Genomic DNA, 57,278 nt, shown 5'->3' with positions numbered 1-57,278 from the left:
CGCTGGTGTCCGTCAACCTGCCGTACCTGCAAGGCTCGCTGGGCGTCTATTCGTCCGAGATCCAGTGGCTGCCGGCCGCCTACGTGATGACCAATGTGTCGATGAACCTGTTGCTGGTGAAGTTCCGCCAGCAGTTCGGCCTGCGCCTGTTCACGGAACTGTTCCTGGTGCTGTATGCCGCGGCCACGCTGGCCCACTTGTTCGTGCACGGGCTGGCGTCAGCCATCGCCGTGCGGGCCGCCAGCGGCATGTCCGGCGCGGCGCTCACGGTGCTGGGGCTGTATTACACGCTGCAGGCGTTCCCGGCCCGGCACCGGCTCAAGGGCGTGGTGCTCGGTGTCGGCTTCGCCCAGCTGGCGCTGCCGCTGGCGCGGCTGTTCTCGTCCGAACTGCTGGCGCTGGGCGAGTGGCGTGGCCTGTACTGGTTCGAACTGGGCATGACGCTGCTGGCGCTGGGCTGCGTGCTGATGCTCAAGCTGCCGCCGGGCGACCGCGTGAAGGCGTTCGAAAAGCTGGACTTCCTCACCTTCGCCCTGTTCGCACCGGGCGTGGCGCTGCTGTCGGCCGTGCTGGCGCTGGGGCGCACCGTGTGGTGGCTGGAATCGCGCTGGCTGGGCTACAGCCTGGCCGCCGCCATCGTGCTGATCGCGGCCGCGCTGCTGGTCGAGCATAACCGGCGTGCGCCGCTGCTCAACACGCGCTGGCTCAGCACGGGCAATATGGTGCGGCTGGCCTTGTCCGTGCTGCTGATCCGGGTGGTGCAGTCCGAGGCCAGCGGCACGGTGGGCTTTTTGCAGGCGCTGGGACTGAACAACGACCAGATGCAGCAACTGTGGCTGGTGGTGATGGCCGGTGCCGTGGCCGGCATGGTGGCCAGCGCGCTCACCATCGCACCCTCGCGCATCGCGCCGTCGCTGATGCTGTCGCTGTCGCTGATGGCGACGGGCGCGTGGATGGACGCCCACGCCACCAACCTCACGCGGCCCGCCAACATGGTTGTGAGCCAGTTCCTGCTGGCCTTTGGCGGCGCGTTCTTTCTCGGCCCCACCTTCATTTCCGGCTTCGGCGCCGTGATCGCCGCGCCGCGCAACCTGATCAGCTTTTCGCTGATGTTCACCATCACGCAGAACATGGGCAGCCTGCTTGGCGCCGCGCTGGTGGGCACGTTCCAGGTGGTGCGCGAAAAATACCATTCGAGCCAACTGGTCGAGCACCTGACGCTGCTCGACCCCCAAGTGGCGGCGCGGGTGCAGGCCGGCGGCGCGGCGCTGGGCGGCACGCTGGCCGATCCCGCCATGCGCAGCGCGCAAGGCGTGGCGTCGCTGGGCGCGGCGGCCACGCGCGAGGCCAACATCCTGGCCTACAACGATGTGTTCATGCTGATCTGCGCGGTGGCGCTGGCCACGCTGGCGTGGCTGGCGGCACGCTATTTCTGGGACCAGTGCGTTGTGTGCAAGGACAGCGCCGGACCCAATGCGCAAACGGGCATGGCCAACGTGTCACTTAACAATTCCGGATCGCGTTGACGTCCTCTCCGTCATAGAGGGCGGAGCTTCCTACAGCTAGCGTCGCACGTCCGCGACGGAGTATGTTCATCGCAGCATTACGATCACGATCATGTACAGAACCGCAATCACTGCAAGTCCAATCTCTTATTCCAAGGTCCGCGATACCTCTCGGCCTCGTATCGGGCATGGCGCCGCAACGCGAGCAGACCTGGGTGGTGAAACGTTCGTCCACTTCCTCAAACCAGGCGCCATGCTTAACAGCCTTGTACGCCAGTTGGGTGCGAAAGGACGACCAGCCGACATCGTAGACCGACTTCGCCATGCTGGTTTTGGCGAGGGCGCTGGCGTTGACGTTGCCGACCACGATATAGTCGTAGGTAGCGACGATGGCGCTGGTTTGGGTGTGCAAGTAATGCAATCGCTGGTTCGCGACCTTGGCATGGATGGCCTTGATGCGCCGGGTTTTATGGGCGCGCTGCGCCAGCGCCAGCGCCGCCTCCGCATCGCGGTAGAAATGGGGCGCGGCGATGGTGGTGCCGTCGCTCAAGGCGGCCAAGTCCTTCAGGCCCAAGTCTATGCCGACGCCGTGTGCCGGCATTCGGGCCGCAGCTGGCTCAACTTCGATGCAAATGTTGAGAAACCAGTTGCCTCGACGGTCACGCGAGAAATTGGTGCCGTCGAGAATTTTACCTTCAGGCAGTGGTCGGGAATAGAAGACGCGAAACGTGTTGCCGGCGAAACGGAATGCGTTGCCTTCCCGCTTGAGCTCGCGCCCCTTCAACGGTACCCAGAGCAGGGACTTCCTGCCGCGATAACGCAAGTAGGGACGGTGCGACTGAGCGCGCGATTTGGCGTACTGCTGACAGACGTCATTGATGGTGCCGGAATGGAGTCCCAGTTCCTTGCTGCATCCAGTTGTCAATTTGATCAGGTCGAATCCCGTATGCCAGCGCCTGCCAAAGCGCAGCGCATCCTTTTGCCTGTCATTACAATAATTCCAGACAAAATTAACGGAACGGGCTTGCCGGTTGAGCAGGCCAGTCAACGATTTGACGCGATAGCGGTAGACCAGTTTCATGTATGTTTGACCAGCGGGGAACGCATGAGTTCCGCGTTGATCACTAAAGTTTCGACTCCTGCGGAGTCGATTCCTTTCACTCCTCACTCTGAAGGACGAGGTTTCTCGGAACAAGCCTGATGACTACCACCATACCTGACTCGTCCTCACCGGCAGCCGCGCCGCCCGACATGGCCACCGTGGCCGCCGCCGCTGCCGCCGCCGCGGTGGCAGCAGCTTCACCACCGCCGGCGCCGCCGGACCGGCGGGCGCAGTGGCTGTCGGCCGTCGGCTTCGCGGCCGTGGCGCTGGCGGGCGTGCTGGTGGTGCTGTATGCGTGGCGGCTGCCGCCGTTCAGCAGCGCCATCGTGTCCACGGAAAACGCGCTGGTGCGGGGCCAGGTGACGCTGGTGGGTACGCAGTTGTCGGGCTATGTGACGCAGGTGAAGGTGCAGGACTTCCAGCAGGTGCGGCAGGGCGATTTGCTGGTGCAGTTGGATGACCGGGTGTTCCAGCAGCGCTACGAGCAGGCGCAGGCCCAACTGGCGGCCCAGCAGGCGGCGCTGGCCAACTGGGCGCAGGCGCGCCGCAGCGCGGAGGCGGGCGTGGCGCTGAACGTGGCCGCGCTGGCGAACGCGCAAGCCCAGGCGGCCAAGGCCACGGCCGATCTGGGACGGGTGGAGCAACTGGCGGCCGATGGTTCGCTGTCCGTGCGTGAGCAGGACCAGTCGCGCGCGGCGCGGGCGCAAACGGTGGCGGCCGTGGCGCAAGCGCGCGCCTCGCTCGAGATCGCGCGGCAGCAGGTGCAGTCGGTGCAGGTCAACAAGGCGGCGCTGGAGGCGGCCGTGGCCAACGCGGCCGCCGCGCTCAAGGCGGCGCGCGTGGACCTGGACAACACGCGCATCACGGCGCCGGCCGATGGCCAGCTGGGGCAGGTCACGGTGCGCCAGGGGGCGTACGTGAACGCGGGCGCGCAGTTGATGGGATTGGTGCCGCGCCAGCTGTGGGTGATCGCCAACCTGAAGGAAACCCAGATGAACGCGGTGCAGGTGGGGCAGGGCGCCACGTTCAAGGTCGATGCGCTCGATGGCGCCACGCTGACGGGGCAGGTGGAGCGCATTTCGCCGGCCACGGGTTCGGAGTTCAGCGTGCTGCCGGCCGATAACGCGACCGGCAATTACGTCAAGATCGCCCAGCGCATCCCGGTGCGCATCCGTATCGATCCGGGCCAGGCGCTGGCACGGCGGCTGCGGCCGGGCATGTCGGTGATCGTCAGTATCGACACGTCGGCGGAGCTGAATGATGGCGCGCGCGTGCCCGCGCCCGCGTCTGCCTCCACACGGGCCGCCGGAGCGCGGCCATGAACGTGCGGCTTGTTGGACGCCGGGAGGCGCAGCCGGGCGAGCCGCCGCTCGCCTTCCCGGTCATTTCACCTGCGGCTGCGCCAGCCGCGTTGCCAGCCGCCGTCACCGCCCGTGCTTATGCGGCCTTGCTGGCCGGGCTGCTCGCCGGTTGCGCGGCGACGGCGCCCCCAGCGCCGCCGTCCACGCTGCAAGTACCCGTCGCATGGCGCGCGCCCATCGGGCCGTCCGCCAGCGCAGCAGCGCCGGAACGTCAGTGGTGGCAAAGCTTCGGCGATCCCGCATTGAGCGCGTTGGTGACGACGGCATTGGCCAACAATGGCGACTTGCGCATCGCGCGCGCGCGCGTGGGCGAGTACCGCGCGCGGCTGGGCGTGGCGGCCGCAGGGCAGAAGGCCAGCGTCGGCGTGGATGCTTCGCCTGGCCGCACCCGGCTGCTGGCCTACAACGGCGTGCCCTACGTCACCAACGTGTATCAGGCCGAGTTCCAGGCCAGTTACGAAATCGACGTGTGGGGCCGGCTGGCCGCGCAGACGGATGCGGCGCGCGCCAGCTTCGAGGCCGAACGCGCCAATGCCGATGCGGTCGCGCTGTCGGTGGCGGCGCTGGCGGCGTCGGGTTACCTGAACTTGCGCGGGCTGGACGCCCAGCTGGAGCTGGCGCAGGCGACCTTGAAGCTGCGCGAGCAATCGCGCGCGCTGGCGCAGCGCCAGTTCGAGGTTGGCTACAGTTCGCGGCTCGAATGGCTGCAGGCGCAGGCCGAATATGAAGCGGCGGCCGAGCAGATTCCGCCGCTGCGGCGCGCCATCTTCGAGCAGGAGAACGGGCTGGCTGTTCTCGCCGGCGGCAATCCCGGACCCATCGTGCGCGGCGCGCCGCTGGCCGAACTGACGCCGCCGCAGGTTCCTGCCGGCCTGCCGTCCGAACTGCTGCGGCGCCGGCCCGACATCGCGCGGGCCGAATTGAACCTGGTGGCGGCCAATGCCAACCTGACGGCCACGCGCGACCAGTTGCTGCCGTCGTTCAAGCTGACAGCCGTTGGGGGCGTGCAGAATTTTCGCATGACGGATTTTGCCAACGCGCCGACGGCCTTGTGGCGCCTGACTGCATTGGCCGCTGCGCCCGTATTCGACGGCGGCCGGGTGCAGGCGCAGACGGATGCGGCGGCGGCCCAGCGCGACCAGCTTGTGTACGCGTACGAGAACGCCGTGCGCGGCGCACTGGCGGAAACGGAAAATGGGTTGGGCGCGTTGCAGCGCTTGCGCGAACAGGCGGTGGAAAACGATGCGCGCCGCGCCACGGCAGCGGAAACGCTGCGCATCGCGCACAACCGCTATCGCAACGGCTACGCGTCGTATCTGGAGGAACTGGACGCCCAGCGCACGCTGTACGGCGCCGACGTGGGACGGTTGCAGCTCAAGACGCGGCTGCTGCAGGCGTCGGTGGACTTGTATCGCGCGCTCGGCGGCGGCTGGGCGCCGTGAGCGCGCGGGCGTGTGCGGCGATGCGCCGCCGCGCTTACCCGTGCCTACTTCAGGCGACGGGGATGCACAGCTCGCAGCTGAATTCACCCGTGGCCGGGTCCACGGCGAAGTCGGCCGCGTAGCGTTCCAGGCAGGGGCGGGCGTCCATCTTCAAGCCGCTCGCTGGCAACCACTGGCTGTACAGTTCGTCCCACGCGGCCGGGATCTTGTCGGCCGCGCCATGGAACTGGGCCACGGCGTAACGGCCGCCGGCCAGCATGGCTTCCCTGGCCGGATCGACGATCTTGTAGTCGGCGTCCACTTCCACGCAGGCGTCGTAGCGGCATTCGTTGGCCGGGGTGGTGGCCGGGTCGTCCTGCGCCACGCCGTAGCTGACGCGGCCCTGCAGGCGGAACGCCTTTTGCCATGGTGCGAACACCTCGCTCCAGAATTCACCAAGCGCCGGGCCGAACGGGCCCTTGTAGCGCAGGTAAGCCACGCGCACGGCGGGCAGTTCCTTGATTTGTACGTCCATCTGTTTCTCCATTCAATGAGTGACCAATTAGTGCCGGCCGCCAGCCACCTGGCGCAGCGGCGCGGCCGATTCCGGCGGCTGGCGGCGCAGCTTGCGCATCAGCCGCCGCAACACATGTTCCAGGTCGTCGATGTAGGTGAACACGGCCGGCACCACCAGCAGGCTCAGTAACGTCGACGTGATCAGGCCACCGATCACGGTGATCGCCATCGGCGAACGGAAGCTGGGATCGGCGCCCCAGCCCAGCGCCAGCGGCATCATGCCCGCGCCCATGGCGATGGTGGTCATCAGGATCGGGCGGCTGCGCTTGTGGCAGGCGTCCACCAGCGCCTCGAAACGGCCCATGCCGGCCTGACGGGCCAGAATAGCATAATCAACCAACAAGATTGAGTTCTTGGTCACGATCCCCATCAGCATGATCAGGCCGATCATGGATGGCATGGACAGCGCGCGGCCCGTGATCAGCAGCGCCACGAAGGCGCCGCCGATTGACAGCGGCAGCGCGGCCAGGATGGTTACCGGCTGCATGAAGTCCTTGAACAGCAGCACCAGCACGCAGTAGATGCAGATCACGCCGATCAGCATGGCCAGGCCGAAGCTGGCGAACAGCGCCGCCATCTCCTGGGTGTCGCCCAGTTCCGCGATCTTGACGGAGGCGGGCAGGTTCTTCAGCGCCGGCAGCGCGCGCGCTTCCGTGTTCACTTCGCCCAGCGCCCGCTTGCCCAGTTCCACTTCCAAGGTCACGTTGCGGCTGCGGTTCAGGCGGTTGATCTGGGCCGGGCCGCTCTCCATCGTGATGGTGGCCACGGTGGCCAGCATCACGGGACCGTTCTTGCCGGGCACCGTGAGGCGGCCGAGGGCGTCCAGGTCGGCGCGCACGGCGTCGGGCAGCTTGACGCGGATCGGCACCTGGCGCTCGGGCAGGTTCATCTTGGTCAGGTCGGTGTCGTAGTCGCCGGCCGTGGCCACGCGCACGGTCTGGCCGATGGCGGCCGCCGTCACGCCCAGGTCGGCCGCCTTGGCGAAGTCGGGCCGCACGATGATTTCGGGCCGTACCAGCGAGGCGCTGGAGCGCACATTGCCCACGCCCTTGAGCGTGCGCAGTTCGCGTTCGGCCTGTTTGGCGGCGCTCATCAGGGCCACCGGGTCTTCGCTGCGCAGCACCAGCTGCATCTTGACGCCCGTTTCGGCCGGGCCCACGTTGAAGCGGGCGCCGGGAATCTCGGCCAGCTTGTGGCGGATCTGGCTTTCGATGTCGGCCATCGATTCCTTGCGCTCGTTGCGGTGCACGGTGCTCAGCGTCAGCACGGCGCGGCGCGCCTCGGCCGCCGCACCGGGCGCGAAGGCGTCGCCGCTGGAACCGCCGCCGATCGAGCTGTACACGCTCTTGATGCCCTTGACCTGCATGGCCGCCACGCGCGCGCGCTCGGCCACCACCTTGGTTTCGGCCAGCGTGGAACCGGGCGGCAGTTCCAGGTTGATCTGGGTTTGCGAGCGGTCGGCCGGCGGCACGAAGCCGGTGGGCAGCAGCGGCACCAGCATGATGGAGCCGACGAAGAAGGCGCCCGAGGCGATGCCCGTCACCAGCCGGTGCGACAGGCACCAGCGCATCACGCGGATGTAGCGGCGCATCAGCCAGCCATCCTGCTGCTCGTGAGGTTTGGCCGGCTTGAGGAGGTAGGCCGCCATCATCGGCGTGAGCAGGCGCGCCACCACCAGCGAGGCGAAAACGGCCAGCACGGCGGTCCAGCCGAACTGCTTGAAGAACAGGCCGGGGATGCCGCTCATGAAGGCAGTGGGCAGGAACACGGCCACCAGCGCGAAGGTGGTGGCGATCACCGCCATGCCGATTTCGTCGGCCGCCTCCATGGCCGCCTGCATCGGCGTCTTGCCCATGGCGAGGTGGCGCGAGATGTTTTCGATCTCGACGATGGCGTCGTCCACCAGTACGCCCACCACCAGGGCCAGCGACAGCAGCGTGACCGTGTTGAGGGTGTAGCCGAACCAGTAGATGCCAAGGAAGGCCGGCATCACCGACAGCGGCAGCGCGGCCGCCGCCACCAGCGTGGCGCGCCAGTCGCGCAGGAACCACCACACCACCAGCACGGCCAGCAGCGCGCCTTCGTACAGCAGCTCCATCGAGCCGTGGAAGTTCTCCTCGACCGGGAAGGCGTTGTCGATCGATTGGGTGAGCGCCACGTTGGGGTGGGCTTGCTGGATTTCCGCGATGGCCGCGCGCGCGCCGTTGGCCACGGCCATTTCGCTGGCGCCCTTGGTGCGGAAGATTTCGAACGCCACCACGTCGCGCCCGTCCTGCTGGGCCACGGCGCGCGGTTCGGCCACCGTGTCGCGCACGCTGGCCACCTGGTCGAGGCGGATGCGGCGGCCGTCGGGCAGCGGCAAGTCCATGGCCGCCAGTTCGGCCGCGCTCTTGACGGTGCCGATGGTGCGCACCGACTGTTCGGCGCCGCTGATGTCGCCGCGCCCGCCCGGCGCTTCCTTCTGCACCTGGCGCAGCTGGCGCGACACGTCCAGCGCCGACACCTTGAGCGCGGCCATGCGCGCGTCGTCCAGCTCGACCCGGACTTCGCGGTAGGCGCCGCCCACGCGCTTGACGGCGCCCAGGCCGGGGACGGCCAGCAATCGCTTGGCCACCGTGTTGTCGACGAACCAGCTCAGTTCCTGCTGGTCCATCGGCACGCCCTGGCCGGGAACGGCGCTGGCCGTGAAGGTCAGCACCACGCGGCCGGCCGTGGATGCCTTGGTGACGGTGGGGTCGCGCAGCTCGGCCGGCAGGTCCGCCTTGACGCGGGCCACGGCGTCGCGCACGTCGTTGACGGCGTCCGACAACGGCTTTTCGAGGATGAATTCGACGGTGATGGTGGCCACGCCGTCGAGCACATTGGTGTAGATGTTCTTCACCCCTTGCAGGGTGGCGACGGAATCCTCGATCTTGCGCGCCACTTCCGTTTCCAGCTGGGCCGGCGCGGCGCCGTCCAGCGCGGCCGTGACGGTGACGATGGGCAGTTCGATGTCGGGGAAGTCCTGCACCGGATTGGCGCGGTAGGCCATCAGCCCGGCCAGCGTGAGCAGGGCGAACAGCATGATGGCCGGGATCGGGTTCTTGATCGACAGGGCGGAGAAATTCATGGCGGCTCCTTAGCGGGCGGCGGGCACGCTGCGGGCGGCGGCCTTGGCCTGCGCTTGCGCGGGCACCGGCGCCGGCGCGGCTTCGGTCACGTGGTGCACCAGGTCGCCGTCATTGAGGAAGCCGGCGCCGTTGACCACCACGCGCGTATCGGCGCCTATGCCTTCCAGCACTTCGATGCGGTCAGACAGGCGGCGGCCCGGCTTCACCTTGAGCTGGCTCACGTGCTGGTCCGCGTTCAAACGGAACACGTAGCTGAAGCCGTCGCGCACGACGATGGCTTGCTGCGGCACGGTGATGGCGTCCGACGCGCCCAGCTCGAACTGGCCGCTGGCGAACATGCCGGCCTTGAACGGCGCGTTGGCGGCGCTGGTGGCGCTGGCCGGCAGGTCCACGTACACCAGCGCGTAGCGCGTTTGCGGATCGACCGTGGGCGCCACCATGCGCACCTTGCCCGTGGCCTCGCTGCCGTTGGCGGCCTTGATGACGGCGCCGGTGCCGATGCGCAGCTGGCGCAGGTCGGCCGCCGTCACTTCGGCGCGCCATTCGAGCCGGCCCTGGCGGATCATGCGGAACAGTTCCGTGCCGGCGCCCACCACGGCGCCCACGGTGGCAGTGCGCGCCGAGATCACGCCGCTGTCGGGCGCCAGCACCTGCGTGTGCTTGAGGCGCAGCTGCTGGCTGGCCACGGCCGCGCGGGCCGAGGCGATGCGGGCGTTGGCCGTCTGTTCGGCCGTCTGGTACTGGCTGATCTGCTGGGCGCTCAGCGCGCCCGTCGATTGCAGCGTGCGGGCGCGGGCCGCGTTGGCGGCCGCTTCGGCGGCGTTGGCTTCCGCTTCCTGCAGCGCGGCGCGGGCCTGGGCCAGGTCGGCGTTCACGCTGTCGGCCGAGAACACGGCCAGCACCTGGCCGGCCTTGACGGTGTCGCCCACGTTCACGCGCACTTCGGTCAGGCGCAGGCCATTGGCCTCGCTGCCCACGCTCGCTTCCTGCCAGGCGGCCACGTTACCGTTGGCGGCCAGCTTGATGGGCAGGCGCGATGCCACCGGCAGGGCGGTGGTGACGGTGAGCGCGGGCTTGGCCGCTTCGGCCTTCTTGCCGTCGGCCGCGCGCGAGGCGGGCGTGTACAAGGCGATGCCCAGGCCGGAGATTGCGAACACGGCCAGCAGGGCGGCGGCGACGGGCTTAAGTTGGGTGGAATTCATGGCGATACGCTTCATGTGAGTGCTCATTGCGGTGATGGTTGGGGCGCGCTCCAGCCACCGCCGGCGGCGCGGTACAGGGCGACCAGGGCGGCGCTGCGTTCGCGCCGCAGGCTGATGACGGTGTTCTCGGCGGCCAGCCGGGTGCGGCGCGCGTCTTCCAGTTCCAGCAGGCTGGCCATGCCGTTCTTGTAGCGGTCTTCCATGGCCGTGAACGATACACGGTAGCCTTGCAGGGCGGTGTTGGCGTCGCCTTCGCGCTCGCCCGTGCTGCGCAGGTTGACCAGCGCTTCCTCCACTTCGCGCACGGCCTGGCGCACGCTGGCGCGGTAGCTCACCACGGCCGCATCGTAGCGGGCGCTGGCCGCGTCCACGTTGGCGCTGCGGCGGCCGTTGTCGACCAGCGGCAGCGTGAGCGCCAGCGGACCGATGCTCCACGTGTCGAGCTGGGTGCTGTGGCCGCCCGTGCTGAAGTTGGCCGCGCCCACGGCGCCGGTCAGCGTCAGGCGCGGGTAGCGCTGGGCGCGCGCGTTGCCCACGTCGGCGCTGGCGGCCGCAACGGCCCGCTCGGCGCTGTACACGTCGGGCCGCTGGCGCAACACCTGGGCCGGCAGCGCATCGATGGCGATGACGGGCGGCGCCACCGGCGTAGCCTTGGCGAGGCGCGCGCGCAGCTCGGTTTCCGGCATGGCCGTCAGCGCCACCAGCGCCTTCACGCCCACGTCGCACACGGCGCGCTGGGCCACGGCGCGGTTGTTGCCGTCGGCCGCGCTGGCGCGGGCCAGGGCTGCCGTGGCGGGCGGCTGGAAGCCGGCGCGGGCGGCCAGCTCCGTCAGGCGCGCCGTGTCCGCGCGCGAGGCGGCGTCCTGGCGGGCCACGTCCAGCTGCTGTTCGCAGGCGCGCAGCGCGTAGTACTGGTTGGCCACTTCGGCCGCCACCGACACGCGGGCGTCATGCCAGCCCGCTTGCGCGCTGTCGAGGCGGGCCTGGGCCGCGTCGCGCGCGGCGCGGGTGGCGCCGAACAGGTCGATCTCCCACGACGCTTGCAGGGCCGCTTGCGCCGTGGTGCCCATCGGCAGGGCCGATTGCTGGCTGGCCCGGCTCACGCTGGCCGCCGCGTCCAGCGAGGGCGCCAGCGCGGCACCGCTGGCCACGCGTTCGGCGCGCGCCTGGGCGATGCGGGCGCCGGCGCTGGCCACCGTGGGGCTGGCTTCCTGGGCCGCCGTCACCAGCTGCGCGAGCAGGGCGTCGCCCTGTTGCTGCCACCATTGCGCCAGTTCCGTCACGCTGCCGTCGTGCGGCAGCGGCGCTTGCCATTGTGCGGGCAGTGGCGCGGCCACCTGCTGCGCCGGGCCTTGCACGGCGCATGCGCTTAATGTGCTCAAGGCGCTGCCCACGGCCAGCACCAGCGCCGCCCGTTGTAGTGCTCTCTTCATGCGTTTCCTTCCTTGCGGTTGCTCTGTTCCGCCATTACCAGCGCCTCGCCGTAGCGGGCCAGTTGATGGAGCCATTGTTCGATCGCTGCCGGCGTGGCCAGCAGTTGCGGCGTGATGGCAGTGACGATGTCGCGCCCCACCATGATCTGCACGGCCAGCGCGGCCAGCGCATAGGCCAGCCGGTGTACTTCGTCGTCGGCCTGTTCCAGGTTCAGGTGCCGGCACAGCACGCGCACCAGGGCCATGTGCTCGGGACGGATGCTGTTGTCGATTTCGGCCGCCCACAGGCCGGTTGGCTCCAGCCGCTCGCGCAGCCACAGGCGCAGGAACAGCTGGGCGCCGTCGTCCTGCTGCAGCGGCGCCAGCATCTGGCGGTAAAAGCCCAGCAGCGATTCGCGCAGCGTGAAATGGGGCGGCGCGTACTGGGCGATGTTGGCTTCAGGCGCCGGGCACATGCCTTCGAACACGGCCCGGTACAGGCCCGCCTTGTCGCCGAAGTAGTAGCTGATGGCGGCCACGTTGGCGCCGGCCGCCTGCGCGATCTCGCGCGTGGACGTGCGCGCGTAGCCCTGTTCCGCGAACAGGCGCATGGCGGCCAGGCGCAGCCGCTCGCGCGATTGCTCGCCGTCCGAACGGGGCTTGCGGATGTCGTCAGGCGGGCGCGTTGGGGGATGGTTGGCTTGGGTCATCCCGGCATTACATCACGAAATTTAAACAATTGATATAACTAAATCGGTTGTTTAACTTTTTCCGTGAAAGTTGTCCGTAACAAATGCTTACTGACGATACTTGAGTCCTCACACTTTTCGCGGGGCGGGACGCTAGAATGCCCGCACCGCTATGCCACCGAGGACCATCACCATGCATGCCGCGCGCACTTTCGCCACCGCCGTCATCGTCGCCTTGTTCTGGCAAGGTGGGGCCGGCGCCACTGACCTGCCCCCCGAGCAGGCCGCCCTGCACGTACTGAACCGGCTGGCCTACGGTCCCCGTCCCGGCGACATCGAGCGCGTGACCCAGATGGGCGTGCAGCGCTACATCGACAGCCAGCTCCATCCCGAATCCATCCCCATGCCAGCCACGCTGACGGCGCGGCTCGATGCGCTGGAGACGGCGCGCCAGCCGGCCGGCCGCACGCTGGCCCAGTTGCTGGCCGTGCGCGAGATGGCGAAGGACGAGGGCGAGGAGGGCAAGGCCAAACGGCGCGCCGTGGTGGTCAACATGACTGAGCAGACGGCCGAAGCGCGCCTGGCGCGCGCGGTGGACAGCCCGCGCCAGCTGGAAGAGGTGATGGTCGATTTCTGGTTCAACCATTTCAACGTCTTCGAAGGCAAGGGCCTGGACCGGGCGCTGGTGGCCAGCTATGAACGCGACGCGATCCGGCCGTATGCGCTCGGCTCCTTCCGCGACCTGTTGGGCGCCACGGCCCACCATCCGGCCATGCTGTTCTACCTCGATAACTGGCTGTCGACGGCGGACGGCTTCGTGCCGCGCGGCCGCCCCAACGCCAGGATCAAGACGGCCGGCCTGAACGAAAACTACGCGCGCGAGCTGATGGAACTGCACACGCTGGGCGTGGACGGCGGCTACACGCAGCGCGACGTGCGCGCGCTGGCCCGCATGCTGACTGGCTGGACCTTCAACCCGCGCGCACTGGCGCTGCGCAACGAGGGCTTCATATTCGACGCCCGCCGCCACGACAAGGGCGACAAGCAGTGGCTGGGCCACACCGTGCATGGTGGCGGCCAGGACGAAGGCGAGTATGCGCTGGACGTGCTGGCCATGCATCCGGCCACGGCGCACCACCTGAGCTACGAGCTGGCCCAGTACTTCGTGCAGGACGCGCCGCCGCCGGCCCTGGTCGATCGCATGGCGCGCAGCTACCTCGCCAGCAAGGGCGATATCCGCACGGTGCTGGCCACGCTGTTCGCCAGTCCCGAATTCTTGGCGCCTGAGGCGCAGGGCGCCAAGTTCAAGACGCCGTACCAGTTCGTCGTCTCGGCCGCGCGGGCCGGCAGCGCGCCGCTGGCCGAGATCAAGCCCGTGCTGGGCGCGCTGAACCGGCTTGGCATGCCGCTGTACGGTTGCCAGACGCCGGATGGCTACAAGAACACGGAGGCGGCCTGGCTCAATCCCGATGCGCTGAGCCGGCGTATCGGCATCGCCACCGCGATGGGACGCGCGCTCGATGCGGGCGCGCTGCAGGCCACGCTGGGCGGCACCGTGTCGGCCCGCACGCGCGCCGCGGTGGCCGCCAGTCCCGAACCACTGCGCGCCGCCATGCTGCTGGGCGGCCCCGATTTCATGCAGCGCTGACCGCGCGAAGGAGCAACCATGCAACGCCGAGATTTCATGCACGCGCTGGCCGCCGGCGCCGGACTGGTGATCCCGCTGGGACGCCACGCCTGGGCCGCTACGCCGGCCGAAGGCGGTGGCAACGGCCGCCGCCTGATCGTCATCATGCTGCGCGGGGCGGTCGATGGCCTGAGCGTGGTGGCGCCCGTGGGCGACCCCAATTACGCGCGGCTGCGGCCGAACATCGCGCTGGCCCGGCCCGGCACCGAGGGCGGGGCGCTGGAACTGGATGGCTACTTCGGCCTGCATCCGGCGCTGGCGCCGCTGTTGCCGCTGTGGGAGCAGAAGAAGCTGGCCTTTGTGCACGCCAGCGGTTCGCCGGACGCCACCCGTTCCCATTTCGACGCACAGGATTACATGGAATCGGGCACACCCGGTGCCAAGGCCACGGCCGACGGCTGGATGAACCGGCTGGCCGGCGCGCTGCCCGGCGCGGCCACGCCCACCCGTGCGCTGTCGATCGGCCCCACCATGCCGCGCATCCTGTCGGGGCGCGCGCCGGCCGTCAACCTGGCCAGCGGCGCGGCCGGCACGCGCGCCAACGTGCTGGACCGGCCAGCGCTGGGGCGCGCGTTCGATCAGCTGTACGCCAACCATACCCGCTTCGGCCGTGCTTACCAGGCCGGCCGGGATGCGCACCAGGAAGTGATGATGGCCGCCGCCGACATGGAGATGCAGATGGCCGACGGCGGCGCGCCGCTGCCCAACGGTTTCCCGGACGACGCGGCGCGGCTGGCCACGCTGATGCGCAACGATCCCAATATCCAGCTGGCCTTCGTGGCGCTGGGCGGCTGGGACACGCACGCCAACCAGGGCGCGGCCCGGGGGCAACTGGCCAACCACCTCGCGCCGCTGGGACAGGGGCTGGAAGTGCTGGCGCGCCGGCTTGGCCCCTTGTTCGATCAGAGCACCATCGTCGTCATGTCCGAGTTCGGCCGCACGGCGCGCGAGAACGGCAACGGCGGCACCGATCATGGACATGGCAATGCGATGTGGGTGCTTGGCGGCGGCGTGGCCGGTGGCCGCGTGTACGGCGAGTGGCGAGGCTTGGGCGAGGACCAGCTCAACGAGGGACGCGACCTGCCCGTGACGACGGATTTCCGCACCGTGCTGGCCCAGCTCGCGCAGCGCCGCCTGGGCCTGGCGCAACGCCAGCTGGCGCAGCTGTTTCCGAACATGCCGGCCCAGCGCGCCGGCTTCAGTGTACTGCGGTCTTCCTGAAGGCGCGGAACAAATCAACGGCAGCGTCGCACCATTCTGGATTAGAATCCTGGATTATTGCAAAATAGATAATTTTCCCGTATGCGCTGTGCTCGATTTTTTGTGCTGGTACTGGCCAGCGCCTGTTCGCTCGCGGCGGCGCAGGACGTCCTGCTCACCGGGCATGTGCGGCGCGTCGTCCTGCATCCATCCGGTGGCCCGGAATGTCCGCCCGTTTGTCCGGCGCCGGCGGCGCGCAATCCAGACGGCTCGAACCGGGTCGGCATATCGAACGATGGGGGCTGCCAGATCATGGACGTGGACATCGACACGCGCAACCAAAGCGAAGTCCTGGTCGTCGTCCGGCAGCTTTGCCTTCAGGCGTGAAGGGCCGTTGTTCTTCGCGTTTGCCGGCACGGAGATCGGCCGACTTGATCGTCCTGATTCCGTGTCAGGTCTGTCATTTGGACTCAAGGACAGTGGCTTTGAGTTTAATCAAACGATATCGGGGGCAGAAGTGGTAAGCGGTTTCTCATTGCAACCAAATTTAAAATTGAAAGGCCATTATGAGAAAACTCAAAGGTGCGCGATGACTGTCCGAATGACAGACCTGACACCGATTTTTGACAAAAAAAACGCCCACGACCTTGCGGTGCGGGCGGAATTCCAATGTTCGGCGAACGGTTGGAGGAGACAGTTCCAATATAGGCCGATTTATGGTGCGCCGCAATACAGTAGAAATACTAGGCCGTTCTGTTAATGATGTTAAAAGGTTAATCATGCGGGGCGTCCTCACGCCGGCGGCCGCGCCGCCGCCAGGCAGGCCGCGATTTCGTCCACCAGTTTTGTCGGGTCGATAGGGTGGGCCAGCAAGCGCGCCGGGTAGCGCCGTCCGCACGGCACCCAGGCCACGCTGGCGTCCAGCGCCGGGCGCAGCACGATCAGCGGCAGCCGGGAGAAGCGCCGCAGCGCCGGGATGGGGAACGCTTGCAGCGCCGCTTCGTCGTCGGTGCCGCTGTCGCACAGCACCAGGTCGAACGCTAGCCCGGCGCACGCTTCGGCCTGCGCCGCGTTGCTTGCCACCGTCAGCGTGTAGCCCAACTGACCGAGTACGGAAGCGAGCAAGCCGTGGTTGGCCGGCGCCGCGTCGAGCAGCAGCACGCGCGCGCGGGCGGCGGGGCCAGGATCAGGCGCACGCAAGGCGGCCGCATTGGCGTGCAAGGCCGTGTCGGGGGCGGGCGGCGCCAGCTGGCCGGCCCGCAGCGGCGGCGGCAGCCATGCGGCCAGCGCCGGCAGCAACTGCTCCGGCTCGAACGCCTTGGCCAGCCAGCCGTCGAAGCCGGCCGCCAGCAGGGCCGCGCCGCCATCGTCGGCCGGTTCCGCGCTGGCCGCCAGCACGGGGATGGCGCGCGTGGCCGGATCGGCCCTGAGCTGGCGCAGCACGCCGTGGCCGTCCAGCTTGGGCAGGCGCAGGTCGCACAGCACCAGGTCGGGCAGCTCGCGGCGCGCGGCCGCCACGCCCTGTTCGCCATCCCAGGCCGACAGCACCCGGTAGCCGTGGGCCTCCAGCAGATAGACCATCAGGTTCATGTTGGCCGGGTTGTCCTCGATGACCAGTATCGATGCCGTCATTTGTCCCTCCGCTGCGGCCCGTGGCCGCCACCCCGGTCAGTGCCGGGACTTGAGCGCCAGCGTGAATGTGCTGCCGTGGCCGAAATCGCTGGTGAAGAACAGCGAGCCGCCAATCAGGTTGGCCAGGTTCTGGCTCAGGTACAGGCCCAGCCCCGCCCCTTCGGCATGGCGGGTCGAGGTGGAGTCCAGTTGCGAGAAGGCCTGGAACAGCTTGGCCTGGTCTTCCTCGCGGATGCCGGCGCCGCTGTCGGCCACGGTGAATTCCACGCGCGGGCCATCCTCGCCGTCGCGCACGGCCAGGCTTACGCGCACCGTGCCTTTTTCCGTGAACTTGATGGCGTTGTTGAGCAGGTTGAGCAGGATCTGGGTCAGGGCCCGGCGGTCCGTGTCCACCGTCAGCGGCTGCTCGGCCAGCGCCACTTCCAGCGCCAGCCCCTTTTGCAGCGCCAGCGGGCGCACGCTGTCGATCGCTTCGGTCACCAGTTGCTGGCACTGCACCGGCTCCACCGTCAGCGACACCTTGCCGGCCTCGATCTTGGCCACGTCCAGGATGTCGTTGATCAGCGAGAGCAGGTGGCGGGCGCTGGCGCGGATCGTGTTGAGCTGCTTGTCCTGCTCCGTCGTCAGGGGGCCGGGCAGTTTCATCAGCAGCGCGCCCGTGAAGCCGATGATGGCGTTGAGCGGGGTGCGCAGCTCGTGCGACATGTTGGCAATGAAGGCCGATTTCATGCGGCTCGCTTCGGCCAGCTCCAGATTCTTCAGCGCGATTTCGCGGTTGATGGTTTCCAGCTCGCCGGCGTGGTGGGCCAGGCGCATGTTCAGTTCGATCACCTGGCGCTCGCGCGCTTGCAGCTCGCTATTGACCTGCACGGCCTGCTCGTAGGTGGAGATCAGCAGGTCCAGGATTTGCTGGCGCTCGGCGTTGATGAAGTGCTTCTGGTCGCCCAGGTAGAGCGCGATGCCGATCTCCATGTTCTGGCTGCGGCGCAGCTTCTGGTTCATCAGCATGTGGCCGATGCGGTTGAGCAGGTACTCCTCCGAATAGGGCTTGCGGATGAAATTGTCGGCCCCGCATTCGATGCCGCGGATGATGTCCTTGGGGTCCGTCAGCGAGGTGACGAGGATGACGGGAATGTCGCGCAGCACCGGGTCCGTCTTGATGGCGCGGCACAGCGTGTAGCCATCCATCTCCGGCATCACGATATCGGACAGCACCAGCTGCGGCTTGGCCGCGCGGATCGCTTCCAGCGCCAGCCGGCCATTGCCGGCCACCCGCGCGCGGTAGCGCATGGACTGGATCAGGCGGCGCAAGCGCTCGGCCTGGGTGGGGCTGTCCTCGACGATCAGGATTTCCGTTTCGTCGGGCTGGATTTCATAACTGGAGTCCACAGGCTGTCTCCTGGAGTCAGGTTCGCGCTGGCCGGCGGCCGGTGCCGGCGTGGACGGGCCGGCGCTGCCGCCCGTGCCGGTTGTTACGGGCTGGTGAGACTATATCGGATTTAGCGGCGCCGCAGTGCAAATTTGCCGCCATCGTGTGCGCGACACTACGCGGGCAAGCCCTGGAACGCGCCGGCCCGGTAGGTCAGCACCAGCGTGTCGCGGTGGCCGTGCGGGCCCAGCGGCTGGATCGGGGTCGATTCGTGGATCACGGCCGCGTCGTCGAGCAGCAGCAGCGACCATGGCGCGGTCAGCGTGAAGCGCTTGCCGTTGGGGCCATCGGCTTCGAAGATGCGGGTTTCGCCGCCCTTGATGTCGCGCCGGCCCACCAGCAGCACGGCCACGAAGTCGACGCCGTCGCGGTGCGCGCCTTCGGGCGTGGGGCGGCCGATGCCGTCGGTGGTGTCGATGCGGAACTGGTGCGCCTCGATGTACCACGGATGGGCGCCGCGCGCGGCCGTGCACAGCTGGCCGATGCCGCGCACCAGTCCCTGCCAGGCCGGCCGCGCCACCGTGGCCGGTTGCACCGGCTCGAACAGGCGCTGCATGCCGCCGTGCAGGGCGTTGTATTCCAGCGGTTGCCAGTGGGGCCGGTGCGCCGTCTGGCGCAAGGTGTCGCCGTCCTGCACGAAGCACGAGTGGCGGCGGCGCCGGTAACGCCCGCCATCCTTCAGGTAGTTATCGAGCGGCAGGTCGTCCCAGCCCGGTTCCAGCGCGGCCAGGTCGGCCAGCGTGCAGCCGGCCAGGCTGGCCACGTCCTCGGGGCGTAGCAGCGCGTAGCCTTGCTGGCGCAGCGCCTGCGGGACAAATTCGGGAGCGGTGAAGGTGGGGGCGGGACTGGTCATGGATGCCTGCGATGAACGATGAGCGATGAGCGATGAGCGATGAGCGATGAGCGATGAGTCAGGGAGCGGGGGAGCGGGCATTGTACGCCGCGCGCCGCGCTTGTGCGCGCGCATGCGCCGGCGCGGCGTCAAACGGCCTGCAGCAGGCTGGCGCGCAGCGCGTTCAATTCGTTCTTCAGGCTCACCACTTGATCGAGACTGCAGCGGGTGGCGCCGATGATATCGGCCGGCAGCGTGGCGGCCACGTGGCGCAGCGCGTCGCCGGCCGGGGTCAGCGAGATGATCACCTGGCGCTCGTCGCTGGCGGCGCGCGCGCGCGTGAGCAGGTCGGCCTGTTCCATGCGCTTGAGCAGCGGCGTGAGCGTGGCCGAATCGAGGAACAGCCGTTCGCCCACTTCCGTCACGGTCAGGCCGTCGCGTTCCCACAGCACCATCATCACCAGGTACTGGGAATAGGTCAGGCCCAGCTTGCGCAACAGCTTGCGATACAGCTTGCTCATGGCAAGCGAGGTGGAATACAGGGCGAAGCACAACTGGCCGTCCAGCTTGGGCACTTGGGGCGGCACGGCGGCCGGTGGGGAGGCGGATTGGGAGGCGGGGGCGGTGGTCATACGGCCAGTATAGATAGCGCGCTATTCAATTGCAAGCGCGGCGCGTAAAAAATGCGGCACGGGGCGGGGGCTCAGGTATGATGATGTTTGGAAACTAATACGCGCATACGCGCACACGCACTACTCAGTAAAGGCTTGCCAGGCATGGACGTCCACCACAGGGCCATCGTACTTGTCGCCGATGGCGCACCCGGGCAGCGCGCGCAGTTGGGGGCGCTGCTGCACGATCAGTACACGCTACGCGAGGCCGGCGATGGCGCCGCCGCGCTGGCGGCCGCGCGCCAGTTGCCGCGCCCGGACTTGCTGCTGCTGGAAGCGGCCCTGCCCGGCGTGGATGGCCTCGATGGCTACGGTGTGCTGGCACAGCTGCGCGCCTGTCCCGACACGGCCGCCATTCCCGTGCTGATGCTGGTCGAGGGCGGCCAGCCGCAAGCCGAGCAGCGTGCCTGGCAGGGCGGGGCGGCCGACGTGGTGCAGCGGCCCTTGCTGGCCGAGGCGCTGCAGGCGCGCGTGGCCACCCACGTCAAACTGCGCCGCTCGCGCGAACTGCTGCGCCACCAGGCCGGCCTGGTCGAGCACCTGGTGCGGGAACGCACGGCCGAACAGGACCAGATGGTGGAAGCGGTGATCTGGGCGCTGGCCGCGCTGGCCGAATCGCGCGACCACAAGACCGTCAACCACATCCGCCGGGTCCAGCACTACGTGGCCGCGCTGGCGCGCCAGTTGCAGGGGCAGCCGCGCTTCGCCCAGGAGCTCAGTGACGCCAACATCGCGCTGCTGTTCCAGGCCGCGCCCCTGCACGACATCGGCAAGGTCGGCATCCCGGACGCCATCCTGCTCAAGCCGGGCCGGCTCACGGACGAGGAATTCGCCGTCATGCAGCGCCACACCATCTACGGGCGCGACGCCATCGCGGAAGTGGAGCGCCACCTGGGCCGCAGCACCACCTTCCTGCGCTACGCGCGCGAGATCGCTTATTCGCACCAGGAGAAGTACGACGGTTCCGGCTATCCGCAGGGGCTGGCCGGCGACGCCATCCCGCTGTCGGCGCGGCTGGTGGCGGTGGCCGCCGTGTATGACGCGCTGATCTCGCGCCGCGTCTACAAGCCGGCCTTCACCCACGAGACGGCGCTGGAACTGATCCGCCAGGGCAGCGGCGAACAGTTCGACCCCGACCTGGTGGACGCTTTGCTGATGGTGGAGGAGGAATTCCTCGACATCGCGGCCCGCTACGCCGACGTGGCCGTGGCCGAGAATGGCGCGTCGGCGCCGCAGCGGGTGGCGGCGCCATAAAAAGGTGGCCGGCACGGATCCGGCCGGGGGGCAGCGTGGAGGCAAGGCAGGCCATGCGCAGACAGGGCTACATCGCGTTCATCGTCGGGCTGTGCCTGACGGCCGCGCTTTGCCTGTTCGTGCTGGGCGAACAGCAGCGCCAGCGGCGCGACGTGTTCCGGCGCGACGCCGACAAGATCACCCACGCCACCGAGGTGCGCCTGCGCACCTATTTCGACATGTTGCTGGCGCTGCGGGCCATGTACGCGCACGACGACCACATCGACCGCGCCGAGTTCCACCGCTTCGTGGCCGCGCTCGACCTGGCGCGGCGCTACCCCGGCTTCCAGGCCATCCAGTTCGTGCGGGCCGTGCCGGCGCCGCAGCTGGCCGCCTACACCGAGGCCGTGCGGCGCGACACCAGCCTGGCGCCACAAGGTTATCCCCAGTTCCGCATCCACCCGGCCGCGCTGCGCGAGACCCATTACGTGATCGAGTACACGGAGCCGCTGGCCGGCAACGAGAACGCCTTCGGCCTGGACCTGGCGGCGCTGCCGCCCCACCTGCAGGCGCTGGAGCTGGGGCGCGACGACGGCGCCATCGTGGCCACCGAGCGCATCACGCTGGTGCAGGACGCCAGTGGCGAACCGGGCTTCGTGGCGCGCGCACCGATCTACCGCAACGGCGCGCCGCTGGCCACGCCGGCCCAGCGGCGCGCCGCGCTGGTGGGCTTTGTGGCCATCGTCTTCAAGGTCAACACCTTGATGCGCGAAGTGATCGAGCCTGGCCTGTTGAACGACCTGTACGTGCGCATCCACGACACGGGTTACCTCAAGGATGGCGCCAGCCAGCCGCCCGGCCCGGACAACCTGCTGTTCGACAGCGGCGGGCGGATCGGCGCGGCGCGCCTGCCGGTCCTGCCGGGGCTGGCCGCCAGCACCAGCCTGGTGGTGGGCGAGCGCCGCTGGCTGCTGCGGGTGGACGGCCACGCCGGCGCGCGCTACAGCGGCGTGGCGGCGCCCGTGCTGCTGGCGGCGGCCGCGGGCCTGATCATCAGCGCGCTGGTGGCGGCCCTGCTGACGGCCAAGCAGGGGCTGGAGCGCAGCCTGGCCGAACTGGCGCGCCAGAAGGACAACGCCGACGCGGCCCACGCCGACCTGTCGGCCGCGCTGGCCAGTTTGCAGCTGGCCCAGGCCAACCTGATCACGTCGGAAAAGATGGCGTCGCTGGGGGCGCTGGTGGCGGGCGTGGCGCACGAGCTCAACACCCCGATCGGCAACAGCCTGCTGACGGCCACCGCGCTGGGCGACCGGGTGGCCGAGTTCGAGCGCCAGCTCGGCGGCGAGGGCGGCGTCAAGCGCTCGGCGCTGGTGGCCCACCTGGCCGACGCGGGCAAGGCGTGCACCATCATCGCCGCACAGCTGGCGCGGGCGGCCGACTTGATCACCTCGTTCAAGCAGGTGGCCGTGGACCAGTCCAGCGGCCAGCGCCGCCGCTTCCTGCTGGAGGAGGTGGTGCGCGACGTGCTGGCCACGTTCGCCGTGCAGCTGCGCCATGCGGCCTGCACGGTGGAAGTGGAGGTGGAAGCGGGGCTGGAATTGCTGTCCTATCCGGGCAGCGTGGGCCAGGTGCTGAGCAACCTGCTCAACAACGCGCTGCTGCATGGCGTCGATGGCGGCGGTGGCACCGTCACCATCAGCGCCCGGCGCCAGGGGCCGCACGAGGCCGTGCTGCGCTTCGCCGACAACGGCAAGGGCATGTCCGAGCGCACGCTGCGCCAGGTGTTCGACCCGTTCTTCACCACGCGGCTGGGGCAGGGCGGCTCGGGACTGGGCATGCACATCGTCTACAACATCGTCACCAGCGTGCTGCATGGGCGCATCGACGTGCAGTCGGCGCCGGGCCAGGGCACGTGCGTGACCATCACGCTGCCGCTGGAGGCGCCCGTGTGGGAGCCGGCCGCCTAGGGCCGCGCGCGGCGCGCCGTCACAGGAAGCCGCGCACCGGCAACGCGGCGTCGCGCTGTATCCAGTTGCGCGGCGAATAGCTGCTGCGGCCGTCCGTCACATGCAGCGTGTAGGCGTGGCGCGAGACGGGCGAGCGGTTCGGCGCGCTGTAGTGGGGCAGCAGGCCGTGGAAGCACACCAGGCTGCCCGCCTGGCAGGCCAGCGGCACGGCCGTGCGCCCGTCCGGCCACGGCGTGGCGTCCAGCTTTTCCATCGTCACCTTGTCGCCGTGGCGCAGGAAGCGCTCGCGCATGGGGCCGCGGTGGCCGCCCGGTTCGGCCCACAGGCAGCCGTTGTCCCGCGTGGCGTCTTCCAGCGCGAACCAGAACGTGGTGACGGTGACGGGATCGGTGTCGAAATAGGTGGCGTCCTGGTGCCAGCGCACTTCGCCGCCGATGCCGGGCTGCTTGAAGATGTACATCGATTGCCAGACCTGGGCCTGCTCCAGCCCCAGGTCGCGCGCCACGGCGGCCAGCCGCGCGTCGGCCGAGAAGGCGCGGAACACGGGGTCCAGGTCGTGCATGGCGTGGCCGATCTTGTTGATCGACAGTGATTTGTCCTGCTGCAGTTGACCGTCCGGGCCGAACGCCTCCTCCTCGAAGAAGCAGCGTATGGTGTTGTCCGAACCGAGGAAGTAAGCGTCGGCGCGCTGTTCCTGCTCGCGCGTGGTGAAGATGCCGGCCGCCGCCGACGGGTCGAAGGCGTCCACGATCTGCGCGGCGCGCGCGCGCAGGGCGGCGATCTCGGTGGCGTTCTTGAAGCCGGGCAGGACGAGGTAGCCGTCCCGTTGGTATTGCAGTTTCTGCGCCTCTGTCAGCATGGCCGCTCCGGTGGTTGGTGGGCAAACGACTCGCATGGCCATTGTACCGGCAGACCGCAGGCCGGGCTCACACTTGCCAGGCGCCGTCCTTGTAGACCTGCTCGTCGTCCAGGTAGACCGCTTCCGTCACTGCGAACACGTCCACGTGGTAGCGCGCGTCCTTGCGCCGGAATTGCGGCTTGGGATAGACGCCGTGCTTGGCGCCCAGCGACAGGTGGATGCCGCACATGCGCTCGTAGGTGCCGATGTCGTTGACCGTCAGCTCGCGCGAGAAGGCGCGGTTCATGCCGAAGCCCAGTTCGCGCAGCCACACTTCGCCCTCGTGGGCACGGATGATCTCGAGCATCTGGTCGAACGCGGGCGTGCTGTGCTCCACGCCCGTCACCCGGCCCCGCTCGACGATCAGGGTGATCGGGTGCGCGGGGCGGTTGACGAGGAACTGGGTGTCGCCGAACACGAAGATGCGCACCCGCCCGTGCACCGCTTCCAGGTCCAGCGCCTCGGTGAACACTTCACCGAGCGGGAACTGGCCGCCCACGTTGTTCATGGCGCGGTAGTCGCCGATATTGAGCTTGGCCGGCTCGAACGGGGAGCCAAACACGAGCCGCTCGCCGCCGCTGTCGATCACGCCGCCGGAGGCGCGGTCGATGCGGGCCTTGAGCGCGTGGCCCACGCCGCGGTAGTAGGCCGGGTCGTAGGCCAGCGCGTCGATGTAGTGGCGGCCCTGCTCGCCGGGCATGCGCGACAGGTGCACGTGCTCGATCACTTTCAGGCCGCGCTTGAACAGTTCGATGCGGATGCGGAACGCTTCGAGCCGGAAGCTGGTGGACTGGATCAGCACCACCAGGTCGCCGGGCGCCATGCGGGCGAAGGCAGCCAGCACTTGCTCGGGCGTGACGGTGTCGAAATCGATGAAGGTGGCGCCGGGGATGGCGCGCCGGTACGCTTCCGTCAGCGCCAGATTGAGATCGCAGCGCCGGTCATGGACGACCAGGGCGCCGTGGCTGGGCGCGTAGTCGATGGCCAGCGCCAGCAGGTCGCTCACGTTGCGCGCGGCCGTATCCACCGTCGTCGTGGCGATCACCCCGAACGGCGCGGTGGCGGGCGGGAGGGAAGACGGGGAGGCGGGGGCGGCGGACGTCATGTTGTGGTGAATCAAGGCAAAAGGGAATGTTGGGCATTATACGGGGGAAGCGCGGGTGCTTTCTTCTTGTACATGGCCGGGGTGCGTTGTAGAATTCAGAGAAATATAGCCGCTGGGAAACTAGCGGCACATCATGAGGGATGCCCGATGAGCATAACGATGGGACAGGATTTGCCACTGGAGCGGCCCGACGCCGAAGGCCGCGCGGCCCTGTTCGTGCCCACGGCCGCCATCAAGGAGGAGGTGCTGGCAACCATCCGCAAGGGCGCCGCCGTGGTCGGTTTTGGCAACCATGACCGCACCCTCACCATCTACTACGAGAGCAACCGCTTCAACGAGCCGCTGCTGGTCAAGTGGGAACAGAAGGCCCGCAAGGCCTACGACCGGCTGGTCGACAACCTGCCCACCGTGTCCAAGATGACGGCCAAGATGGAGCACTTCGAGCAGGTGGGCTACATCAACGGCAAGGGCATCACGATCCGCCGCATGGCCAGCCTGATGCGCTGGCTGGAGCAGTCCGAGGCGCTCGACAGCGCGCCGGCCACGGAACTGATTCAATTCACCCCGCCCCCGCCACCGAAGAAGATCGTCGCCGAATAAGGCCAGGCCAGAGCGCTGCAAGGCAGGCCACCGGCCGCGCCGGCCACGCCACGCCCAGGCGCGGCCGGATCAACTTTTCCTGAAATTTTCTTGGGTGAATTGAAACTTTCCTGTGGGCATGTGCTATCGTTTGCCCAAGCGGCGGACACAGCCGTATCCGCGGCGGCTGTCCGGCCGTCGCCCTGTTACCACAAGGAGACTGCATCATGCGACAACTGTACCAATACCTGATGACGGCGCTGCTGGCGCTGGGCCTGGCCGGCGCCGTCCAGGCCCAGGAAGCGAGCCATCGCGGCACGGCCGACGAAGCCGTGGCCATGGTCAAGAAGGCCAGCGCCTACCTGCAAAAGAACGGCAAGGACAAGGCCATCGCCGCCTTCAACGATCCCAAGGGCGAATTCATCAACGGTGACCTGTACGTGTTCATGATCGACACCAGCGGCGTGATGCTGGCGCACGGCCAGAACCCCAAGATGGTCAACAAGAACCTGATGGAGCTGAACGCCGGCGGCGTCTATCCGCTCAAGGAATTCCTCAAGCTGACCAGCGGGCCGGCCGGCAAGGGCTGGGTCAAGTACATGTGGCCCAATTCGGTCTCCAAGAACATGGAGGAGAAGAACACCTACGTGGAAAAAGTGGGGGAATACGTGATCGGGGTGGGGATCTACAAGTAAGGGGCCCGGGGCCGTCCGGCCCCGTCGTTCTCCCGGCGGGGAGGCGTGACCGAGGACACGGTGCGGCGCTCCAGCGGCATCGAGCATAGCGACCACCTGTTGGCGGATCTCGATCAGGCATGGGCTGAAGTCTGATGGGCGCCCAGGCTTACTCGTAATATGCGGGCGCCATCTTCAGCGTGTCGCGCTGGGCCTGGTCGTGGTTGATCCACAGCTGCGCGTGTTGCTGCGCCAGCAGATCGGCGATGCGCTGCATCGAGGCCAGCGTCTTGTCCTTGTCGACGTTGATCGAGGGGACGCGCCGATAATCCCAGTTGCTCTTGAAGTGGATGGCGTCGCCCGACAGCACGAGCGCTCCCGTCTTGGGCAGCTTGACCAGCAGCGACTGGTGGCCGGGCGTGTGGCCGGGCGTGGCGATGATGGTGACGCTGCCGTCGCCGAACACGTCCTTGTCGCCTTCGACCGTGGTGACCGGATGCTCGGGCTTGAAGCGCGGCGCGTTGTTGGCGCCGGGCCAATCGTACTCGGCCTTCTGCACCAGCAGCATCGTCTGCGGGAACAGCTCGACATTGCCGATGTGGTCCGGGTGGGCGTGGGAAACGGCCACATACCGGATGTCCGCTGGCTGGACGCCGAGTTGCGCCAGCTGGCCCGCGAGCGTCTTCGGCCGGCGCCAGTGCACCGCCTTGGGATCTGCCGGCGCCAGTCCATCGGGCAGGGCGGCGATGGCGTCGCTGACGCCGGTGTCCCACAGCATCCAGCCCTGGGCATGCTTGATCAGGTAGCAATTATCGACGAACGGCATCGGTTGCCCGACATTGACGCCCGGCGACCAGCGCGAGACGTCCCCGGCCTCGCCTTCGCCGCAGTTGAGGATGTAGAGCCGCTCGACCCCGCTGGCGCGCGGCGCGGGCATGCCGCTGCAGCCGGCGACGAGGATGGCCAGCGACGCGAGCGCGAGCCTGGCGGCGATGAACGGCGCTTTCAGCATGATGCATTCCTCCTGGTAGGGACGTGATGAACGCCGGCCAGGCCAACGATGACCTGTCAGGCGACCAGCTTGCGTAACCACGACAGTAGCACTGTGGCCAATAATTCGGTGCGCGGCAGGATGGCGAACTGGTGCCGGCCAAATACCTGGCCCAGGTAATGCGCGGCCTGATGGTCTATCGTCAGGCAGAAGGTGGCGATGCCGCTGTTGTCGGCCTCCACCACGGCCTGCCGCAAATCGTGCAATCCATACTTGCCTTCATAGACGTCGACATCATTGGGCTTGCCGTCCGTGAGCAGCAGCAGTAGCCGGTGCCGGGCTGGCTGCGCGGCGAGCATGGCGGCCGCATGGCGCACGGCGCTGCCCGTGCGCGTGTAGTGTTCCGGTTCGATGCCGGCGATGCGCAAGGCCACGGCCTGTCTGTATGGTTCGGTGAAGCGCTTGATGTCGCGCACCACCACGCCTTCCCGGCCTTCGCCGCTGAAAGCCATCACGCCAAACGGTTCACCGAGCGCGTCGAGCGCATGGCTTACCAGCAGCAAGGCTTCCCGTTCCACGTCGATCACGCGGCGCTGGTCGCTGATCCAGCCGTCGGTCGATCCGCTCACGTCCACCAGCACCAGCACCGCGAGGTCGCGCCGTTGCAGGCGCTGCGTCTCGAACACGCGGCCATCGGGTTCGCCGCCGGCGCGGCGCGCCGATTCCGCGTCGACCCAGGCATCCACGTCCAGCGCTTCGCCGTCGGGCTGGAAGCGGTGGCGCACGCGCCGCGCGCGCAGCAGTTGAAAGCCGCGCCGCACCGCACCCAGCAGCGTGGCGTGCTGGCGCACGGCGCGTTCGACGATGGCCGGATCGCCCGCCACCGCCGGCGTCGTCCAGACCACGCTGCCGGCGCTGGCATAGTCGCCGCGGCGGTAGTCCCATTCCGGATAGGTGTGACGCGTGCCCTGGTGGCCGCCATTGGCCGCTGGCTGGCTGGCGCCGGTGCCCGCGATCGGCTCGTCGCTCATCAGCACTTCGGCCGGCGCGCCGGGCGTGGCGACCAGCCGCGCCTCGGGCAACTCGGACAAGGCGTCGCCGAAGTCACTGGCCTGGGTATCCGTGTCCCGGTCGGTGGGCCGCTGCAAGCCCATGGGGTCTTCCGCCTTTTCGTGCGGCTGTGCGCTCTGGAGCACGAACGGTCCCGGCGAGGTTTGATCGTCCTCGCCCTGCCGGGCCGCCCTGGCCTGCGGACGGCGCGCCAGCCTGGCGCTGCGCGGCGGCTGGCGTGATGCGTGCCCACTATCATGGCCGCCGGGGAGCGCGGCCGGCGCCGCGTCGGGCCGTTTGAACTCGCCCAGCCACAGGTCCTTGTGCAGTAGTGCGCCTTGGCTAGCCGGCGGCACCTCGCGCGCCACTTGCGCGACCAACTGGTACAGCGCGGCGCAGGGCAGGGCCAGCGCATCGGCTGGCAGTGCGGCGAGCGGCGGCTGGCCGCGCAGCGCGCGCAGCACCGCCTGTTCGATCCAGGCCACGCCGCCGGTCAGGCGCGCCGGATCGGGGCGCGCCGCCAGCGCCTCGGCGCGCAGCTGCGCCAGCGTCGGCCCCAGGCCGGGTAAGCGGCGCAGCAACAGGACCTCGCACACCCACGCCTCGCAGACATGGAACAGCGCGCCCGCCAGATCGTCGCGCGTGCCGAACGCGGGAGCGCCGCGCACGGCGCGCGTGGCCTGCAGCAAGGCCAGCGCCCGGTAGCGTTCAAGGGCCGGGCCGTGCGCGAGCCGCAACGTTGACGGCAGCCAGATCGCCTGGCCATCGGTGGCCGGCAGCGCGACGGTGTGCGCGCGAGCCTGGCCTCGCCGGAACAGGCGTTCCAGCATGGTGCGGGGCAGGGGCGCTGGCGCGGCATGGAAACGGAAGCTGCGGCCGTATGCCGCGTTGCACAGCAGGTCGAGCCGTTCGGCGACGGTCTTCAGCGCCAGCTCCGGTTCGCCGCCGTGTTGTTGCTGGCGTTGACGGTGGCGCTGGCGCGCCCGCTGCAGATGGTCGAACGCGAACCGCGCCGCATCCGTGATGACGTCTTCCGCTTCCGGCATCGCGCTACACGAAGCTGGCCCGGATCAGGTCGTCCATGGCGCCAGTCAGGGCGCCATCGTCCGACAGCGGGGCCACGATGGCCGCATAGCAGGCCTGGTGCGGATGGATGCCGCTGGCGATCAGGCGCGCGGCGGCCACCAGCAGCCGGGTGCTGGGCACCTCGGCCAGGCCCCGGTCATGCAGCTGGCGCAGGCGGCCGGCCAGCGTCACCAGCTCATGGGCCAAGGCCGGGGCCACGCCGCCTTCATGGGCCACGATCGCCATCTCGCGCTCGGGCCGGGGGAAATCGAAGTCGAAGCCGACGAAGCGCTGGCGCGTGCTGGGCTTGAGGTCTTTCAGCATGCGCTGGTAGCCGGGGTTGTACGAGATGACGAGCTGGAAGCCGGGTGCGGCTTCTATCGTCTCGCCCGTCTTGTCGATGGGCAGGATGCGGCGGTGGTCCGTCAACGGATGCAGCACCACCACCGTGTCCTGGCGTGCCTCCACCACTTCGTCGAGGTAGCAGATGGCGCCGCTGCGCACGGCGCGCGTGAGCGGGCCATCCTGCCATACCGTGTTGCCGCCTTCGATCAGGAAGCGTCCCACCAGGTCGGACGTGGTCAGGTCGTCATGGCAGGACACGGTGACGAGGGGCCGGCCCAGTTTCCACGCCATGAATTCGACAAAGCGCGTCTTGCCGCAGCCGGTGGGCCCTTTCAGCATGACGGCCAGCTTGCGTTCGTGGCACTGCTCGAACAGCGCCACCTCGCCGCCTTGCGGCTGGTAGTAGGGCGCGGCCGGGGACGCCCCGTGCGCCGACTCAGGCTCCCGCTGCATAAGGCTGCCCCTGCGCGTTGTCACTGAATTCCATGCGCGGGCCGTAGCGGAAGAAGTCGATGATGAACAGCACCACCCCACTGGCGAACAGCGACGCCGTCGCGATCAGCATCAGGAAGTGGACCTGTATCTTCAACTGCGCGTCCAGGAAGCCCAGGCCCATGATCCGCTCCAGGTAGACCTGGCCGATGCCGGCCGTGGCGAACGACAGCGTCATGCCGAACATGCCGCCGATCTGCAGCCAGAACGCCCAGTAGCCCAGCGCCGTACCTTCCTCGGGGCGGCGCGTGAGGCCGGGCAGGGCGAAGGAGATCATCGCCATCACGATCATGGCGTAGGCGCCGTAGAAGGCGGCGTGGCCGTGCATGGCGGTGATCAGCGTGCCGTGGGTCCATTTGTTCACGGACGGGAAGGTGTGGGCGAGGCCGAGCAGCCCGGCGCCGAACAGGGTGAACACGGCGCTGCCCACCGTCCAGTGCAGGGCCAGCTTGTTGGGATGGCCGGCGCCGGTGCGGCGGATGGTCGAATAGGCATAGATGGCCATGCCGATCAGTGCGACCGGCTCCAGCGCACTGAAAAAGCCGCCGATGGGCAGCCAGTAGCTGGGCACGCCCACCCAGTAGTAGTGGTGCGCCGTGCCGAGGATGCCGGCAATGAACACCAGGCCGACGATCACGTAGAGCCACTTCTCCATCACTTCGCGGTCGGCGCCCGACAGGCGGATCAGCAGGTAGGCGAGGAAGCCGCCCTGTATCATCTCCCATACGCCTTCGACCCACAGGTGGATGGTCCACCAGCGGTAGAAAATGGATACCGTGTAGTTCTTATATTCCAGCAGGGCCGGCAGATAGAGCACGGCGGCCAGTCCCAGCCCGCCCAGCAGCACGCCTTCGCTGGTGGTCAGGCGGCCGGACTTCTTGTTGGTCATGCCGACGTTGTAGAGGAACATGAGCATGACGATCACGATCACGATCTTGTGCGGCAGCGGTTGTTCGAGCAGCTTGTTGCCCGTCCCCCAGCGGAACAGGTAGCCGATGATGGCCGTCACGCCCATCAGCACCCACAGCACGAGCTGGAGGTAGGCCAGCCTGGTGCTGTGCAGTTCGGTGCGCGATTCGTCGGGCACCATCCAGTAGGTGGCGCCCATGAAGCCGCACAGCACCCACACCACCAGCAGGTTGGTGTGGATCACCTTGGTGACGTCGAACGGCAGGATGTACAGCAGCGGGTCCGGCCCCAGGTACTTCGACGCCGACAACAGGCCGAACACCAGCTGCAGGCCGAACAGGGCCACGGCCACCGCAAAGTACCAATAGGCGACTGATTGGGATTTGTATTTCATCGCGTTTGCTCCGGTTACTTCAACGTCGACAGGTAGGCCACCAGGTGATCGAGCTGTTCGGGCTTGAGCGCGCTGGGATAGGTGGCCGGCATGAACGACTTGCCATCGGCCGAATACATGGCGCCTGGCACGATGTGGGCACTGGGCGTGAGCACCGACTCGCGGATGTAGCCCGCCAGGTCCTTGGCGTGGCCGTGGTATTCGCTGCTGGCCAGCAGCGCCTGGGTGCGGCTGGCCAGTCCTGCCAGCGATGGTCCGGCCATGTTCACGCCGGGCGCCGTCGAATGGCATGCGGTGCAGGCCGGCACCGCGCTGCGGAACACGGCTTCGCCCAGCGCCACCGGATCCTCGGTGGCCGCGGCAGCGCCCGCGCCGGCCGCTTCGCCGCGGGGCGGCTGGCTGGCGTTGCGGTCGGTGCCGGGGAAGGTGGCGCCCGTCACCAGCAGCGGCCGTGGCGGCCAGCCCTGGTTGTCGACTTTCGATACCCAGTCGAGGAAGGCGATCAGGCCGGTGATGTCGGCGTCGCTGAGGTTCTGGCGCGGCATCAGGCGGCGGTGTTTGTTCTCGTCGTAGAACTTGGCCGGGTCCTTGAGGTAGGCGCGCAGGTAGGCTTCGCCGCGCAGCTGGGTGATCTTGGTCAGGTCCGGCGCGTAGTAGGCGCCCTCGCCGAACAGGGTGTGGCAGTTGATGCAGTTATTGTTGTGCCACACGTCCTTGCCGCGCGTGACCTGGTCGGTGATGGCGTTGGCGTTGGTCAGCTTGTCGAACTGGCGATGGCTGTCCAGCGTCAGGCCCAGGAAGGCGACCGAGGCGATGGCGGTGGAAACGATGGCGAAGACCCGGGCTTGTCGCTTGTTCACGCTGGCCTCCTAGACGGAAATCGCGGGCCAGTAGCGCAGCGCCGTCACCGCCGAATAGGCGATCGCCAACGCGATGAGAACGACGACAAGATAAGCGAACAACTTCAACGACGTGATCCAGGCGTTCATCGTGTTCCTCCTTGAAGAGTGCTGCTGATAATAACTCGACAACGTGCGCACGGGTGCAAGTTTAGGATAAAAACAACAATAGTGGACTGGATGCCCGTGCTGGCGGGAGTGCGGAATCCGTGCGTCGGCAACAGAATGGGCGAGAAGATAGTGCCTGGTCGGTGCTGCGGGACCCTGTGGCGAAGCTTCTATTTCCGCTTCTATTTTCTTCTGCTTTGTTCGGCATGAACCTATTTCGCGTTTTCCGATCTAAAGAGAAGGATGCAGAAAAAACCAGAAGGAGAAATAGAATGGAATCCACAGTGAGCCTGCCCCTCCACAGCAGCACCTTATCGCGCCTGCGACGAGCGCTTTCATCTGGCCAGCAGCCTGCGCCGTGAGCAGGCCAGGCAAGCGAAACTGGCGGCGCCTGCCGCCCCGCCGGACGACATGACCAAGTTCGTACTGGCGCTGCTGGCGGCCAAGATTCCCGCCCCGGTCGTGCACCTGCCACCCGCTCCGGCGCCGCGCAACGTGCCGCCTGGCCCCGGCTGGGACCTGCCTGAACGGCGCAAATTCCGTTTCCGCATCGAGGACGTCGCGTTTGAATGAGGATGAATCGACAAGCGGCACGAGGGAGATGTGCGCGTCTCTACGCGTATCCGTGCGAGCCAAAAAAATGGGCGGCCCCTCCGGGGAAGAGGCGCCGCCCGAAACCGCGCGAGCGCGGCGAGATTACCGTTGTCGCCGTGGCGGCCACGCCTTTCATGGGCGGCCGCCACGTTCGTCAATCACATGCTGGCCCTGAACTCCACGGCGATGGCGCGCGGCGGCGTGAGATAAGCGTAAGGCGAGCCGAATTGCTGCGTTTGTCCGCCCAGCGAGGTGATGTAGCGCTGGTCGAACAGGTTGTTGACGATCAGCGCCATGCCGTAGCGCTGCGATGGACTGTCCCAGCCCACGCGCAGGTCGAACTTGCTGGTGGCCGTTCCCGTTTTTAACGTGGCCGTGTGCAGGCAGCTCAGGGCCGCCGTATCGCTGTTGCAGCGCGTGGCGCTCTGGTGGCTGCCCTGCAGGTTGACGCTGGCGCGCCCGCCGGCCGTCTCCCAGCTCATGCTGGCGCCGCCCATCACATTCAGGCGCGGCGTGCCCACCGGCTGGCCCGTCAAGTCCAGGCTCACGTTGCCGGCCGCGTCCAGGCGCTGGTAGCGGGTGTAGGTCTGGTCCAGGTATTCGAGGCCGCCGAACACGGTGAGATTCGGATTGACGCGCACCCGCCCATCGAGGTCCAGTCCATGCGCCTTCTGGTCGCTGGCGATCACGTTGTAGGTGGGGATGGCGCCCACGCTGTAGAGCTGGATGTCCTGCAGGTTCTTGAACTTGTAGGCGAACAGCGAGGCGTTCACGCTGGCGCGCAGGGCCGGCACGTTCCATTTCACGCCCGTCTCGAAGTTGGTCATCTTCTCGGGCGCGAAGCTGGGATCGCGCCCGGTGGCCGTGGGCGAGGCGGGATTGGGCGGCGTGAAGATGTTGAAGCCGCCCGCCTGGTAGCCGCGCGACACGGACGCGAACAGCAGCGTGTTGGCATCGAGCTTGTGGTCCAGCACCAGGCGCGGACTGAAGTCGGTCCAGTCCTTGTCGCGCGTGACGGGCGAGCCGGCCAGTTGTCCGGCCGTGGCGAAGATGATGTTGGACGGGAAGCTGGACGGGTCCACGCCGGCCAGCGGGCCGTAGGTGGTCAGGAACTGGTCGAGCGCGGGCGACACGCGGCCCGGCACGTACCACGTCATGGTCTTCTTGTCCTGGGTCCAGCGCAGGCCGGCCGTCACGTTGGTGGACGGGGCCACGTGCCAGATGGTGTCGCCGTACAGCGCCACGGAGCGGGTGCGCACGTCGCTGTAGTGGGTTTCCTGCCACGGGTAGCTGGCGTCGGGGCGCACGCCGGGCACGCCGGCCGCCGCCAGTCCGCCGAACAACTGGGCGAAGTTGGGCGCGCCGCCGGCGAACAGGCTCAGGGTGTCGAGCGTGGCCGTGGTCACGTAGGCGCCCGCGTCCTGGTGCTCGTTGTTGTGGAAGTAGCTCAGGCCCGCGATCCAGTCCAGCCGCTCCGTTTTGCCCGACAGCTTGAACTCCTGCTGGAAGCTGCGCGCGCGCTTGGCATCCAGCGTGGCCAGGTACAGGTCCTGGCGCGCGTTGCCGTCGTTGTCCGTGTAGTTGTGGGTGGTGAAGCGGCGCCACGCCGTGGTGGACGCGAACGCCATGCCGGCCAGCGGCGATTCGATGCGCAGCGTGGCGCCGTCGAAGTTGCGGCCTTCCGCGCCCTGGGTATCGTTGTGCAGCGGGGCGCTGAACGGATCGACGAAGTTGGCCGTGTAGGCCGCGTCGTACACGCCCTGGTAGCCGCCCAGCGGCAGGGCCGGATTCTGGATCACGGCGAACGCGGGCCGGCCGTACTGCTCCATGTTCTCGTGTTCCCAGCCGACGATCACCTTGGCCGCGCCCACGTCCTGGCGCAGCGACAGCCGCGTGGCCCAGTCCTTGTCGCCGCCCATCTTGTGGTCCGTGGTTTGATTGGTGACCCAGCCCGCGCTGCCGGCCCGCACGGCCACCAGGCGCGCGGCCGTGGTGGCGGAGAGCGGCAGGTTGAGCATCACGTCCGCGTTGGCGCGGCCGTAGTCGCCCAGCTTGAGGTGGGCTTCCGCGTCGCGTGCCTGGCCCGGCTCGTTGGTGCTGATGGCGATGGCGCCGGCCGCGCTGTTGCGGCCAAACAGCGTGCCTTGCGGGCCCTTGATCACTTCGATGCGCTGCACGTCGATGAAGTTCATCAGCGCGCCGCCCGTCTTGCCCGTGTAGACGCCGTCCACGTAGATGCCGACCGGCGAATCGGTGGCGATGCCGAAGTCGCCCGGCTGCACGCCGCGGATGCCGAAGCTGGGCTGGGTCGGTTCCGTGCTGTCGACCACCAGGCCGGGAATGTAGCCGTTCAGGTCGGCCAGGTCCTTGGCGCCGATGTTGCTGATGTCCTTGGCCGAGATCACCTGCATGGCGATCGGCACATCCTGCACCAGCTGCTTGCGGGCCTGCGCCGTGACGACGATGGACTGGACATCGTCGGCGCTCCATGCGGCCGGCGCGGCGAAGGCGCAAGCCACACTGGCGGCGATGGCGGTGCGCAGCAGGCGGTGGCGCGTGACGCGCGCACGCGCGTGGGGGCGATGCCGGGCCGCCGCGCTCTTGCTTGCGCGCGTGCTCGTGCTGTTGCTCATGCTGATGCTGATGCTCATCCAATCCTCCGTCGTTGGGGCGAAAAAGTCAGGTCATCCATGTTCGGGCTGCGCCATGGTGCGGTTCAGCCATGCAGCGCCGCCCGCCAGCACGGCCAGTACGGCCGCCCGCAGCACGGGTGGCGCGTCGAAGCCGAACCATTGCGGCAGCAGCGCGAACGCGGCGCCGCACGCGAGCGCGCGCCATTGTTCCCAACGCGCCGCGCCGTGCCGGCCTTGCAGCAGCGCGCCCAATATCACGGTGCTGGCCACGATCACGGCGCCGTACAACAGCAGGGCGGCTGGCGCCAGCGTCGGTTCGGCGGCCAGCAGGTGCGACACGCACGGCACCAGCAATGCAAATTGCAGCGCTGCGTAGGCAGTGATGGTAGGCGGCGTGCCGGGATGGTAGCGGGTGAAGCGGGCCGGCTCGAAATGGGCCAGCGGCTGGCCGCTCCAGGCGCCGGGCTGGCCGAACCAGACGGCGGCGCGCGCGCGCCAGCCGCGCGCGGCGGCCGTGGCGCGCAGCAGGTCGGCGTAGTAGTGCAGGTTGCCCCACAGCGGATCGAGGCTGCGCAGCGGCGTGCGCACGCCGTACACGATGGTCTCGTCGGCGCGCTCGTCCTCGAAGGTGCCGAACAGGCGGTCCCACAGGATCAGGATGCCGCCGTAGTTCTTGTCGATGCAGTAGTCATTCTGGCCGTGGTGCACGCGGTGGTTGGATGGCGTCACCAGCACCCGGTCCAGCCAGCCCAGGCGGCCCACCAGTTCCGTATGCACCCAGTACTGGTACAGCAGATCGATCATGGCCACGCCGGCCATCACCAGCGGCGGCACGCCGGCCACGGCCAGCGGCAGGTAGAACGCCCAGCCCAGCAGCCAGCCGCTGGAAGTCTGGCGCAGTGCCGTGGACAGGTTGTAGTACTCGGACGAGTGGTGCACCACGTGCGCGGCCCACAGCACGCTCACCTCGTGGCCCAGGCGGTGCGCCCAGTAGTAGCAGAAGTCGTAGGCCAGCAGCGCGGCCAGCCACACCCACCCGCTGGCTGGCGACAGATCGAACCCATGCCAGCGCTGGTACAGGGCCGTGTATAGCCCGAGCATGAACAGCTTCGTAAACAGGCCCACCACCTGGCTCAGCACGCCCAGGTGCAGGCTGGTGAGCGCGTCGGCCACGTCGTAGATGGCCAGGCCGCGCCGGTGCGCCAGCCACGCCTCCAGCACGATCGTCAGCATGAATACCGGGATCGCGAGGACGATGGGATTCACGGACGCTCCGGCATCAGGCGCGCGTCACGCGCGCGGCGTCGCCGGAGGCGGTCAGGGCGTGGGCGGGCAGGTGCGTCTGGTGCATGCAAACTCCGGCGAGATCGTTGATGTCTCAACGATTATGCCTATAGTTTTGTCATGTACACAAGAAGTTAGTGGCCGCCTTACCCCTGCTTTTGCGACCAATTTGCAACGATTTCGCGGGAACGGCGCCGAAAAGCGCGGCGCCGTTCAAGTGGCTTAACTTTTGGCTCGCCAGGCCATGCGCGCTGGCTCGCCGCACCATGTCGTCACAGCGCCTTGAGGAACGCCGCCAGGTCGGCCGCCTCCTGCGGCGAGAAGCCGATGCGGAAGCGCGTGTCGTAGAAGCGCACCACGTCCTCGATGCGGCGCTGTGAACCGTTGTGGAAGTAGGGCGCGCGCGCCGCCAGGCCACGCAGGCCGGGCGTCTTGAAGCGGCCGATGTCGCTCCACTTGCCGCTCTCCATGGCGCTGCCCGGATCGCTGGTCTCGATCACTTCGCCGGTGGCGTTGTTGCGCAGCGTGTAGAGCGGCAGGTCCGGCGTGCGCAGGTTGGCGGCGGCCGTGCCGGTGTTGAACATGCGGGCCACGGAATGGCTGCCCACGTTGGGCGCGTTGTGGCAGGTGGCGCAGGTGGCGCGCTGCAACGGCAGCCGCAGTTCGTTGTTAAAGCCAGCCACGCCGACCACGTTGAACGGCTTGTTGTTGAAGATCTGCTCGCCGCGCGCGATGGCGGCGCGGGCCTGGTTCTGCGTGCTGGCGGCGGGCGGCGGGGGCGCCGGCTGGCCGCGTCCGGCCGGTGGCGCGGGTTGTGTTGCCTGGGCCAGGTTGCGCCAGGCCGCGTACAGGTTCATCACGTTGCGGTTGAACGGCGCGCCGGTGCGGTAGTCGCCCGACTGCGGATCGTTGATGCCGAAGTAGAAGCCTTGCTGCGACAGCCGCTGCGGGCCACCGAGCGCGCCGGCCTCGGACAGGCTGCCGGCCGCCGTGGCACTGGACTGGGCCGTGAACAGGGTCTGCTCGAAGACGGCGATCTGGCGCTGCTGGTCGGCCGTCAGGTCTTGCGCCGCTTCCGCGTGGCCGCGCACGGCGCTGTTGGCCTGGTGCCGCAGGTCGGTGTCGAGCGCAGCGAAGCAGCGCGCCGGGCGCACGTCCTTGATGCAGATGCCGGAGGTGGCGTCGGTCAGCGTTTCGCGCCCGTCCCACATGACGGTGGCGTTGAACGGCAGGTTGGTGCTGGGCAGGGGACGGCGGAACAGCGACAGTTCCGCGGCGCTGGCGTAGTGGTAGGGATCGTCCGCCTTCGCCAGCGTGAATTCGGCGTTGGCCGGCATCGGCAGGCCGACCCGGATCAGGCCCTTGGTGAGCAGCATGCTGTAGGCCAGGCGCTTCTGGTCCAGCGTGGCCACGGGCGCGTTGGGCGCGACGGCGCCATCGACGGGACGGAATACGGGATCGAGGCCGGCGCTGCTGTTGAAGCGGGCCGTCAGGCCGGCCGGGGTGACGGTCCAGCCATTGCCGGGCTGGTGGCAGCTGGCGCAGCTGCGGCCATTGCCGAACGGCTGGAAGAAGGGATTGCTGGTGTCGACCGTGCCGGCGCTGCTGAAGGTGAGCGCGGCGCCGTCCGCGTTGGGCACGGGCGCCAGCACCACGGGCGGCGGCGATTGCACCAGCACGGCGGCCGTGATGGTGGCGTTGTTGGTGTCGGTGCCTGCGCCGCTGTCGGTGGGACGGGGCGTAGCGCCTGCTTGCAGCGCGCGCGGCGTCGCGTCCGTGGCGGCGGTGTCGGGGGCGCCGCCGCCGCAGGCCGCCAGCACGGCGGCAGGCAACAGCAGCAGGGGCAGGCGAAGGGCGCGTTGGTGCATGATGGTCTCCGTCAGTGGTCGGGTTGGACTGCGTAGTTGGTCTACGGAAACTAATATGCCGGCCAAATGTGCAGGAAAAATGGAGACGGCGGCGCAATGTGGTGCGCCCGCCGCAGGCGCGCGCCGTCCACATTGCCTGCACAATTGGCAGGTATCATGGCGCTGGACCAGGAGGCGCGAGAGGACAACGATGAAGCAGCAGCACAGGAGCCCACCATGCGCTTGACGATCGCGCGCAAGATCGCGCTGGCCGTGATCGCCATCGTCATCGTGTGCATCGTCACCATGGCGTGGGTGACGAGCATCAGCCTGCAGCGCGGCTTTGTGACCTATCTCAACGAGATGCAGACGCAGGACCTGGATCAATTGCGCGAACTGCTGGAGGCGCGCTACCGCACCGAGGGCGATTTCGAATGGCTGCGCCACCAGCCGCGCGCCTTGCGCTCCGTGCTCGACCAGATGAAACCGCGCCTGCTGGCCGAGACGGAGGACATGGGCGGCCGGCGGCGCGGCCCCGGCGCCGGATGGCCCGACCGTCCGCCGCCGGAAGAAGTAGTCCCGCCGCCAGAGCGAGAGAGGCCGCCACCGCGACAGGAAGGGGCGCCCACTGGTTTGCCCGAGCGCGGCCCCGATGCTGCGCCCGATGCTGCGCCCGACGGATTGCCCGGCTATGGCCGGCCACTGCCGCGCGCCGGCTTGCGCCCGTTCCGTGGCGGGCAGCCGCCACCGTATGCCGGCCTGCCGCCAACGCGCAACGATCAGCCGCCACTGCGGGAGGATTTTCCTCCACGGCGCGCCGATCTGTCGCCCCCGCGCGCGCCCATGCCGCCGCCGCGCCGTCCGGGCGGCGCCGATCCCGCCGGCTTCGCCTCGCGCATCTCCATCGTGGACGCGCAAGGCCAGTCGCTGATCGGCCCACCTGATTTCCCGCCCGGCATAGAGCGCGACATCAAGGTCGATGGCCAGGTGGTGGGCCGCATGCGCCTCATGCCGCTGCGCCAGGCCGGCGGCGACGATGCCAGCGCCGCCACCTTCCTGCGCGGCCAGCTGCAAACGATCCTGCTGCTCTCGTGCGCGTTGATCGGCATGGCCATCCTGGCCGCCCTCTGGCTGGCGCGCCATCTGCTGCGCCCCGTGGCGGCGCTGCGCGGCGTGACGGAAAAGCTGGCGCGTGGCGAATTCGCGGCGCGCGCGCCCGTGCTGTCGCGCGACGAGCTGGCCGAACTGGCGCTGCACGTGAACGCGATGGCGCAGGCGCTGGAGCAGAACGAGCAGCAGCGGCGCCGCATGCTGGCCGACATCTCGCACGAATTGCGCACGCCGCTGACGGTGATCCGCGGCGAGATCGAAGCGCTGCTCGACGGCATACGCCGGGCCGACGTCAACGCGCTCGATTCGCTGCACGCGGAAGTGCTGCGCCTGAACCAACTGGTGGACGACCTGCACCAGCTGGCGCTGGCCGACGCGGGCGACCTGCACTATCACTGGCAGCAGCTGGACCTGGCCGCGCTATTGCGCCCGCTGCTGGAGCGCTACCGCCTGCGCGCGCAGCAGGCCGGGCTGGCGCTGACGGCGTCGCTGCCGGAAGTGCCGCTGACGCTGACGGGCGACAGCGGCCGCCTGACGCAAGTGTGCGTCAACCTGCTGGAGAACAGCGTGCGCTACACGGACAGCGGCGGCAGGATCGCCGTTACGCTGGCCGCCGACGGCGCCTGGGCGCAACTGACGGTGGCCGACAGCGCGCCCGGCGTGCCGCCCGGCCTGCTGTCGCGCCTGTTCGACCGCCTGTACCGGGCCGACGGCGCGCGCGGGCGCGGCGGCAGCGGCCTGGGGCTGGCCATCTGCAAGGCCATGGTGGCGGCCCACGGCGGCAACATCGAGGCCTTGCCTTCGCCGCTGGGCGGCGTGAGAATGCTGGTCCGGCTGCCGATCCACCCTCCAACCAGACGACCAGCACATGGATAACAATGCCCACATCCTGGTCGTGGAAGACGACGTCAAGATCGCCGCGCTGCTGGCCGACTATTTCGTGGCCGCGGGTATGCGCGTGACGCGCGTGGCCGATGGCGTGGCGGCCGTGGAAGCGGTGCGCGCCCATGCGCCGGACCTGATGGTGCTGGACCTGATGCTGCCCAGCCTGGACGGCATCGGCGTGTGCCGCGCCGTGCGCGCGTTTTCGGCGCTGCCCATCATCATGCTGACGGCGCGGGTGGACGAGATCGACCGCCTGCTGGGACTGGAATCGGGCGCCGACGATTACGTCTGCAAGCCCTTCAGCCCGCGCGAAGTGGTGGCCCGCGTGCGCGCCCACTTGCGCCGCGCGGCCGGCATGGCCCAGCTGGCCGCCGCCGCGGCGCCGGCACCGGCCGCCGCGGCAGCATGGGCGCCGCCGTTCCAGGTGGACCGCGAACGCATGTGCATCACCCATGGCGGCGCGGCGCTGGCGCTCACGCCGGTGGAGTTCCGCCTGCTGGCCGAACTGATCGCCAATCCGGGCCGGGTCTACTCGCGCCAGCAACTGCTCGACTGTGCGCACGAGGACCAGCGCGACAACAACGACCGTACGGTCGACTCCCACATCAAGAACATCCGCCGCAAACTGGCCGCGCGTCTGCCCGAGGCCGACTGCCTGCAGTCCGTGTATGGCGTGGGCTACCGCTTCGAGCCGCCGCCGCTGTAAGTGGCGCCGTGGCGGACCTGCCACGCCACTGGCGCGGTTTTCGGGCTTTGGCGCGCGCCGGCGTGCAAGCGGCGTAGAATGCTTATTTTGCAAGATCGAGGGCGTCGTCATGCCGGAATTCTTGTCCGATGCGCAGTTGACCGCGCTGCGCGCCAGCCTGCGCCGCGCCGGTCATGCGCGCTTTCCGCTGCTGCGCCCGGACATCGACGACCTGGCCGCCCAGACCGTGGCCGACTTGTGGAAATACCTGCTCGAGCGCGAACCCGGCCCCGCCCTGGGCGCCGACGCCATCTTGCGCATCGCGCATGCGATCTTCAACCGCCGCGCGGCCGACCTGTTCCGTAAAACCCGCCCCATGCTGGCCGCCGGCGCGGCGCCGGCGCCGGCGCCGGAGCCGGCCGACGAGCGCGCGGGCGACCTGGCTACGACGGCGCTGTACCGCAGCATGCTGCGCGTGTGCGTGGCCGAGCTGACCACTATTTCCGAACAAGACCAGATGGCCGTGGCGATCGCCACCGGGCTCGCATCCAGCCAGGGCGCCGCATTGACGGCGGCCGAGCGCCAGCGCCTGCACCGCGTGCGCAAACGGCTGGCCGCCGCCATCGAACGCGAGCTGGGCGAGGATGCCTACAAGCTGCTGCGGGACTTATCTTGAGGAGCGAACAACATGGCTATGTACTTGGATCCTGAACTGGAAGCGTTCCTGCATATCGTGCATGTGTCGGACATGCATTGCAAAGGGCAGGGCGCCGTTATCGATGTCGCGACACAGAAGAAGGTGCGGCGGATAGTCCGCGCGCTGCGCCGGCTTGGGCGGTCGACCTGGGCGGATCAGCTCGAACAGCGCTGGCAAGCCGGCCTGGCCGGCCACGATCCGACCGCCCATGAACAGATGTGCGCGTTTCTGTGCGGCTTTGCCAACTACAAGGATTATGCAGGGGTGGAAACCTGGCTGCTCGATACGGGCGACCTGAGCGCGCTGGGCGATCACGCTTCGTTGCGGACGGCGCTAGGGTGGCTGGACGATTATCGCCTTATCCTCGACGCTAGCCAGACGCTGATACTGCACGGCAATCACGATGCGTGGCCGGGCCAGTTTCCCTTGGCTGCCAGTCGCAAGGCGCTGGTCGGGCATCAGGCGGCGCTGCGTTATTTACTCGGTAAGTCATGGCCCGATACCGAAATCCACACCGCCATTCCCCACGCCAACGCCAAGCTGCGCCTCTATGCCGTCAACAGCACAATCGGGGAACGCTGGCCCAACACGCTGGCACGCGGCGAGGTGGGCATGGACCCGCCTTGGGCCAAATCAGGCATGCCGCAATTGGCGCAACTGGCCCAGCGCGCCCGTGAGGGATTGCATCAGGACGGCGTGACACGTGACTTTCGCATCCTGGCGCTGCACCACCCGGTCCATTACCCGCCGCCACGGCCAACACTGCAAATGAGCTTGCGCAACGATACGGCCGTCGCCGATACCTTGGCCCAATTTACGGTCCACCAGCGCGGCATGCTTGCCCATTTATTGCTGAGTGGTCATACCCATGCGACCTATCCACCGCATGGCGCATTGCCGTCCACATCGATGGGGCAGCAATACCCCCCTTTGTACGAAGGCCAGTTGCAGCTGATCGCGGGAACGCTGTCGCAGCTGCCCCATCGTGCTGACAGCGTAACGTTCGATGACGTGAATTTTGTCCCGCACCAATGCCAGATCCTGACGTTCTTTTCGTCGCCCAACTGCGCCAGGCGGGGGCAGTTGCTGATGGAGCGCCGCGTGGTGGGGCGCAAGTTGGGCGGGCCGTATCAAGTGCTGCCGCTGCCGGACGACCCTGCTGGCATCGAGTCGATCATGTGGGAATATTGACGGTCCAGCGCGTTTTTGGCCAGATCATGGGCCGGATCATTTATGGACGTAGGCACCCGTCAATTCCTGCATGGATACGGCTGGCGTCACTTCGATCGCCACCCGGGCCACGACTTCGTGCCGTTGGGTGAGTCTATGCAATTTCTTCAGCAGCTCCCGGCCTTCCGGGCCAACGTAGAATCTGGCGGCGACCAGGTCGAAGGCCGCCAGCAAATCGTCGTCCTGGCCTGCCGCCAGGTTCGCCATCAACGCTGCTTGCCGGTTGGTTTGGCCGCCCAGGTCGTGGCCCAGCTCCAGCCAGAAACCGGCTGCTGCCAGCGCCCAATCGCCGGCCATCTGGTCTATCCATTGCCGCTCATCCTCGGCCTCGTCATCGAGCTCAGGAGCGACAAGGGCCGGCTCCCGGTTCAGCAATGCAGGCATGGCGTCAGGCTGCGCGGCGATATACTCGTCGAGCTCGGCCAACACAGACTTGAGCAGGATGTCGGCCTCTTCAGCCTGCACGGCGCTCACCTCCTGCGCCGTGGCCCGGGCCACCCCCTGTTGTATCAGCTTGCGCGCCGCAGGCTGGATGGCTGCGCACAGCTTGCGCAGTTCACGGTTGCCGCGTGTGATATCCTCGCGGCGGTGCGTCAGTTCAGGGGCGGGGGTGTTGGGTTTCATAGGCTACCTCGTGGTCTGTTCGATAACTTTCAGCCCGCGTATGGCATTTTCACCGCGTGCTTGTATGGTATATCGAAAAGCGGCGGCTTTCGTGACAGACGTGACCCGCAACCCTCACCCCGCCCGCGCTTGTCAGCAAGGCCGCATCTCGATCGCGATCCCCGATAGTACGGCATTGCCCGACAACGGGTCGCGCAACTGCTCGTCGAGCAACGCGTTGAGGTTGGCGCCGGGCCGTCCGGAGGCCACGCGCAATTGGATGCCGGGCAAGTCATGGCCCCAGCCGTGCGGCAGGCTGACCACGCCCGGCATCATCTCCTCGCTCAATTCCACTTGCGCCTCCACCATGCGCGTGCCGTTGCGAATTTGCGCGCGGCCGCCGTCCGCCAGTCCCAGCCGGGCCGCGTCGGCCGGATGGACCAGGGCCGTGCAGCGGAACGGCCCCTTGGCCAGCACGGGCAGGTTGTGCATCCAGCTGTTGTTCGAGCGCAGCTGGCGGCGGCCGATGATGACCAGTGCCGGCACCTGGTCCGGCACCGCCAGCGCGTCGGCCACGCGCGTCAGGTCGGCCAGCAGGGGCGAGGGCGCCAGCTCGATCTTGCCCGACGCCGTGCGCAGCACTTCGGGGATGCGCGGCTGCATGGGGCCCAGGTCGATGCCGGACGGTGCGGCCTGCACCTTGGCCAGCGTCAGGCCATCGGGGCGGGCGCCGAACTGGTCGCCATAGGGGCCGCTGCGCAGCGCCAAATCCAGCATCCGTTCCACGCCGCGCCGGCCCGCCAGCGCCGCCATGATGTGGGGCGTGGCCGGGCCAGCCGCTTTCTGCACCTCCTCCTCCAGCAGCGCCGTGTCCCAGGCGTCAAGGTCGCCACCCACCTTGCGGCCCATGCCCTTGACGATGGCCGCCAGCCGCAGCAGGCTTTCCCATTCGTCCGGCTGGCCGTCGGCGCGGGCCAGCACGGGGGCGCTGTAGCGCGCGTGGTTGCGGTGCGACAGCTGGCCGAAGCTGACGTCGTAATGCGCATCCTCCAGCGGCGAGACGCCGGGCAGGATCATGTGCGCATGGCGCGACGTTTCGTTGAGGTAGATGTCCAGGCTGACCATGAATTCCAGCTGGTCGAGCGCCTTGGCCAGCCGCGCGCCGTTGGGCGCGGACAGCACGGGATTGCCGGCGATGGCGATCAGCGCCCGCACCTGGCCGGGGCCGGGCGTGTCGATTTCCTCGGCCAGGCAGGTGACGGGCAGCTCGCCCATCACTTCCGGCGCGCCGGCCACGCGGCTGCGGTAGCGGCCCATGACCACGCCACGCCCCGTGCCCGGCTTGCCGCGCGTGTTGGCGGCGAAGGCGGCGGCCTTGGGGAACATGGCGCCGCCTTCGGCGTCCAGGTGGCCGGTGAGCACGTTGATGGCGTCGATCAGCCACGACGCCAGCGTGCCGTATTGCTGGGTGCAAGTGCCGATGCGGCCGTAGATGGCGCCGCGCCGCGCGCCGGCCAGCTCGCGCGCCAGCGCGCGCGTCACGTCGGCCGGCACGCCGCAGCGCGCGGCCATCTGTTCGGGCGGGTAGGGCAGCACGGCTTCGCGCAGCGCGTCCAGCCCCGCCACGTGCGGCGCCAGCCGGCCCAGGCGCACCAGGCCTTCGTCGAACAGCGTGTGGGCCAGGCCCAGCAGGAAGAATACGTCGCCGCCGGGGCGGATGAAGTGGTGGGCGTCGGCCGCCTGCGCCGTCTCCGTGCGGCGCGGGTCGATCACGACGATCTTGCCGCCGCGCGCGCGCAGCGCCTTGGCCTTGCCCCGGTAGTCGGGCACGGTCCACATGCTGCCGTTCGAGACCATGGGATTGGCGCCCAGCACCAGCAGGTAGTCGCAGCGCTCGATGTCGGGCACGGGCACCGTCATCCAGTGGCCGAACATGAGGCCGACCGACAGCATCTTGGGCACCTGGTCCACGCTGGAGGCCGAGTACATATTGCGCGTGCCCAGCGCGCGTGCCAGGCGCGGGAAATACAGCATCAGGCTCATCTTGTGCGCCACCGGATTGCCCAGCACCGTGGCCACGGCGTCGGCGCCGTGGGCGGCGATGATGGGCGGCAGGCGCCGTTCGATTTCCGCGTAGGCCTCGTCCCAGCTGACGGCCACGAAGCGGCCATCGCGCTTGACGAGCGGGGTGCGCAGGCGGTCGCCATCCTCGTGCAAGTCCTTCAGGCTGACCGCTTTCGGGCACAGGAAGCCGGCGCTGAACACGTCGGCCTCGTCGCCGCGGATGCGCGTGACGTGCTGGCCTTCGCGTTCGATCACAAGGCCGCAACTGGCCTCGCACAGGGGGCAGATGCGGTGGGCGACGGCATGCGGTTCGGTCATGGCCTGGCCTTTCTGGGGAAGTGAACGGTCGTGCTATTGTCGGGAGTCCGGCCGGCGCTGTCAATCGCCGCGTATAGCCGTATGCACAGCGCGTGTGCACCGCGCGTGTGCCCTGCGCTCTGGTGTATGCTGTGTAGCATTATTGTGTATTTTTTGACAGGAGCAAACCATGACGCGATCCATGAAATCCCTGCTGGCACTGCTGGCGATGGCGGCGCTGGGCGCCGCGCTGGCCGGTTGCCAGAAGAAGGAGGAACCGGGGCCGGCCGAACAGATGGGACGCAAGCTGGACCAGGCCACCCAGCAGGCGCAGGAGGCGGCCAAGGATACCGGCGAGAAGCTCCAGAAGGCCGCCAGCCAGGCCGGCCAGGAGCTGAACCAGGCGACCGAGGTGGCCGGCAAGAAGATCGAGGAAGCGGGCGAGAAGATCCAGGAGAAGGCCCGCGCGGCGCGCGAGAAGGAAGCGGCAGACAAGGCGGCCAAGTAAGGAAGGCCGCCGCCCTGTCAGCAGGCCGCGCCGCGCCCGCCAGGACGGGGGCGCGGCATGCCGCTTATGCGCGCGTGCGGCGCTTCGCGGCCACAGACAGCAACAGCAACCCCGCGCCCAGCATGGCGTAGGTTTGCGGTTCCGGCACCGCGCTCACCTGGTGGACGTTGGTGATGGTTTCCGGCGTCATCTGCAGTTCCAGGCCCATCGGGGGCTGCATCCGGCCGAACGTCATATCGTCGATGTAACCGCTGCGGCGCTGGACGTCGTAGCTGATCTGGCTCGCGCTCCAGTCATCCGGGCCCGGCGGCGAATTGTAGAGGGTCCGCTGGGCATTGAGCTGCAGCCCGCCCGCCTGGCTGTACGAGAATGCCGACACGCCGCACGTGTTGTAGCCGCTGTTGTATGCGCAGTGCACGTACTCGGTGCCATTGATCGTCAGGTTGCTCAGTTCATTCAGTTCGATCACGCTGTCGTGGTTGGCGTCCACCCCGGCGAAGGTGCCGCTGACGGTGCGGGTAGCGTCGAACCAGGGCATGTCATAGCCCGCGGCGACGTTGAAACCGGTCCAGGAGAATGCATACTCGGTGGGGGCGATGGTGCTGGCCTGGGCCAGGGAGCAGCAGGCGGCCAGCATGCCGCCGTACAGGAATTGCTTGAGCATAGGTCTCTTTCACGAGTTGACGGGGAAACGCTGCGGCCAGGCTGACGGACAGCGCGGGTCGGGGGCGCGGAGCACGCAGCGTTCCTGTCAATGCCAGTGCTTCATTGGCACTATTATCTGCGTTGAAATATGGTGATTATGATTTGCAAATTTTGCAAGTAAACCGCGATGGACAACGGCATGGGCGCGTCGTTCAGGCGGCCGTCGCGCTGTCGTCGTCCGGCGCGACGTCCGCATAGGTCTGCGCGACGCGGAAGAAATCCTCGTGGCGGCGCTGGAACGCGGCCACCAGATCGGGGTCGAAGTGGGTGCCTGATTGTTCGGCGATGTAGGCGCATACTTCAGCGTGCGAGTAACCGCGCTTGTAGACGCGCTTGCTGATCAGGGCATCGTACACGTCGGCCAGCGCCATCAGCCGGCCCGCCAGCGGGATGGCCGCGCCGCGCAGGCCGTGCGGATAGCCGCCGCCATCCCACCGTTCGTGGTGCGCCTCGATCATCTCGCGCGCGTAGTTGAGGAAGTGGCGCTTTTCCGGGTGGCCGTGGCCGACGATGATGCGCGCCAGCGTGGCCGCGCCGATCAGCGGATGGGTCTTCATGATGGTGTATTCGTCTTCCGTCAGCTTGCCCGGCTTTTGCAGGATGCTGTCGGGGATGCCCACCTTGCCGATGTCGTGCAGCGGCGCCGACTTGGCGTACAACTCGATGTCCGATGGCGTCAGGTGGGCGTAGGCGGGCGTGGTGGCCAGCTCGCGCGCGAGGATCTCCACGTAGCGCTGGGTGCGCAGGATGTGCTGGCCCGTGTCCTTGTCGCGCGATTCGGCCAGCACGGACAGGCTGAAGATGATCTCGTCCTGGGCTTCGTACAGGTCCTGGGTGCGCATGTGCAGCTTGCGTGCCTCGATGCCGTATTTCAGCAGGCTCAAACAGGTGGTGATCAGCACCAGCGCCATGATGGGGAACAGCGGCGACAGGTGCACCCCGGCCTCCAGCAGCAGCTGGCGCGCGCTCCAGTAAAAGCCGCCGGTGCCGGCCAGCACGGCCAGCAGCGACAGCACATAGCCGGGCTGGCTCAGCATCAGCGTGCCGGCCAGGCCGGCCAGCAGCACGGCCGTCAGTTCCACGCCGCGGGCCCAGTCGGGGCGGGCGATGTAGGTGTCGCTGAGCACGTTGTCGATGATGGTGGCGTGGATATCGAGGCCATTGAGCCACTTGCCCGACGGCGTGCGGTGCCAGTCGCCCAGGCCCCTGGCCCAGGTGCCGATCAACACGATCCTGCCGCGCAGGCTGGCCGGCGCCAGCTTGCCGTCCAACACGGCGCGCGCCGACAGGAAGGCGTGGCTGGCGTTGCGGTAGTCCAGCAGCAGGTTGCCGGCCGCGTCCAGCGGGATGGCGTGGCGGTCCCAGTACAGGGTGAAGTCGCCGCCGTCCTTGCCCAGCCGCAGCAGCCGGTCCTGCGACGTCAGCAGCAATGCCGACAGTGCCAGCGATGGCCGTTCCTGGCCCGCCACGGGCAGCAGCAACGGCACCCGGCGCAGCGTGCCGTCCAGGTCTTCCAGCGCGTTGGTGTAGCCTTCGGCGCCGGCGGCGGCCGTCAGCACGGGCACGCTGCGCAGCACGGCGCCAGCCTGCGGCATGTGCCAGCCATGGCCGCCATCGGCGCGCAGCACCACGGTGCCGTTGGGCGCGGCCGGGCTGGTGGCGGCGGCCGGCGCGATGGGGCCCGGCTGGCTGAAGTCGAGGTAATAGGCCAGCACGCTGGGGCCGGCGGCCAGCGTACCGGCCAGGCGCTGCGAGTTGCTGTCGCCGGCCGCCGGCGCCGGGAACGCGGCCGTGGCGTTGCCCAGGTCGCGCTGGCGTTCGTGTTCGATCACTTCAGGCGCCGTGCGGTCCGCTTCGGGCATGAGCAAATCGAGCACCACCACGGTGGCGCCCAGCTGGCGCAGTTGCCGCACCAGCTGCGCCAGCCGGTAGCGCGGCCATGGCCATTGGCCATAGGCGGCCAGGCTGTCCTCGTCGATGCCCACCACCACGGGCGCCGATGGCGGCGGCGGCACGGCGCGGCCGGCCACCATCATGTCGTACAGCAGCAGGTCCAGTTGCTGCAGCGGCGGCGGCTGGAAGATCGACAGCAGGGCCACGGCCAGCGTCAGGCACAGGCCCAGCGCGTACAGCGGCGCCTGGCCCTCGCGCAGCGGCAGCAGGGCGCGCAGGCGAGGCAGCAAGGGCGGGCGGGGGCGGCGGGCGGCGGCCATGGACGCAGGCTGGGCGCGAGGCCACGGGCCTCAGTGGACGATCACCACGACGCGCCGGTTGCGCGGTTCGGCCGCGCCGTCGGGCGTGGGCACGGCCGGGTTGCCCTTGCCGTGATACGAGGTGCTGATGCGCTCCGGCGGCACCCCTTTGTCCAGCAGCAGGGCCTGCACCTGCTTGACCCGCTCCAGCGACAGCGCCCTGTCCAGCGCGGCCGAGCCGGTGCTGTCCGTGTGGCCGCTGATGCGCACGCTGATGGCGGCGCGCCGCTTCACGGCGGCCGCGATGTCGTCGATGATTTTCTGGTCGTCGGCCGCCAGGGTGGCCGAGCCGGTCTTGAAATACAGCGTGAACGTTTCGCCGGCCGGCGGTTCCACGGCCAGCGCTTCGGCGAACGTGCTGGCGATATAGGCCGGATCGGCCGTGGTGACGGGGCCGGGCGCCTGGCGCGGGCCGGCCGTGCGCGTCATGGCGTTGGCCTGCGTCAGCAGTTGCTTGCCGCCTTCCGTGCTCACTTCGGCCTGGCCGACCTTGCCCTGCTGGTCCGGCACCAGGATCACGCTCTGGCCGCTGGCGCAGCCTGCCAGCAGCGCCGCCAACGCCAGGGCCGGCGCGGCGGCCAGCGGATGACGGCGCGAACGAGGCGGGAAGGGCAGGGGCAGTGCTCGCATGGTCGCTCCTCGCATGGTCACTCCTTTATCTCGATCAGCACCTTGGTGCCGCGGGTGGCGATGGTGGCGTCGGGCGTGCGGACCTTGACCGTGTCCGGCGCCAGCTTGCCGATCTGTCCCGTGATGTAGGAGAACGTCCCCTTGAGCATGCGCACCACGAGCGCGAACTTGCCGTTGTTGGGATCGAAGAGATAGTCGTTGATCGCCAGTTCGCTCGACGAGCCGGCCGAGATGGTGGTGTCGTCGCCCAGCACGATGCCGACCGCGCCGGGCTTGCCGGTGCGGACCTGGTCACCCCGGTACAGGGCCGTGCCCACCGTGGCCGGCAACGTGGCGCCGGCGCGCGCGATGCTCACCGTGCCTTGCAGGTTCTGGATGGTGCCGATCACTTCACCGGCCGGCGGTGGTGGCGCCGGCGGCGCGGCCCGCGCGCCCGCACACCACAGCGCGGCCAGTATCAAGGTGGTGCATCGCCTGTTCGTCATGCCATTCTCCCCGTTTGGTCATGCATGTGCGCCGCGCGCTAACTAGTATCCGTGCTTGGCCGCCTGCTTCAATGGCACGACATTGCTCGGTTCCGTGCCGGCCGGCGGCGGGCCATCGACGGCCGGACCCAGCACCACGCTCAGGTCCACATAGCCGGCGCGCCAGGCCCGTTCCAGGTCCTGCTCGATGGCCTCCATCGAAGTATCGGCGAAATTGGCGAAGCCGCGCACGCCGTAGGCGCGGTTGCGGCCATGGGCCTTGGCCAGGTAGAGCGCCATGTCGACCAGGTTGACGGCCCGCTCCCACGACAGCGGCCGCTCGTCCGGGAACAGCGGGAAGGGCGCGAAACCGACCGACACGTTGACCTGGATGTGGTGGTCCTGGTACGCCACGGTCTGGGCCGAGATGCTCTCGAGGATGCGGCGCGCCACCTCGTCCACGCCGTGGCGCGGAATGGCGGGCAGGAAGGCGAGGAATTCCTCGCCGCCCCAGCGCACGATCATGTCCGTCTCGCGCAGCGCGATGCGCAGATGCTCGGCGATCATCTTCAGCACGGCGTCGCCGGCCGCGTGGCCGTAGCTGTCGTTGACGTGCTTGAAGTGGTCCACGTCCAGCAGGAACAGGGCGCCCACGATGTCGTCGCCGCCGCTGGTGCGCGCCGGCGGTTCGCGCCGCTCGGCCGGCGCGTGGCCGCGCATGTAGTCCTGGAAGTGGCGCCGGTTGTAGAGCGAGGTGAGGGGGTCGAGCGCGCTTTGCGCCTTCAGCTCCAGGTTCTTCACTTCCAGCTGGGCGTTGGCGTGGCGTACCTTGCGGTACAACAGGCCCACCACCATGGCCGCCAGCGCGAACACCAGGGCCAGCAGCCACCACACGCGCTGCTGCAGGCGGCGGTTGTCCAGTTCCGCGCCCTTGACCTGGTTCTCGCGGCTGAGCAGCTCGATCTGGCGCTGGCGCTTGTCCGCCTCGTATTTTTCCTGCAGTTCCAGCACGGCTTGCTGGCGCTGCTTTTCGAACAGTTCATTGGAGATGGCGCGCTCGCGGTGGTAGGCATCCACGGCGCCGCGCAGGTCGCCGGCCCGTTCCAGCGCCTGACCATATTCGAGCAGCACGGATTGCAAGTCCGGCTTGCTGTTGGCCTTCTCGTAGAACGCCAGGCCCGCTTCGAAGCTTTTCTTGCCGTCGGCGATGCGGCCCATGCCCAGGTAGGCTTCGCCGATGTTGACACGGGCGGTGGCCTCGATCGGGGCCGAGCCGGCCTCGCGCGCGGCCTGCAGCGATTCATTGCCGTAGCGCAGGGCGCGCGCGTAGTCGCGCTCCTTCAGGTAGTTGTCCGACAGGTTGACCAGCGAATTGGCAATCATGCGCTGCGCGCCCAGCTGGCGCTCCAGGGCCAGCGCCTCCTGCAAGGCGCGCAGCGCGCGCGCCGGCTGGTGGGCCTCGATGGCCAGGCCGTATTCCGTGTCCTTGGCCACGGCCATGCGGCCGGCCGAGTGCAGCGCGCGCGTCACGCGCAGCAGTTCCTCGAGCACGGCGAAGCCCTTGTCGTACTCGCGCATCTGGTTGTACAGCTGGGTCAGGGCGTTGAGCGCCGTGGCCAGCGGCAGCTGGTCGGTGATCTGGCGCGCCAGGTCCACGGCCGCCTGCAGCTTGACCAGGGCGGTGGGAAAGTCGCCCCGTTCCGCGTGGGCCTGGCCGGCCGTGATGATGGCCTGCACCCGCAGCGGCAGGTCGTTGGTGCGGGCGGCCGTGGCCTCGGCCTCGAACGCCAGCTGGTGCGCCTGCCTGACGTCGGCCTGGGCGAATTTCACATAGGCTTTCGACAGCAGGCCGTTGGCCAGGATGGCGTCGTTACGCTGGGCCTTGCCGTAGGCGATGACGGCGTCGGCCTGGGCCAGCGCGGCCTCGTTCTCGCCCAGCCGCATATGGGCCAGGCTGATCTGGGACATGATCTCGGCGCGGGTGGCCGCTGGCGCGCCGTCGGCCTCCGTCTGCAATTTGAGCAGCTGGGCCAGGGCCTGGTCGGGGACGAAGCGGCTTTGTTCGCGCACCTCGGCGATGCGCTGGTCCAGTGGCGTCTGGGCGCAGGCCAGCACCGGCGCCAGCAGGGCCGTGGCGAGCAACAGGCGCCGTGCGCCAGAGTCCGAAAATGCCATCCATCTTGCCAACGCGTCACCTCCACCTGCACTGCGCCCGTGGTGCGCAAAGTGTCTAGACAATTATATTCTTGTTGCAGTCTAGAAAGTTCAGCGCACGCCGCATAAATCCCCCAATCCGCACAGTTCCGTGGCCATTCTGCTATTGAAGTTGGTGATTTACTACAGTTTTAATAGTTTTTAATGCAATATTGAGCGAAGATGAATTGTTTGATCTATATCAAACTGCGCTTCAGGCGGCCAATTGCTGGAGCAGATACAGGCGCTGGTACAGGCCGCCGTCGACTTGCATCAATTGCTCGTGCGGGCCCGATTCGGCGATGCGGCCGTGGTTGAGCACGACGATGCGGTCGGCCTCGCGGATGGTCGACAGCCGGTGCGCGATGGCGATGATGGTGACGCGCCCGCGCAATTCGTCGAGCGCCACCTGCACGATCTGTTCCGTCTGGCTGTCGATGTGGGAGGTAGCCTCGTCCAGCAGCAGGATGCGGGGCTGGCCGGCCAGTGCGCGGGCGATGGCGATCAACTGTTTCTGGCCCACGGACAGGCGCGAGCCGCCTTCGCCGAGCGCCGTGTCGTAACCGTGTTCGAGCGCCATGATGAAGTCGTGCGCGTGGGCCGCGCGGGCGGCCGCCTCGACCTGGGCGTCGCTCAGCTCGCGGCCCATGGCGATGTTCTCGCGCGCGGAGGCGGCCAGCAGGAACGGCTCCTGCGGCACCAGCCCCACCTCGGCCCGGAACTGGGCGTTGGCGATCGATTCCAGCGGCGCGCCCAGGATGGCGATGCTCCCTTGCTGCACCGGGTAGTAGCGCAGCAGCAGCGACAGCAGGGTGGACTTGCCGCTGCCCGTGTGGCCGACGATGCCCACGAAGTCGCCCTGGGCGATGTCGAGCGACAGGTCGTGCAGCACGGGCTGGCCCGGCACGTAGGCGAATTCGATGTGGCGCAGCGCCACGGCCGGCGCGTTGGCGTCGTGCAGGCGCGGGGTGGCGCGGGCCGGCGCGTGGTCCGCATGGTCGGCCGCGCTGGCCTCGTCCAGCAGGGCCGCCACGCGGGCGCTGGCCACCACCGATTGCTGCAACTGGCTGAACTGCATGGTGATCTGGATCAGCGGTTCGATCACGCGCGCGATGTAGCTGATGAAGGCGTACAGCACGCCCACTTCGGTGGCCGTCATCTGGCGCTGGCCGAAGGCGTAGATGACGGAGGCCAGCAGCACGATGTTGAGCAGGTCGAGCGCGGGCCGCAGCAGCCAGGCGTTGGCGCGCAGCTCGGCCAGGCGGGCGTCGTAGTGGCGCTCGTTGGTGGCGCGAAAGCGCGCCGCGAAACGGGCCTCGGCGTTGCTGGCCTGGAGCACGCTCATGCCGCCGATCGATTCGGCCATCTGGCCGTTGATGTCGCTGCGCAGCGCGCGGGCGCGCGTGACGGCCGGCGCGCTCCAGCGCTGGTACAGCCAGATGATGAGCAGCACGGCCGGCAGCAGGGCCAGCACGATGCTCATCAAATGCCAGTCCAGCCAGGCCATGGCGCACACGGTGCCGATCAACACGATGGAGCTGTCGAGCATCACGAACAGCACCTGCACGTACAGCGTCTTGACGGCTTCCGTGTCGTTGGTCACGCGCGACACCAGCTGGCCCGTGATGGCGCGGTCGAAGAAGGCCATGGGCAGGCGCAGCACGTGGCCGTAGACCTGCTCGCGCAGGCGCCGCACGGAACGCATGGCCAGCCCGGACAGGCGCACCAGCTGCAGGTAGCGCAGGCCGCTGGCCACCCAGCCCGTCAGCAGCACGCCGGCCAGCAGGGCCGCCATGCGCGGCCAGTCGAGCCGGTGCGGCAGCAGGTGCTGGTCGATCAGCGCCTTGCCCATGATGGGGCCCAGCACTTCCAGCAGCGCCGCCAGCACCAGCCACAGCACGGCCCAGCCCAGGTGGCGCCGGTCCGGCCGGGCCGCGCGGCGCAACAGCGCCACCGCTTGCAGGGTCTGGCGGCGCGCGTCGTGCGGCTGCAGGTCGTGATCAGCATGCATCGAGGCTGGCCTCCAGTTGTTGGTAGCGCCACTGGCTGGCGTACCAGCCATCTTGCGCGAGCAGTTCGTCGTGGGTGCCCGATTCCGTCACGTGGCCGTCGCGCAGCACGACGATCAGGTCGGCGCTGACGACGGCGCTCAGGCGGTGGCTGGCGATGATGGCGCTGCGGCCAGGGCGCGCCTGGCGCAGCTGTTCCAGGTGCTGCAGGATGCGTGCTTCCGTGCCCGTGTCCACGGCCGACAGCGCGTCGTCCAGCAGCAGCAAGTCGTTATCGGCCAGCAGCGCGCGGGCGATGGCCACGCGCTGGCGCTGGCCGCCCGACAGCGTGATACCGCGCTCGCCCACCTGGGTGTCGTAGCCGTCCGGGAACAGCAGGATGTCGTCGTGGATGGCGGCCAGCGTGGCGGCCCGCTCCACGTCGGCGCGGCTGGCGCCGGGCCGGGCCAGCGCGATGTTGTCGGCGATGGTGGCCGAGAACAGGAACGATTCCTGCGGCACCCAGCTGATGGCCGCGCGCAGCGCGCGCAGCTGGTAGGCATCGAGCGGCTGGCCGGACCAGCGCACGGTGCCCGTTTGCGGCGTGAGCTGGCGCAGCAGCACGCGCAGCAGCGTGGATTTGCCGCTGCCCGTCGGCCCCACCAGGCCCAGGGTCTGGCCCGGCGCCAGCGTCAGTGTCAGGTGGGACAGGGCTGGCGCGCCTTTGCCCTGATCCTGGCCCGGATAGGCGCAGCTCACCTCGCGCAGTTCCAGCGCGCCGGGGGGCACGGCCGCCAGCGTGCCATGGTCATCGATCGCCAGCGGCGCATCGAGCATCGGTTGCAGCCTGGCCCAGGCTGCGCGGCCCCGCTCGATCAGCGACAGCACCCAGCCGGCCGCGAACATGGGCCAGATCAGCTGGCCCAGGTACATGGTGAAGCTGGTCAGCGCGCCGATGGTGAGCTGGCCGTGCCATACGAGATAGCCGCCCAGGCCCAGCGTGAGGGCGCTGGCCGCCGTCAGCGTCAGGCCCACGGCCGGTTCGTAGGCCGCTTCCCACACCTGGGCGCGCAGGCTGGCGCTGGCCGCGTGCTCCGTCAGTTGCGCGAACTGGCTGGCGCTGCGCTGCTCCAGGCCCAGCGCGCGCAAGGTGCGCACGCCGGCCAGGGTTTCCTGCACATGGTCGTTGAGGGCGCTGAAGCAGCGCAGCGCGTCGGTCGAGGCCTTGTGGATATGGCTGGAGATGCGCCAGAACGCCAGTCCCATCAAGGGAAACGGCAGCAGGGCCACGGCGGCCAGGCGCCAGTCCACGCCCAGCAGCATCACGCCCAGCACCATCACCAGCGTCAGCGAGCCGTCAAAGCCGGCCAGCATGGCCTCGCCGGCCGCCAGTTCGATGGCGTCGATATCGTTGGTGGCCAGTGCCATCAGGTCGCCCGTGCGCTGGCGCTGGTAGAACGCCGGGCCTTGTTGCGCCAGCCGTTCGTAGAGCCGCGTGCGCAGCGACACACCCAACTGGTAGGCGGCCGCGAACAGGGTCTGGCGCCAGCCCACGCGCAGGAAGTAGATGGCCACGCCGATCAGCAGCAGGGTGGCGATTTCCATCAGCAGGGCCTGGCCGCCCAGCCGGTGCGCGGCCAGGCCATCGATCATGGCGCCGACCTTGCGCGGCACCCAAACGCCGAGCGCGGCCACGCCGGCCAGCATGGCGCCGGCGGCCGCATAGGCGCGGTAATGCTGGCGCACGAAGTGGCCGATCAGCCCGGATAAATTCATGGTCTCCCCGTCTTTGCCGGCATGGTGTGCGCTAGGATACAACAAGCCCGGGAAAAACCGAGAGGCAAAATCGGGGACGTAACACGGTTTTTCTCGCAGGGAAAACCGTGTTACGTCCCCGATTTTGCTGTGGAAAAAGAACAGCGGGCCGTGGCCCGCTGTTCGTTGTTGGTGCGCCCAGCATGGGCGCACTCCTGTGGGTGCAAGTCCCGCCGCGAGCTGACCACAGTGAGCGAAGTGAAGCGCAACTGCGGAAGGGTAACTGACTGTGGGAAGGAAGCGTGGAGCATAAATC

45 protein-coding genes (1 of these 45 running past the window's edge) are annotated in these 57,278 nt (G+C 68.4%); 16 read left to right on the top strand and 29 right to left on the bottom strand.

What is annotated here, in order from left to right; all coding sequences use genetic code 11:
• Nucleotides 1-1,526, top strand: the 3' portion of a protein-coding gene (locus H3H36_RS21565; protein ID WP_182220143.1) for an MFS transporter. Its footprint begins 148 nt before the window's first position; 1,526 of the gene's 1,674 nt are visible here — the last part of the coding sequence; its start codon lies off the left edge, out of view; the stop codon is at nt 1,524-1,526.
• On the opposite strand, the gene H3H36_RS21560 is transcribed toward H3H36_RS21565, so the two are convergent.
• Nucleotides 1,504-2,586, bottom strand: coding sequence for an RNA-guided endonuclease InsQ/TnpB family protein (locus tag H3H36_RS21560; protein WP_182220142.1), 1,083 nt, complete (start codon nt 2,584-2,586; stop codon nt 1,504-1,506). The two genes, H3H36_RS21565 and H3H36_RS21560, sit on opposite strands and share 23 nt — an antisense overlap.
• A 119-nt stretch (nt 2,587-2,705) precedes the next feature.
• Between H3H36_RS21560 and H3H36_RS21555 the strand changes: the two genes are divergently transcribed.
• Entirely contained in the window at nt 2,706-3,929 is a 1,224-nt protein-coding gene (locus tag H3H36_RS21555; RefSeq protein ID WP_182220141.1) for an HlyD family secretion protein, read from the top strand.
• Nucleotides 3,926-5,410 (top strand): efflux transporter outer membrane subunit, encoded by a 1,485-nt coding sequence (locus H3H36_RS21550; protein WP_182220140.1) that lies wholly within the window; start codon nt 3,926-3,928, stop codon nt 5,408-5,410. The genes H3H36_RS21555 and H3H36_RS21550 overlap by 4 nt, the downstream gene beginning before the upstream one ends.
• 49 nt (nt 5,411-5,459) lie before the next feature.
• Here H3H36_RS21550 and H3H36_RS21545 read toward each other — a convergent pair whose 3' ends face one another.
• The 5 genes from H3H36_RS21545 to H3H36_RS21525 are packed head-to-tail and all read right to left on the bottom strand — an operon-like array spanning nt 5,460 to nt 12,399.
• Nucleotides 5,460-5,924, bottom strand: coding sequence for an AraC family transcriptional regulator (locus H3H36_RS21545; RefSeq protein WP_182220139.1), 465 nt, complete (start codon nt 5,922-5,924; stop codon nt 5,460-5,462).
• A gap of 27 nt (nt 5,925-5,951) precedes the next feature.
• Entirely contained in the window at nt 5,952-9,074 is a 3,123-nt protein-coding gene (locus H3H36_RS21540; RefSeq protein WP_182220138.1) for an efflux RND transporter permease subunit, read from the bottom strand.
• 9 nt (nt 9,075-9,083) lie between these two features.
• Nucleotides 9,084-10,292 (bottom strand): efflux RND transporter periplasmic adaptor subunit, encoded by a 1,209-nt coding sequence (locus H3H36_RS21535; RefSeq protein ID WP_182220137.1) that lies wholly within the window; start codon nt 10,290-10,292, stop codon nt 9,084-9,086.
• 8 nt (nt 10,293-10,300) lie between these two features.
• Nucleotides 10,301-11,710, bottom strand: a complete 1,410-nt coding sequence (locus H3H36_RS21530; RefSeq protein ID WP_182220136.1) for an efflux transporter outer membrane subunit — start codon at nt 11,708-11,710, stop codon at nt 10,301-10,303.
• Nucleotides 11,707-12,399, bottom strand: a complete 693-nt coding sequence (locus tag H3H36_RS21525; RefSeq protein WP_182220135.1) for a CerR family C-terminal domain-containing protein — start codon at nt 12,397-12,399, stop codon at nt 11,707-11,709. The genes H3H36_RS21530 and H3H36_RS21525 overlap by 4 nt, the downstream gene beginning before the upstream one ends.
• 172 nt (nt 12,400-12,571) lie before the next feature.
• Here H3H36_RS21525 and H3H36_RS21520 point away from each other — a divergent pair, with 172 nt between their 5' ends.
• The 3 genes from H3H36_RS21520 to H3H36_RS21510 all read left to right on the top strand — a co-directional run bounded on the left by H3H36_RS21520 (nt 12,572) and on the right by H3H36_RS21510 (nt 15,652).
• A complete protein-coding gene (locus H3H36_RS21520; protein ID WP_182220134.1) occupies nt 12,572-14,026 on the top strand; it encodes a DUF1800 domain-containing protein in 1,455 nt (484 codons plus the stop codon).
• Nucleotides 14,027-14,044: 18 nt separating this feature from the next.
• A complete protein-coding gene (locus H3H36_RS21515; RefSeq protein WP_182220133.1) occupies nt 14,045-15,286 on the top strand; it encodes a DUF1501 domain-containing protein in 1,242 nt (413 codons plus the stop codon).
• 102 nt (nt 15,287-15,388) lie between these two features.
• Complete coding sequence (locus tag H3H36_RS21510; RefSeq protein WP_182220132.1) at nt 15,389-15,652, top strand: hypothetical protein; 264 nt, start codon at nt 15,389-15,391, stop codon at nt 15,650-15,652.
• 405 nt (nt 15,653-16,057) lie between these two features.
• Here H3H36_RS21510 and H3H36_RS21505 read toward each other — a convergent pair whose 3' ends face one another.
• The 4 genes from H3H36_RS21505 to H3H36_RS21490 form a co-directional block, all read right to left on the bottom strand.
• Nucleotides 16,058-16,897: a response regulator gene (locus tag H3H36_RS21505; protein WP_182220131.1), complete on the bottom strand. Its 840-nt coding sequence runs from the start codon at nt 16,895-16,897 to the stop codon at nt 16,058-16,060.
• 36 nt (nt 16,898-16,933) lie between these two features.
• A complete protein-coding gene (locus H3H36_RS21500; RefSeq protein ID WP_182220130.1) occupies nt 16,934-18,286 on the bottom strand; it encodes a hybrid sensor histidine kinase/response regulator in 1,353 nt (450 codons plus the stop codon).
• Nucleotides 18,287-18,441: 155 nt separating this feature from the next.
• Nucleotides 18,442-19,179: a 2OG-Fe dioxygenase family protein gene (locus H3H36_RS21495; RefSeq protein WP_182220129.1), complete on the bottom strand. Its 738-nt coding sequence runs from the start codon at nt 19,177-19,179 to the stop codon at nt 18,442-18,444.
• A 128-nt stretch (nt 19,180-19,307) separates the two neighbouring features.
• Nucleotides 19,308-19,790 (bottom strand): MarR family winged helix-turn-helix transcriptional regulator, encoded by a 483-nt coding sequence (locus tag H3H36_RS21490; RefSeq protein ID WP_182220128.1) that lies wholly within the window; start codon nt 19,788-19,790, stop codon nt 19,308-19,310.
• Between the two features lie 144 nt (nt 19,791-19,934).
• Here H3H36_RS21490 and H3H36_RS21485 point away from each other — a divergent pair, with 144 nt between their 5' ends.
• Entirely contained in the window at nt 19,935-21,083 is a 1,149-nt protein-coding gene (locus H3H36_RS21485) for an HD-GYP domain-containing protein (RefSeq protein ID WP_182220127.1), read from the top strand.
• Between the two features lie 53 nt (nt 21,084-21,136).
• Nucleotides 21,137-23,029, top strand: a complete 1,893-nt coding sequence (locus H3H36_RS21480) for a CHASE domain-containing protein (RefSeq protein WP_182220126.1) — start codon at nt 21,137-21,139, stop codon at nt 23,027-23,029.
• A gap of 19 nt (nt 23,030-23,048) precedes the next feature.
• On the opposite strand, the gene H3H36_RS21475 is transcribed toward H3H36_RS21480, so the two are convergent.
• Nucleotides 23,049-23,888: a phytanoyl-CoA dioxygenase family protein gene (locus H3H36_RS21475; protein ID WP_182220125.1), complete on the bottom strand. Its 840-nt coding sequence runs from the start codon at nt 23,886-23,888 to the stop codon at nt 23,049-23,051.
• A gap of 67 nt (nt 23,889-23,955) precedes the next feature.
• Nucleotides 23,956-25,032: a M29 family metallopeptidase gene (locus tag H3H36_RS21470; RefSeq protein WP_182220124.1), complete on the bottom strand. Its 1,077-nt coding sequence runs from the start codon at nt 25,030-25,032 to the stop codon at nt 23,956-23,958.
• 147 nt (nt 25,033-25,179) lie between these two features.
• Here H3H36_RS21470 and H3H36_RS21465 point away from each other — a divergent pair, with 147 nt between their 5' ends.
• Both H3H36_RS21465 and H3H36_RS21460 read left to right on the top strand, forming a co-directional pair.
• On the top strand, nt 25,180-25,632 hold the full coding sequence (locus H3H36_RS21465) for a hypothetical protein (protein WP_229220034.1): 453 nt from the start codon (nt 25,180-25,182) through the stop codon (nt 25,630-25,632).
• Nucleotides 25,633-25,838: 206 nt separating this feature from the next.
• The gene (locus H3H36_RS21460) at nt 25,839-26,306 is read left to right on the top strand and encodes a cache domain-containing protein (protein WP_182220123.1); all 468 of its coding nucleotides are present in this window, start codon (nt 25,839-25,841) and stop codon (nt 26,304-26,306) included.
• 148 nt (nt 26,307-26,454) lie between these two features.
• On the opposite strand, the gene H3H36_RS21455 is transcribed toward H3H36_RS21460, so the two are convergent.
• Genes H3H36_RS21455 through H3H36_RS21435 form a run of 5 tightly spaced genes read right to left on the bottom strand, consistent with a single transcriptional unit; the run spans nt 26,455 to nt 32,391 of the window.
• Nucleotides 26,455-27,297, bottom strand: a complete 843-nt coding sequence (locus H3H36_RS21455) for an N-acyl homoserine lactonase family protein (protein ID WP_182220122.1) — start codon at nt 27,295-27,297, stop codon at nt 26,455-26,457.
• A 56-nt stretch (nt 27,298-27,353) separates the two neighbouring features.
• Nucleotides 27,354-29,372 (bottom strand): nitric oxide reductase activation protein NorD, encoded by a 2,019-nt coding sequence (locus H3H36_RS21450; RefSeq protein ID WP_182220121.1) that lies wholly within the window; start codon nt 29,370-29,372, stop codon nt 27,354-27,356.
• A 4-nt stretch (nt 29,373-29,376) separates the two neighbouring features.
• Entirely contained in the window at nt 29,377-30,189 is an 813-nt protein-coding gene (locus H3H36_RS21445; RefSeq protein ID WP_182220120.1) for a CbbQ/NirQ/NorQ/GpvN family protein, read from the bottom strand.
• Nucleotides 30,173-31,531, bottom strand: a complete 1,359-nt coding sequence (locus H3H36_RS21440) for a cbb3-type cytochrome c oxidase subunit I (protein WP_182220119.1) — start codon at nt 31,529-31,531, stop codon at nt 30,173-30,175. The genes H3H36_RS21445 and H3H36_RS21440 overlap by 17 nt, the downstream gene beginning before the upstream one ends.
• A gap of 14 nt (nt 31,532-31,545) precedes the next feature.
• Complete coding sequence (locus tag H3H36_RS21435) at nt 31,546-32,391, bottom strand: c-type cytochrome (RefSeq protein ID WP_182220118.1); 846 nt, start codon at nt 32,389-32,391, stop codon at nt 31,546-31,548.
• 558 nt (nt 32,392-32,949) lie between these two features.
• Here H3H36_RS21435 and H3H36_RS21430 point away from each other — a divergent pair.
• A complete protein-coding gene (locus tag H3H36_RS21430) occupies nt 32,950-33,111 on the top strand; it encodes a hypothetical protein (RefSeq protein WP_182220117.1) in 162 nt (53 codons plus the stop codon).
• A gap of 179 nt (nt 33,112-33,290) precedes the next feature.
• Here H3H36_RS21430 and H3H36_RS21425 read toward each other — a convergent pair whose 3' ends face one another.
• The 3 genes from H3H36_RS21425 to H3H36_RS21415 all read right to left on the bottom strand — a co-directional run bounded on the left by H3H36_RS21425 (nt 33,291) and on the right by H3H36_RS21415 (nt 38,917).
• Nucleotides 33,291-35,783: a TonB-dependent receptor gene (locus H3H36_RS21425; RefSeq protein WP_229220033.1), complete on the bottom strand. Its 2,493-nt coding sequence runs from the start codon at nt 35,781-35,783 to the stop codon at nt 33,291-33,293.
• Between the two features lie 33 nt (nt 35,784-35,816).
• Nucleotides 35,817-37,031, bottom strand: a complete 1,215-nt coding sequence (locus tag H3H36_RS21420) for a sterol desaturase family protein (protein ID WP_311196671.1) — start codon at nt 37,029-37,031, stop codon at nt 35,817-35,819.
• Nucleotides 37,032-37,321: 290 nt separating this feature from the next.
• Nucleotides 37,322-38,917: a cytochrome C gene (locus tag H3H36_RS21415; RefSeq protein ID WP_182220116.1), complete on the bottom strand. Its 1,596-nt coding sequence runs from the start codon at nt 38,915-38,917 to the stop codon at nt 37,322-37,324.
• A gap of 216 nt (nt 38,918-39,133) precedes the next feature.
• Between H3H36_RS21415 and H3H36_RS21410 the strand changes: the two genes are divergently transcribed.
• From H3H36_RS21410 to H3H36_RS21395, 4 genes are all read left to right on the top strand, one after another.
• The gene (locus H3H36_RS21410; RefSeq protein WP_182220115.1) at nt 39,134-40,882 is read left to right on the top strand and encodes an ATP-binding protein; all 1,749 of its coding nucleotides are present in this window, start codon (nt 39,134-39,136) and stop codon (nt 40,880-40,882) included.
• Entirely contained in the window at nt 40,875-41,597 is a 723-nt protein-coding gene (locus tag H3H36_RS21405) for a response regulator (RefSeq protein WP_182220114.1), read from the top strand. Before H3H36_RS21410 ends, H3H36_RS21405 begins: the two co-directional genes overlap by 8 nt.
• Before the next feature lie 109 nt (nt 41,598-41,706).
• The gene (locus H3H36_RS21400; protein WP_182220113.1) at nt 41,707-42,252 is read left to right on the top strand and encodes a hypothetical protein; all 546 of its coding nucleotides are present in this window, start codon (nt 41,707-41,709) and stop codon (nt 42,250-42,252) included.
• Nucleotides 42,253-42,264: 12 nt separating this feature from the next.
• Nucleotides 42,265-43,464, top strand: coding sequence for a metallophosphoesterase family protein (locus tag H3H36_RS21395; protein WP_182220112.1), 1,200 nt, complete (start codon nt 42,265-42,267; stop codon nt 43,462-43,464).
• A gap of 36 nt (nt 43,465-43,500) precedes the next feature.
• Here the strand turns inward: H3H36_RS21395 and H3H36_RS21390 are convergent, their stop codons facing one another.
• Both H3H36_RS21390 and H3H36_RS21385 read right to left on the bottom strand, forming a co-directional pair.
• Nucleotides 43,501-44,127, bottom strand: a complete 627-nt coding sequence (locus H3H36_RS21390; RefSeq protein ID WP_182220111.1) for a hypothetical protein — start codon at nt 44,125-44,127, stop codon at nt 43,501-43,503.
• Nucleotides 44,128-44,259: 132 nt separating this feature from the next.
• Nucleotides 44,260-46,488 (bottom strand): molybdopterin-dependent oxidoreductase, encoded by a 2,229-nt coding sequence (locus H3H36_RS21385; protein WP_182220110.1) that lies wholly within the window; start codon nt 46,486-46,488, stop codon nt 44,260-44,262.
• 169 nt (nt 46,489-46,657) lie between these two features.
• Here H3H36_RS21385 and H3H36_RS21380 point away from each other — a divergent pair, with 169 nt between their 5' ends.
• On the top strand, nt 46,658-46,975 hold the full coding sequence (locus H3H36_RS21380; RefSeq protein ID WP_182220109.1) for an apolipophorin: 318 nt from the start codon (nt 46,658-46,660) through the stop codon (nt 46,973-46,975).
• A 64-nt stretch (nt 46,976-47,039) separates the two neighbouring features.
• Here H3H36_RS21380 and H3H36_RS21375 read toward each other — a convergent pair whose 3' ends face one another.
• The 7 genes from H3H36_RS21375 to H3H36_RS21345 all read right to left on the bottom strand — a co-directional run bounded on the left by H3H36_RS21375 (nt 47,040) and on the right by H3H36_RS21345 (nt 56,983).
• Complete coding sequence (locus tag H3H36_RS21375) at nt 47,040-47,639, bottom strand: PEP-CTERM sorting domain-containing protein (RefSeq protein ID WP_182220108.1); 600 nt, start codon at nt 47,637-47,639, stop codon at nt 47,040-47,042.
• Between the two features lie 193 nt (nt 47,640-47,832).
• The gene (locus tag H3H36_RS21370) at nt 47,833-49,893 is read right to left on the bottom strand and encodes a CHASE2 domain-containing protein (RefSeq protein ID WP_220459822.1); all 2,061 of its coding nucleotides are present in this window, start codon (nt 49,891-49,893) and stop codon (nt 47,833-47,835) included.
• A gap of 30 nt (nt 49,894-49,923) precedes the next feature.
• On the bottom strand, nt 49,924-50,562 hold the full coding sequence (locus tag H3H36_RS21365) for an OmpA family protein (protein ID WP_182220107.1): 639 nt from the start codon (nt 50,560-50,562) through the stop codon (nt 49,924-49,926).
• Nucleotides 50,563-50,579: 17 nt separating this feature from the next.
• Entirely contained in the window at nt 50,580-51,047 is a 468-nt protein-coding gene (locus H3H36_RS21360; protein WP_182220106.1) for a FecR family protein, read from the bottom strand.
• Nucleotides 51,048-51,089: 42 nt separating this feature from the next.
• Nucleotides 51,090-53,201: a GGDEF domain-containing protein gene (locus tag H3H36_RS21355; RefSeq protein WP_182220105.1), complete on the bottom strand. Its 2,112-nt coding sequence runs from the start codon at nt 53,199-53,201 to the stop codon at nt 51,090-51,092.
• Between the two features lie 232 nt (nt 53,202-53,433).
• Nucleotides 53,434-55,230 (bottom strand): ABC transporter ATP-binding protein, encoded by a 1,797-nt coding sequence (locus tag H3H36_RS21350; protein WP_182220104.1) that lies wholly within the window; start codon nt 55,228-55,230, stop codon nt 53,434-53,436.
• The gene (locus tag H3H36_RS21345) at nt 55,220-56,983 is read right to left on the bottom strand and encodes an ABC transporter transmembrane domain-containing protein (RefSeq protein ID WP_182220103.1); all 1,764 of its coding nucleotides are present in this window, start codon (nt 56,981-56,983) and stop codon (nt 55,220-55,222) included. The genes H3H36_RS21350 and H3H36_RS21345 overlap by 11 nt, the downstream gene beginning before the upstream one ends.
• Between the last annotated feature and the right edge of the window lie 295 nt (nt 56,984-57,278).

Source organism: Rugamonas fusca, from assembly GCF_014042365.1.
In the GTDB taxonomy this organism is placed as follows: domain Bacteria; phylum Pseudomonadota; class Gammaproteobacteria; order Burkholderiales; family Burkholderiaceae_D; genus Rugamonas; species Rugamonas fusca.
Note: the sequence above shows the minus strand (reverse complement) of the source record. Positions and strands in the feature narration are given on the sequence as shown.

Bases quoted from the DNA above. Each gene is read 5' to 3' on its own strand.
- H3H36_RS21530 (WP_182220136.1), bottom strand. From the start codon at position 11,710: ATGAAGAGAGCACTACAACGGGCGGCGCTGGTGCTGGCCGTGGGCAGC.
- H3H36_RS21360 (WP_182220106.1), bottom strand. From the start codon at position 51,047: ATGACGAACAGGCGATGCACCACCTTGATACTGGCCGCGCTGTGGTGT.
- H3H36_RS21365 (WP_182220107.1), bottom strand. From the start codon at position 50,562: ATGCGAGCACTGCCCCTGCCCTTCCCGCCTCGTTCGCGCCGTCATCCG.
- H3H36_RS21525 (WP_182220135.1), bottom strand. From the start codon at position 12,399: ATGACCCAAGCCAACCATCCCCCAACGCGCCCGCCTGACGACATCCGC.
- H3H36_RS21545 (WP_182220139.1), bottom strand. From the start codon at position 5,924: ATGGACGTACAAATCAAGGAACTGCCCGCCGTGCGCGTGGCTTACCTG.
- H3H36_RS21520 (WP_182220134.1), top strand. From the start codon at position 12,572: ATGCATGCCGCGCGCACTTTCGCCACCGCCGTCATCGTCGCCTTGTTC.
- H3H36_RS21445 (WP_182220120.1), bottom strand. From the start codon at position 30,189: ATGCAGCGGGAGCCTGAGTCGGCGCACGGGGCGTCCCCGGCCGCGCCC.
- H3H36_RS21370 (WP_220459822.1), bottom strand. From the start codon at position 49,893: ATGGCCGCCGCCCGCCGCCCCCGCCCGCCCTTGCTGCCTCGCCTGCGC.
- H3H36_RS21415 (WP_182220116.1), bottom strand. From the start codon at position 38,917: ATGCACCAACGCGCCCTTCGCCTGCCCCTGCTGCTGTTGCCTGCCGCC.
- H3H36_RS21560 (WP_182220142.1), bottom strand. From the start codon at position 2,586: ATGAAACTGGTCTACCGCTATCGCGTCAAATCGTTGACTGGCCTGCTC.
- H3H36_RS21490 (WP_182220128.1), bottom strand. From the start codon at position 19,790: ATGACCACCGCCCCCGCCTCCCAATCCGCCTCCCCACCGGCCGCCGTG.
- H3H36_RS21540 (WP_182220138.1), bottom strand. From the start codon at position 9,074: ATGAATTTCTCCGCCCTGTCGATCAAGAACCCGATCCCGGCCATCATG.
- H3H36_RS21440 (WP_182220119.1), bottom strand. From the start codon at position 31,531: ATGAAATACAAATCCCAATCAGTCGCCTATTGGTACTTTGCGGTGGCC.
- H3H36_RS21375 (WP_182220108.1), bottom strand. From the start codon at position 47,639: ATGCTCAAGCAATTCCTGTACGGCGGCATGCTGGCCGCCTGCTGCTCC.
- H3H36_RS21350 (WP_182220104.1), bottom strand. From the start codon at position 55,230: ATGCATGCTGATCACGACCTGCAGCCGCACGACGCGCGCCGCCAGACC.
- H3H36_RS21480 (WP_182220126.1), top strand. From the start codon at position 21,137: ATGCGCAGACAGGGCTACATCGCGTTCATCGTCGGGCTGTGCCTGACG.
- H3H36_RS21405 (WP_182220114.1), top strand. From the start codon at position 40,875: ATGGATAACAATGCCCACATCCTGGTCGTGGAAGACGACGTCAAGATC.
- H3H36_RS21470 (WP_182220124.1), bottom strand. From the start codon at position 25,032: ATGACGTCCGCCGCCCCCGCCTCCCCGTCTTCCCTCCCGCCCGCCACC.
- H3H36_RS21400 (WP_182220113.1), top strand. From the start codon at position 41,707: ATGCCGGAATTCTTGTCCGATGCGCAGTTGACCGCGCTGCGCGCCAGC.
- H3H36_RS21390 (WP_182220111.1), bottom strand. From the start codon at position 44,127: ATGAAACCCAACACCCCCGCCCCTGAACTGACGCACCGCCGCGAGGAT.
- H3H36_RS21495 (WP_182220129.1), bottom strand. From the start codon at position 19,179: ATGACCAGTCCCGCCCCCACCTTCACCGCTCCCGAATTTGTCCCGCAG.
- H3H36_RS21485 (WP_182220127.1), top strand. From the start codon at position 19,935: ATGGACGTCCACCACAGGGCCATCGTACTTGTCGCCGATGGCGCACCC.
- H3H36_RS21345 (WP_182220103.1), bottom strand. From the start codon at position 56,983: ATGAATTTATCCGGGCTGATCGGCCACTTCGTGCGCCAGCATTACCGC.
- H3H36_RS21505 (WP_182220131.1), bottom strand. From the start codon at position 16,897: ATGACGGCATCGATACTGGTCATCGAGGACAACCCGGCCAACATGAAC.
- H3H36_RS21380 (WP_182220109.1), top strand. From the start codon at position 46,658: ATGACGCGATCCATGAAATCCCTGCTGGCACTGCTGGCGATGGCGGCG.
- H3H36_RS21475 (WP_182220125.1), bottom strand. From the start codon at position 23,888: ATGCTGACAGAGGCGCAGAAACTGCAATACCAACGGGACGGCTACCTC.
- H3H36_RS21515 (WP_182220133.1), top strand. From the start codon at position 14,045: ATGCAACGCCGAGATTTCATGCACGCGCTGGCCGCCGGCGCCGGACTG.
- H3H36_RS21455 (WP_182220122.1), bottom strand. From the start codon at position 27,297: ATGCTGAAAGCGCCGTTCATCGCCGCCAGGCTCGCGCTCGCGTCGCTG.
- H3H36_RS21425 (WP_229220033.1), bottom strand. From the start codon at position 35,783: ATGAGCATCAGCATCAGCATGAGCAACAGCACGAGCACGCGCGCAAGC.
- H3H36_RS21410 (WP_182220115.1), top strand. From the start codon at position 39,134: ATGCGCTTGACGATCGCGCGCAAGATCGCGCTGGCCGTGATCGCCATC.
- H3H36_RS21550 (WP_182220140.1), top strand. From the start codon at position 3,926: ATGAACGTGCGGCTTGTTGGACGCCGGGAGGCGCAGCCGGGCGAGCCG.
- H3H36_RS21450 (WP_182220121.1), bottom strand. From the start codon at position 29,372: ATGCCGGAAGCGGAAGACGTCATCACGGATGCGGCGCGGTTCGCGTTC.
- H3H36_RS21460 (WP_182220123.1), top strand. From the start codon at position 25,839: ATGCGACAACTGTACCAATACCTGATGACGGCGCTGCTGGCGCTGGGC.
- H3H36_RS21535 (WP_182220137.1), bottom strand. From the start codon at position 10,292: ATGAAGCGTATCGCCATGAATTCCACCCAACTTAAGCCCGTCGCCGCC.
- H3H36_RS21465 (WP_229220034.1), top strand. From the start codon at position 25,180: ATGAGCATAACGATGGGACAGGATTTGCCACTGGAGCGGCCCGACGCC.
- H3H36_RS21430 (WP_182220117.1), top strand. From the start codon at position 32,950: ATGACCAAGTTCGTACTGGCGCTGCTGGCGGCCAAGATTCCCGCCCCG.
- H3H36_RS21355 (WP_182220105.1), bottom strand. From the start codon at position 53,201: ATGGCATTTTCGGACTCTGGCGCACGGCGCCTGTTGCTCGCCACGGCC.
- H3H36_RS21555 (WP_182220141.1), top strand. From the start codon at position 2,706: ATGACTACCACCATACCTGACTCGTCCTCACCGGCAGCCGCGCCGCCC.
- H3H36_RS21395 (WP_182220112.1), top strand. From the start codon at position 42,265: ATGGCTATGTACTTGGATCCTGAACTGGAAGCGTTCCTGCATATCGTG.
- H3H36_RS21385 (WP_182220110.1), bottom strand. From the start codon at position 46,488: ATGACCGAACCGCATGCCGTCGCCCACCGCATCTGCCCCCTGTGCGAG.